The sequence below is a fragment of the Zunongwangia sp. HGR-M22 genome, from assembly GCF_027594425.1.
GTDB lineage: Bacteria > Bacteroidota > Bacteroidia > Flavobacteriales > Flavobacteriaceae > Zunongwangia.
This window is the reverse complement of sequence record NZ_CP115159.1, coordinates 2236786-2294456: the sequence shown is the minus strand read 5'-3', so window position 1 is coordinate 2294456 and position 57671 is coordinate 2236786. Positions and strand designations below refer to the sequence as shown.

The 57671-nt window shown below is 35.6% G+C and carries 54 protein-coding genes and 5 pseudogenes (2 of these 59 only partly in view); 22 read left to right on the top strand and 37 right to left on the bottom strand.

Annotation, left to right across the window (positions count from 1 at the left end):
• A protein-coding gene (locus PBT91_RS10005) for a hypothetical protein (RefSeq protein WP_270058332.1) crosses the window boundary here: on the top strand, positions 1-380 show its 3' portion. Its footprint begins 22 nt before the window's first position; only the last 380 of its 402 coding nucleotides appear in the window; its start codon lies beyond the left edge, outside the window; it ends in the stop codon at positions 378-380.
• A gap of 272 nt (positions 381-652) precedes the next feature.
• Here the strand turns inward: PBT91_RS10005 and PBT91_RS10000 are convergent.
• The 18 genes and pseudogenes from PBT91_RS10000 to PBT91_RS09920 all read right to left on the bottom strand — a co-directional run.
• Positions 653-1084 (bottom strand): annotated as a pseudogene (locus PBT91_RS10000) (transposase); the annotation flags it as partial.
• A gap of 25 nt (positions 1085-1109) precedes the next feature.
• Positions 1110-2314 (bottom strand): IS3 family transposase gene (locus PBT91_RS09995; protein WP_270058331.1). Its coding sequence is split into 2 segments (ribosomal slippage): positions 1110-2035 and positions 2035-2314, totalling 1206 coding nucleotides; the frame shifts between segments, so codons are not numbered across the junction.
• 67 nt (positions 2315-2381) lie between these two features.
• A complete protein-coding gene (locus PBT91_RS09990) occupies positions 2382-3047 on the bottom strand; it encodes a potassium channel family protein (protein ID WP_270058330.1) in 666 nt (221 codons plus the stop codon).
• A gap of 9 nt (positions 3048-3056) precedes the next feature.
• Positions 3057-4616: a TrkH family potassium uptake protein gene (locus tag PBT91_RS09985; protein WP_270058329.1), complete on the bottom strand. Its 1560-nt coding sequence runs from the start codon at positions 4614-4616 to the stop codon at positions 3057-3059.
• Between the two features lie 12 nt (positions 4617-4628).
• On the bottom strand, positions 4629-4904 hold the full coding sequence (locus PBT91_RS09980) for a hypothetical protein (protein ID WP_270058328.1): 276 nt from the start codon (positions 4902-4904) through the stop codon (positions 4629-4631).
• A 354-nt stretch (positions 4905-5258) separates the two neighbouring features.
• Complete coding sequence (locus tag PBT91_RS09975; protein WP_270058327.1) at positions 5259-5936, bottom strand: response regulator; 678 nt, start codon at positions 5934-5936, stop codon at positions 5259-5261.
• Positions 5929-7011: an ATP-binding protein gene (locus PBT91_RS09970; RefSeq protein WP_270058326.1), complete on the bottom strand. Its 1083-nt coding sequence runs from the start codon at positions 7009-7011 to the stop codon at positions 5929-5931. Before PBT91_RS09970 ends, PBT91_RS09975 begins: the two co-directional genes overlap by 8 nt.
• Before the next feature lie 116 nt (positions 7012-7127).
• Positions 7128-8117: an FAD:protein FMN transferase gene (locus tag PBT91_RS09965; protein WP_270058325.1), complete on the bottom strand. Its 990-nt coding sequence runs from the start codon at positions 8115-8117 to the stop codon at positions 7128-7130.
• 2 nt (positions 8118-8119) lie between these two features.
• Positions 8120-9892: a sensor histidine kinase gene (locus PBT91_RS09960; RefSeq protein ID WP_270058324.1), complete on the bottom strand. Its 1773-nt coding sequence runs from the start codon at positions 9890-9892 to the stop codon at positions 8120-8122.
• 24 nt (positions 9893-9916) lie between these two features.
• The gene (locus PBT91_RS09955; protein WP_270058323.1) at positions 9917-11023 is read right to left on the bottom strand and encodes a sensor protein KdpD; all 1107 of its coding nucleotides are present in this window, start codon (positions 11021-11023) and stop codon (positions 9917-9919) included.
• A gap of 221 nt (positions 11024-11244) precedes the next feature.
• Positions 11245-11373: a hypothetical protein gene (locus PBT91_RS09950; RefSeq protein ID WP_270058322.1), complete on the bottom strand. Its 129-nt coding sequence runs from the start codon at positions 11371-11373 to the stop codon at positions 11245-11247.
• 10 nt (positions 11374-11383) lie between these two features.
• Positions 11384-11737, bottom strand: a complete 354-nt coding sequence (locus tag PBT91_RS09945) for a nuclear transport factor 2 family protein (protein ID WP_270058321.1) — start codon at positions 11735-11737, stop codon at positions 11384-11386.
• A gap of 156 nt (positions 11738-11893) precedes the next feature.
• Positions 11894-13006, bottom strand: coding sequence for an outer membrane beta-barrel protein (locus tag PBT91_RS09940; protein WP_270058320.1), 1113 nt, complete (start codon positions 13004-13006; stop codon positions 11894-11896).
• Positions 13007-13612, bottom strand: a complete 606-nt coding sequence (kdpC, locus tag PBT91_RS09935; RefSeq protein ID WP_270058319.1) for a potassium-transporting ATPase subunit KdpC — start codon at positions 13610-13612, stop codon at positions 13007-13009.
• A gap of 203 nt (positions 13613-13815) precedes the next feature.
• Positions 13816-15888, bottom strand: a complete 2073-nt coding sequence (kdpB, locus tag PBT91_RS09930) for a potassium-transporting ATPase subunit KdpB (RefSeq protein WP_270058318.1) — start codon at positions 15886-15888, stop codon at positions 13816-13818.
• 10 nt (positions 15889-15898) lie between these two features.
• Positions 15899-17593 (bottom strand): potassium-transporting ATPase subunit KdpA, encoded by a 1695-nt coding sequence (gene kdpA / locus PBT91_RS09925; RefSeq protein WP_270058317.1) that lies wholly within the window; start codon positions 17591-17593, stop codon positions 15899-15901.
• Positions 17594-17596: 3 nt separating this feature from the next.
• Positions 17597-17674 (bottom strand): K(+)-transporting ATPase subunit F, encoded by a 78-nt coding sequence (gene kdpF / locus PBT91_RS17650; RefSeq protein WP_443089647.1) that lies wholly within the window; start codon positions 17672-17674, stop codon positions 17597-17599.
• Between the two features lie 290 nt (positions 17675-17964).
• Positions 17965-19311 (bottom strand): sigma-54-dependent transcriptional regulator, encoded by a 1347-nt coding sequence (locus PBT91_RS09920; RefSeq protein WP_333474173.1) that lies wholly within the window; start codon positions 19309-19311, stop codon positions 17965-17967.
• A 106-nt stretch (positions 19312-19417) separates the two neighbouring features.
• Here PBT91_RS09920 and PBT91_RS09915 point away from each other — a divergent pair, with 106 nt between their 5' ends.
• Positions 19418-19909, top strand: coding sequence for a DUF3124 domain-containing protein (locus PBT91_RS09915; protein WP_270058316.1), 492 nt, complete (start codon positions 19418-19420; stop codon positions 19907-19909).
• Between the two features lie 136 nt (positions 19910-20045).
• Here the strand turns inward: PBT91_RS09915 and PBT91_RS09910 are convergent, their stop codons facing one another.
• The 3 genes and pseudogenes from PBT91_RS09910 to PBT91_RS09900 all read right to left on the bottom strand — a co-directional run.
• A complete protein-coding gene (locus tag PBT91_RS09910; protein ID WP_270058315.1) occupies positions 20046-22058 on the bottom strand; it encodes a sensor histidine kinase in 2013 nt (670 codons plus the stop codon).
• A 689-nt stretch (positions 22059-22747) separates the two neighbouring features.
• Entirely contained in the window at positions 22748-23077 is a 330-nt protein-coding gene (locus tag PBT91_RS09905) for a hypothetical protein (protein ID WP_443089622.1), read from the bottom strand.
• 12 nt (positions 23078-23089) lie between these two features.
• Positions 23090-23292, bottom strand: a pseudogene (locus PBT91_RS09900) (DDE-type integrase/transposase/recombinase); the annotation flags it as partial.
• A gap of 308 nt (positions 23293-23600) precedes the next feature.
• Here PBT91_RS09900 and PBT91_RS09895 point away from each other — a divergent pair.
• Positions 23601-24599 carry an IS110 family transposase gene (locus PBT91_RS09895; RefSeq protein ID WP_270058314.1) on the top strand — a complete coding sequence of 333 codons (999 nt, stop codon included), beginning with the start codon at positions 23601-23603 and terminating at the stop codon, positions 24597-24599.
• A 45-nt stretch (positions 24600-24644) separates the two neighbouring features.
• Here the strand turns inward: PBT91_RS09895 and PBT91_RS09890 are convergent.
• Positions 24645-24981: pseudogene (locus PBT91_RS09890) on the bottom strand (IS3-like element ISLbl1 family transposase); the annotation flags it as partial.
• A 421-nt stretch (positions 24982-25402) separates the two neighbouring features.
• On the opposite strand from PBT91_RS09890, the gene PBT91_RS09885 reads away from it, so the two are divergent.
• The 7 genes and pseudogenes from PBT91_RS09885 (at position 25403) to PBT91_RS09855 (ending at position 31963) form a co-directional block, all read left to right on the top strand.
• The gene (locus tag PBT91_RS09885) at positions 25403-25618 is read left to right on the top strand and encodes a hypothetical protein (protein ID WP_270058313.1); all 216 of its coding nucleotides are present in this window, start codon (positions 25403-25405) and stop codon (positions 25616-25618) included.
• Positions 25619-25991: 373 nt separating this feature from the next.
• Positions 25992-26477 (top strand): annotated as a pseudogene (locus PBT91_RS09880) (YciE/YciF ferroxidase family protein).
• Between the two features lie 72 nt (positions 26478-26549).
• Positions 26550-26789, top strand: a complete 240-nt coding sequence (locus tag PBT91_RS09875) for a hypothetical protein (protein WP_270058312.1) — start codon at positions 26550-26552, stop codon at positions 26787-26789.
• A complete protein-coding gene (locus PBT91_RS09870; RefSeq protein ID WP_270058311.1) occupies positions 26786-26965 on the top strand; it encodes a YqaE/Pmp3 family membrane protein in 180 nt (59 codons plus the stop codon). Before PBT91_RS09875 ends, PBT91_RS09870 begins: the two co-directional genes overlap by 4 nt.
• A 385-nt stretch (positions 26966-27350) precedes the next feature.
• The gene (locus tag PBT91_RS09865) at positions 27351-28397 is read left to right on the top strand and encodes a helix-turn-helix transcriptional regulator (RefSeq protein WP_270058310.1); all 1047 of its coding nucleotides are present in this window, start codon (positions 27351-27353) and stop codon (positions 28395-28397) included.
• Positions 28394-29413, top strand: a complete 1020-nt coding sequence (locus PBT91_RS09860; protein WP_270058309.1) for a helix-turn-helix domain-containing protein — start codon at positions 28394-28396, stop codon at positions 29411-29413. The genes PBT91_RS09865 and PBT91_RS09860 overlap by 4 nt, the downstream gene beginning before the upstream one ends.
• Before the next feature lie 1536 nt (positions 29414-30949).
• Positions 30950-31963, top strand: a complete 1014-nt coding sequence (locus PBT91_RS09855) for a hypothetical protein (RefSeq protein ID WP_270058308.1) — start codon at positions 30950-30952, stop codon at positions 31961-31963.
• A gap of 253 nt (positions 31964-32216) precedes the next feature.
• Here the strand turns inward: PBT91_RS09855 and PBT91_RS09850 are convergent, their stop codons facing one another.
• The 7 genes from PBT91_RS09850 to PBT91_RS09820 all read right to left on the bottom strand — a co-directional run bounded on the left by PBT91_RS09850 (position 32217) and on the right by PBT91_RS09820 (position 37768).
• Positions 32217-33653, bottom strand: coding sequence for a type IV secretory system conjugative DNA transfer family protein (locus tag PBT91_RS09850; RefSeq protein ID WP_270058307.1), 1437 nt, complete (start codon positions 33651-33653; stop codon positions 32217-32219).
• Entirely contained in the window at positions 33650-34684 is a 1035-nt protein-coding gene (gene mobB, locus PBT91_RS09845) for a MobB family relaxase (RefSeq protein WP_270058306.1), read from the bottom strand. Before mobB ends, PBT91_RS09850 begins: the two co-directional genes overlap by 4 nt.
• Complete coding sequence (locus PBT91_RS09840; RefSeq protein WP_270058305.1) at positions 34647-35222, bottom strand: BfmA/BtgA family mobilization protein; 576 nt, start codon at positions 35220-35222, stop codon at positions 34647-34649. Before PBT91_RS09840 ends, mobB begins: the two co-directional genes overlap by 38 nt.
• Before the next feature lie 396 nt (positions 35223-35618).
• Entirely contained in the window at positions 35619-35816 is a 198-nt protein-coding gene (locus PBT91_RS09835) for a hypothetical protein (RefSeq protein ID WP_270058304.1), read from the bottom strand.
• A gap of 10 nt (positions 35817-35826) precedes the next feature.
• Positions 35827-36270 carry a JAB domain-containing protein gene (locus PBT91_RS09830; protein ID WP_270058303.1) on the bottom strand — a complete coding sequence of 148 codons (444 nt, stop codon included), beginning with the start codon at positions 36268-36270 and terminating at the stop codon, positions 35827-35829.
• Positions 36271-36425: 155 nt separating this feature from the next.
• The gene (locus PBT91_RS09825; protein ID WP_270058302.1) at positions 36426-36764 is read right to left on the bottom strand and encodes a single-stranded DNA-binding protein; all 339 of its coding nucleotides are present in this window, start codon (positions 36762-36764) and stop codon (positions 36426-36428) included.
• Between the two features lie 614 nt (positions 36765-37378).
• Entirely contained in the window at positions 37379-37768 is a 390-nt protein-coding gene (locus PBT91_RS09820; RefSeq protein WP_270058301.1) for a hypothetical protein, read from the bottom strand.
• A gap of 790 nt (positions 37769-38558) precedes the next feature.
• Between PBT91_RS09820 and PBT91_RS09815 the strand changes: the two genes are divergently transcribed.
• The 4 genes from PBT91_RS09815 to PBT91_RS09800 all read left to right on the top strand — a co-directional run bounded on the left by PBT91_RS09815 (position 38559) and on the right by PBT91_RS09800 (position 40865).
• Complete coding sequence (locus PBT91_RS09815) at positions 38559-38714, top strand: hypothetical protein (RefSeq protein WP_270058300.1); 156 nt, start codon at positions 38559-38561, stop codon at positions 38712-38714.
• A gap of 187 nt (positions 38715-38901) precedes the next feature.
• Entirely contained in the window at positions 38902-39582 is a 681-nt protein-coding gene (locus PBT91_RS09810; protein ID WP_270058299.1) for a site-2 protease family protein, read from the top strand.
• Between the two features lie 526 nt (positions 39583-40108).
• Positions 40109-40540 carry an FRG domain-containing protein gene (locus PBT91_RS09805; protein ID WP_270058298.1) on the top strand — a complete coding sequence of 144 codons (432 nt, stop codon included), beginning with the start codon at positions 40109-40111 and terminating at the stop codon, positions 40538-40540.
• Positions 40506-40865 (top strand): hypothetical protein, encoded by a 360-nt coding sequence (locus PBT91_RS09800; protein WP_270058297.1) that lies wholly within the window; start codon positions 40506-40508, stop codon positions 40863-40865. Before PBT91_RS09805 ends, PBT91_RS09800 begins: the two co-directional genes overlap by 35 nt.
• A gap of 338 nt (positions 40866-41203) precedes the next feature.
• On the opposite strand, the gene PBT91_RS09795 is transcribed toward PBT91_RS09800, so the two are convergent.
• Positions 41204-41557: a winged helix-turn-helix transcriptional regulator gene (locus tag PBT91_RS09795; RefSeq protein WP_270058296.1), complete on the bottom strand. Its 354-nt coding sequence runs from the start codon at positions 41555-41557 to the stop codon at positions 41204-41206.
• 106 nt (positions 41558-41663) lie between these two features.
• Between PBT91_RS09795 and PBT91_RS09790 the strand changes: the two genes are divergently transcribed.
• Positions 41664-42410, top strand: a complete 747-nt coding sequence (locus PBT91_RS09790) for an SDR family oxidoreductase (protein ID WP_270058295.1) — start codon at positions 41664-41666, stop codon at positions 42408-42410.
• 382 nt (positions 42411-42792) lie between these two features.
• Here PBT91_RS09790 and PBT91_RS09785 read toward each other — a convergent pair.
• Both PBT91_RS09785 and PBT91_RS09780 read right to left on the bottom strand, forming a co-directional pair.
• Positions 42793-43922, bottom strand: a pseudogene (locus PBT91_RS09785) (IS91 family transposase).
• The gene (locus tag PBT91_RS09780; RefSeq protein WP_270061433.1) at positions 43922-44467 is read right to left on the bottom strand and encodes a tyrosine-type recombinase/integrase; all 546 of its coding nucleotides are present in this window, start codon (positions 44465-44467) and stop codon (positions 43922-43924) included. Before PBT91_RS09780 ends, PBT91_RS09785 begins: the two are co-directional and overlap by 1 nt.
• Before the next feature lie 27 nt (positions 44468-44494).
• On the opposite strand from PBT91_RS09780, the gene PBT91_RS09775 reads away from it, so the two are divergent.
• The 6 genes from PBT91_RS09775 (at position 44495) to PBT91_RS09750 (ending at position 51491) form a co-directional block, all read left to right on the top strand.
• Positions 44495-44755 carry a hypothetical protein gene (locus PBT91_RS09775; protein WP_270061489.1) on the top strand — a complete coding sequence of 87 codons (261 nt, stop codon included), beginning with the start codon at positions 44495-44497 and terminating at the stop codon, positions 44753-44755.
• A 389-nt stretch (positions 44756-45144) separates the two neighbouring features.
• The gene (locus PBT91_RS09770; RefSeq protein WP_270058294.1) at positions 45145-47160 is read left to right on the top strand and encodes a six-hairpin glycosidase-like protein; all 2016 of its coding nucleotides are present in this window, start codon (positions 45145-45147) and stop codon (positions 47158-47160) included.
• Between the two features lie 163 nt (positions 47161-47323).
• Complete coding sequence (locus PBT91_RS09765) at positions 47324-47770, top strand: site-specific integrase (protein WP_333474259.1); 447 nt, start codon at positions 47324-47326, stop codon at positions 47768-47770.
• A gap of 295 nt (positions 47771-48065) precedes the next feature.
• The gene (locus PBT91_RS09760; RefSeq protein WP_270058293.1) at positions 48066-48197 is read left to right on the top strand and encodes a hypothetical protein; all 132 of its coding nucleotides are present in this window, start codon (positions 48066-48068) and stop codon (positions 48195-48197) included.
• 1 nt (position 48198) lies between these two features.
• Positions 48199-50466 (top strand): glycosyltransferase family 4 protein, encoded by a 2268-nt coding sequence (locus PBT91_RS09755; RefSeq protein WP_270058292.1) that lies wholly within the window; start codon positions 48199-48201, stop codon positions 50464-50466.
• Between the two features lie 5 nt (positions 50467-50471).
• A complete protein-coding gene (locus tag PBT91_RS09750; protein ID WP_270058291.1) occupies positions 50472-51491 on the top strand; it encodes a glycosyltransferase family 4 protein in 1020 nt (339 codons plus the stop codon).
• Here PBT91_RS09750 and PBT91_RS09745 read toward each other — a convergent pair.
• Both PBT91_RS09745 and PBT91_RS09740 read right to left on the bottom strand, forming a co-directional pair.
• On the bottom strand, positions 51488-52948 hold the full coding sequence (locus tag PBT91_RS09745; protein WP_270058290.1) for a glycoside hydrolase family 130 protein: 1461 nt from the start codon (positions 52946-52948) through the stop codon (positions 51488-51490). The two genes, PBT91_RS09750 and PBT91_RS09745, sit on opposite strands and share 4 nt — an antisense overlap.
• 286 nt (positions 52949-53234) lie before the next feature.
• Complete coding sequence (locus tag PBT91_RS09740; RefSeq protein WP_270058289.1) at positions 53235-53663, bottom strand: hypothetical protein; 429 nt, start codon at positions 53661-53663, stop codon at positions 53235-53237.
• Between the two features lie 373 nt (positions 53664-54036).
• On the opposite strand from PBT91_RS09740, the gene PBT91_RS09735 reads away from it, so the two are divergent.
• A complete protein-coding gene (locus tag PBT91_RS09735) occupies positions 54037-54693 on the top strand; it encodes a PIG-L family deacetylase (protein ID WP_270058288.1) in 657 nt (218 codons plus the stop codon).
• Positions 54694-54744: 51 nt separating this feature from the next.
• Here PBT91_RS09735 and PBT91_RS09730 read toward each other — a convergent pair whose 3' ends face one another.
• The 3 genes from PBT91_RS09730 to PBT91_RS09720 all read right to left on the bottom strand — a co-directional run.
• Positions 54745-55899, bottom strand: a complete 1155-nt coding sequence (locus PBT91_RS09730; RefSeq protein ID WP_270058287.1) for a glycoside hydrolase 100 family protein — start codon at positions 55897-55899, stop codon at positions 54745-54747.
• Between the two features lie 5 nt (positions 55900-55904).
• Entirely contained in the window at positions 55905-57047 is a 1143-nt protein-coding gene (locus PBT91_RS09725) for a glycosyltransferase family 4 protein (protein ID WP_270058286.1), read from the bottom strand.
• A gap of 240 nt (positions 57048-57287) precedes the next feature.
• Positions 57288-57671: the 3' portion of a helix-turn-helix domain-containing protein gene (locus tag PBT91_RS09720; protein WP_270058285.1), read on the bottom strand. 177 nt of this gene lie beyond the right edge of the window; the window shows 384 of its 561 coding nt (coding positions 178-561); the start codon falls outside the window, past its right edge — the gene reads right to left on this strand; the stop codon is at positions 57288-57290.

Genomic DNA, 57671 nt, shown 5'->3' with positions numbered 1-57671 from the left:
TTCCGTGGATAATATTTGGATTTAAAAATCCGAGTAAAAATTACATCGGACTTAATCAAACCAAAAAGTCACTGACTTTACTGTTAGGAATCGAAATCGCCTTTTTTCTTGTTCTCTACTTGACCTTACCAGAGCCGACTTCAAAAATAGCAGGACTTCAAAGTTTTGCGTGGAATTATTTCATCTTGTATTATGCAAAAGGAATTATTCCAACAACCGTTTTTAGCGAATATTTAAACGGAAATTTAGGAGATAAAATTGATATGAATTATCAATATGTATATTTGATTGTAAGTTTAATTATTGACTATCTAGTATTGCTAATAATTAGTCCGAATATTAAAAAAATGTTTAACCGAAAAAAAGCCAGCACACAATAACTAAGTATTCGGCCCGCCGATAGGCCAGGGCTGAATATCTTGTTGACGGATCCGTTTCCTCCTTTATGGGGAATACCTTTTTACCCTGTATTATTCTGGAATTTTATTGGGGCAGATGAGCCACAATTTTTGTTGAGTTTTTTAGGCTCCAACATTTTTCTAGTTACTTAAATCTAGTTACGTATCGATTAGCCTCCTTTTCCGGTCCCTTTTTGAATAAATCCTTGGCTTTAGGACATAACTCTCCCGCCCCGCATGGTGCAGGCCAGTTTTTAAAAGCTATTAATGGATAAAAGTAGTTTTCTCCATTTATCTGGCGGTCCACGCTTATCGAAAGTTAGAGCGGTGACTAGTTTTCCCTTTTTGCAACTTGGACATTTGCCCAAGAGCAATGGAGGCTTTTTTTCGACAGGTTTTACTGGCACCCCTGCAAGGATATTTTGTAGGGCCGGTAGTTTATGCTTTTTCCAACTGCTGCTTAGGATGCCGTAATGCCTTATCCTTGTAAAACCTTTGGGCAGTACGTGCAGTGCAAATCGGCGCACGAACTCACGGGTATCCAGTATTAGTTGTCCTTTTTGGCCCGCTTTCCTGTAGTCCTTAATCTGGAAGGTTACCCTCCTTTGGGAGTTGTTTATTTGTTTTATCCGGTGATTGCTTATTGCGATCTTATGGGTGTAACGGCCCAGATTGGACTTGCAATAAAAAACAGGACTTTAAGTTGAGTGACTATGCTGCTAGTTTTTGATTATACATATCTATTTCAAATTCTTTAATGGTTCTGTTGCCTAAATAAGAATGTCTTCTTCTGGTATTGTACCAGGTTTCTATCCACTGAAAGATAGATAACTCTGCCTGTGATCTAAGCTTGTACTTATGCCAATATACCCACTCTACTTTTAGAGATTTAAAAAAGGATTCCGCCACGGCATTGTCCCAGCAGTTTCCTTTCCGACTCATAGATTGTTTTACCAGGCCATTATAGCTTTTAAGTAGATTAGTAAATCTTTGGCTGGCATACTGAATACCTTGGTCTGAATGGAATATCAAAGGTTGTGTGAGTGTGGTATTTTTAATAGCCATCTGCCAAGCTTTTATAATAGTATCTTCGGTATTTAGGGTATCACTTAAAGCCCATCCTATAACTTTTCTGTTAAATAGATCAATGATCACTGTTAGGTAACTCCAACCTTGTTTGGTTTGAACATAAGTAATATCGCTTACCCATACTTGATTAGCTCTGGCTACATTAAAGCATTGGTTCAACAAGTTTGGAGCTGTGGGGTATTTATGATTACTATTAGTGGTCGTCTTAAACTTACGTTTCCTCTTTGCGTATAAATAGTTTGCCTTCATTATGCGAGCTATCCGTGGCTTTGACACCTTAAAACCTAAAGCTTCCAGTTCAGCTTTTATTCTAGGAGCTCCATAGCTTTGGTAACTATCTTCAAAAATATCTTTGATTAATGAAGAGAGCTTCTGATTATCTTTCCAGAGGTTGCTGGGACCAGATTTCAACCAGTGGTAATAACCACTTTTACTTACTGCTAACATAGTGCACATCTTACGGGCAGGAAATTTCATACGATGCTGTTTTATGAACCTGTATTTTTCTTGTCGCTCGCGGAAAAGATGCCAATCGCCTTTTTTAAGATATCACGTTCTAATTCAGTCTCTTTAAGCTGTTTTCTTAAACGAGCTATCTCTTTTTGTTCATCGGTCATTTTAGGATTGCCACGGCCGGGAAAACTATTCTTACCATAATTCTTTTGCTCTTTACGCCAACGGTAAAGAACAGCAGGTAGGATATCCAGATCCTCACAAACCTGTACTACACTGCCTTTGGCGTAACTTAATTCTACTGCTTTCTGCTTAAACTCTAAGGTGTAATGTTTGGCTTTACGTCTCATAATTGCTAAGTTAACAACTTGCAATAATATTCATTCAACTCTATGTCCAGTCTAATGTAGTAATTCCAATATTATTTATTTTAAAAATATATTATTCAGCTTCAAATACATTCGATAATTCTGTGATCTTTTCTTTTTTTGATAGGATCACCAAAATATCATTCACAAAAATACGCGTGTCCCCTTCAGGAATAATGACCTGATTGTTTCTTTTAACCAATACCACTAAGGAATCCTGTGGAAAAATTTTATCTTTTGTTAGTTGTTTGATATACTTATTGGATACTTTAGAGTTTTTTTCTACAATCATTTCTAACAACTCAAAGCCATCCCCAAGATCTAAAAATTCCTTTACATTAGGGCCTTGCATCGCCCTATAGAGGTATTTTCCGTTTAACCGATAAGGGCTTTCCACAGTATCAATCCCTAATTGTTCAAAAATAGGCAACAATTCATCGTTATTAACGGAACTTATGAGACGTTTAATCCCCATTTTTTTGGCTAAAAGAATCACTAACGAGTTTACAGCATCATCATTCGTAGTAACGATGATGGCATCGGCTACGTCCGCTTTTGCTTCTTTTAAAGTTTCTGGATTGGTGGCATCGGCATTAATAACCACACAATCATAGTTGGTAGCCACCCAATTAGCGATATTTTTATCTTTTTCAATAACGTGAACATTGTGACGGTCTTTTAACGCATCTTCAATAACGTGTTTTCCTGTTCTTCCTGAACCTACGATAATTATATTCATTTTTTTAGTTTAGATATTTCTAATTTTTGTGCCATACATTAATACTCTTACCAATACCAGAATGGGAATAATCTCGATCCGTCCGGCCCACATCTGTATGATATAAACCGTTTCTAGAATCGGGGACATTGAAGGATCTGAAATCCCTGTTGATAGCCCTACGGTTCCCTGCGCTGAAGCCGATTCAAAAATAGCATCGACCAGGCTATAATCTTCTCCCATAAAATAGACGGTAATACAGGTAGAGAAGAATACAAAAAGGATATAAATAAGGGTGAAAATACCGGCCTTGGCCAGTTGGGCATTCATCTCTTCAGGAAGTAAATACCGATTATTAAATTTCACTTTTTTTACGGTGTTTTTCGAAGCAAATATTTTATTAATATGCCATCGTAATCCTTTTTGAAGTAAGAGGGCACGTATAATTTTAACGCCACCAACCGTACCACCGGCACAACCTCCAATAATCATTGCTCCTGAAACTATAAAAAGTACCGGTAGATCACTCCACTGTCCGATATTTGAAGTTTGCCAGCCGGTAGTGGATAGACCACTGATAAATTGAAAAGCCCCTTCTCTAATGGGGTCGGAAACTCCGTCCGAAGTCATTAATAGCAGGGATAAAAATATCCCTCCTAGAATAGAGGCTATAATAAATGCCCGTGATTGAATATCGCACCATAATTCTTTAAAATTTTGCAGTACCGTAAATCGGTATAGAAAAGGGATAGAAAGTCCGCCAATAAGCATAGGGAGCAGAAAGAGAATTTCCATTTTCTCAGATTTATAGCCCGCAATGCTATCATCAAGGGTACTAAAACCACCAGTTGATTGCCCTGCCATTGCGTGGTTAATCGCATCAAAAATATTTTCAGCAATAGGATAATCCGGTAGTATAAAATAGGTGCCTATAAATAAGTAAGCAACCATTGTTAAGGTAAGGAAAAGATAGATTTTCCATATGGACCGTGCTGTTTGTATAACGTTGGTTTTTAATTTGGTGCCACTCGCCTCAGAGCCATACAGTAGGATGGCAGATTGCCCGGGAATATGTTTAAAAATGGCCAGCGCCATTACAATAAACCCGGCGCCCCCAACCCATTGAGAAAAGCATCGATAGAACATTAATGATTTTCCAATGGAAGGTTCGTGATAGGACATTGTAAGCCCTGTAGTGGTGAACGCACTTGTACTTTCAAACAAGCAATGTAATGGGTTCCTGAAATTTAATAAACTCGATTGATAGTCCATTCCTTTAGGAACAAATGATTGCATTACTTCCAAAGGAGTAATTTGAGCAATGATGAAATAAGGAATACTCCCCATTATAATAATCATTAGCCAACCCAGCGCCGCAATAAGCAGCGATTGCTGATATTGAGGATCTTCAGTATTTTTAAGGTTTCTAAAGATGAGATAAGCTATTCCTGATACTATCATTGATGAGATAAGGAACCCTATTAGCGCATACCATTCGTTATAAATAATAGCCACGATACCGGGTACCAATATTACTCCACCCAATATAAGCTGTAGGCTGACCACTTGTTTAAGTATTGTTTTATACACGATGAATAAGGATTAAGTAGATAATTTGTTTAGAAGGCTTTCGATTTTTAAGAGGTCTTTTTTCAATTTTCCTTGATCCAACAGATGCTGACTTGGTACGCTATTACAGATTTCTAGAATGCTTCTCACATTGGTTTTTCCTTCTTCTAAATAACGAGCGTATTCTTTATCTGTTTGGGAAGAAATCAAATTGTCTATTTTCTTTTGAATAAGGGAATCACATTCCAAAAGCTTGCGAAATTCAGCTACTTTTTCGGTGGCTAATTGATGTCTTAATCCATTTATCAAAAAGCAGAGGTCAATTAAGATCTTTGAATTTTTTTGGTCAAAAAATAATTTTTCCCGGTCACTCATTTTTTCCATCTTTAAGGATATAATTGTTTAAGTATGGGTACAACAATTAAACTTTACGACAAAGATGAGTTGGAAAATCGGTACTAGAAATCAAAATTATAGCTGAAAGTATAAAGATTTTATAAAGATTTCTGAATATTGGGAAGTGTGATTTTAATTCTTAGTCATATTTTTTGTAATATGATAATCAGTAGGTTGCAATCTTGGACTACTATTTTAAAACTTTAAAGTGCTCTTATTTTTTGAGTGTAGCTTGAAAACAGTGATAGTATTTCTTTATATATGGAGTTATTGAAACCTATATCCGATACCACTTTCAGTAATAATATGACTGGGATTATTGGGATTTTTCTCAATTTTTTTGCGAAGTGTACCTATAAAAACTCTTAAGTATTGGGTTTCATATTGAAAATTTTCTCCCCAAACTTCTTTTAATAAATATTGATGGGTGAGTACTTTGCCTTCGTTTTTAACGAGTATGGAAAGCAAGGAGTATTCTGTGGAAGTCAGTTTAATTATGCTATCATTTATTTTTACCGTTCTGGCGATCAAATCTATGGTGAGCCATCCTGTAGTAATAATAGAATTATTATCGACCTGCTGATTTTTTCGGATAGCAGCGCGAATGCGAGCTAGTAATTCCCCCGTACGAAATGGTTTCGTAAGATAGTCGGTAGCCCCATTATCCAATGCAGCAATAATATCCGCTTCATTATCTTGTACCGAAAGAATAATAATGGGATTATTATTCCATTCCCGTAAGTTGTTTAATACTTGATGACCACTGATGTCTGGGAGGCCTATATCCAGAAGAATTAAGTCTGGGCGATGATTGGCTGCCAAGGCTATCCCGTCTTTTCCTGTACTTGCCTGAATGACCTTATAATCATTACTTTCCAAATTAATCTGTAGTAATTTCCGAATTTGGGGTTCGTCGTCAATAATTAAAATATTTATATTATTCATTTTCGTTAATATCTAAAGTTGAAGTTCGTGCGGGGATTTCCAGATGAAAATGGGCTCCACCGGTTTTCTTGTTTTCCAGCATTATTTTTCCATTTAGGGCTTCTGTAAAACCTTTAACAATGGAAAGCCCCAATCCGGTACCTCCTGTAGCTGTTCCATTTAGCTTATAAAATTTATCGAATACAAAATCTATTTCTTCTTTAGGAAACCCCAAACCATTATCGGAAATATCGATGATTAATCTCTCATCTTTATACCCACAATTAATGAGAATATTTGAATTTTTTGGTGTATGGCGAATGGCATTATGTATCAAATTATAAAGAATCATTTCTAAAAACCCGCCATCTAAATAAATTAGAGCTACTTTTTCACTGGGTTCAAAAATAACTTTGGTATTTTCTATGGAATGTTCACTTTCCTTTATAGCTTTAAAAACGAGTTCATTCACGTCTACCCAATCAAAAGTTGGTTTTAGCATCCCTGCATCAAGCCGGCTCATATTCAGTAGGTTCTCCACCTGCCGGTTTAATCGGCTTCCAGCTGTAGCGATTTCGTTATAAAGTTCCTTAATATTTTCTTTAGAGAGTTTATCCTCGTTATCTACAATAGTATCCACAGAACCAATTATGGTGGCAATGGGTGTTCGAAGTTCGTGCGATAAAGAATTAAGCAGTGTATTGTATAGGGCTATGGTTTTTTCTTTTTCCTCTTCGTCCCGTTTTTTATTTTCAAATTGCCTTATTTTTATCGTGAGTACCGCATTAATCATTGCGACGAGTAAATACATTAAAAACATCAGGACGTCCTCTGCCGACTCAATTTTAAAGGTAAATGTAGGAGGGATAAAGAAAAAATTCAAAATTAATGCACTTAACAATGCGCAGACCAATACAGGAAGGATATCAAATAGAACCGCAGAAAGGGATACGGCGAGTAACAATAGCAATGCCACAGCCCGGTAACCCATAAGATCGTGAAAAAAGTAGGAACTAACGGAAGCGATTAAAATAATTGAGATGCTTATGGCGTACTGTTTTGTTTTACTGATATCCCTGCTGAAAATTGATTTCATCTTATTAAAAAAATTTCTATAGCCGTTTGAGTTTTATTAGTTTTAGTATTAAATAATCACCTAAATAAGCTTTTGGGTGTTCGGCTTAAAATTAGCTAATTGAATGTAATAAATAACTAAAAATTATTTGAGACCCAGGTTTCCAATTCTTTGTTGTCATTTTCAAAAATTAAGAACCCTTCAATATCCTTTTCTCTTTTTATAAATTGTTTTGATTTGGTAAGCCCCATAACCATACAGGCAGTAGATAGCGCATCGGCTTTTTCGGCATCTGGGCACTTTATACTTACCGATAAAAGATTGTGGGTGACAGGATAACCTGTCTTCGGATCTATGATATGTGTTTTTTTTCGACCCTTCTCATCAATATAAAATTTTCGATAGCTTCCCGATGTACTCAATGAGTTATTATTGAGTATTATAATTTCTGTAAGCTGGTCAGGGGACTTTCCTAAATCGTAGAAGGGGTTAGAAATGCCTATTCGCCAAACTTTATTATCTTCATTTTTTCCTTTACATTTAACCTCTCCGCCTAATTCTACTTTGTAATTTTCAATGCCTTTGTGATCCAAAAAGGAAGCAATTTTATTAAGGGTGTAACCTTCGCCCATCGAAGTAAGACTTAATTGCACTCCGGGCTTATTAGCCTTTATGAACTTTTTGTTAAAAGAAATATTTTTTGTGAAAGAAACCAGAGGCAATAAGGAGTCAATGATGGAATGATTTACTTCTGTTCTTTTTTGTAATCCAAATCCCCAAACTTCTATAAGTGGAAGCAAAGTGGGTTCAAAAGCACCATTAGTAATTTGATGGTAGTGGGCAGCAGATTGAAGTTGTTCCAATAAAACAGGAGAGGGGTTGTTTAAGAATCCCTGAGTGTTAAAGCGGCTAATTTCAGAACTTGCCTGATAGTTACTTACGGCATTGTTAATTTGGTTAAAAATGGAATCGAAGGCATTATTATAATCTTCTTGAGATTCATAAACTACAGAATAATAGGTGCCATAAACCGATCCGCTGTTTTCTATAAAATGTGATCGGTGGGTGCAATTGCTCAGCATTGCGCCAGCAAAAACCATATAAATAATAAAAATAAAATGCTTCATTTTTAAGTTGTATTTAATTTTACCCAAAAGGTAGCTCCTTTATTTTCTTCGGAACGTACGCCAATGGAGCCTCCCATCGCTTCAATAAATTCTTTTGAAATCGCCAAGCCAAGCCCTGTACCACCTTTTTCATTTTTGTTAATACGAACATATTTTTCAAAAATCCGCTTTTGATCCCTAATATTTATCCCGGGGCCATTATCAGTAACCTCTATCCCTATCGATTTGTTTTTAAAAAGGGCCACTACTTTTATCGTACCATCGTTCGGGGTGTACCTGATGGCGTTGGTCAGGAAATTATTCAGGGTCCAAAGCATTTTATGGCTGTCAACATTTATAGGAGGCAGATTATCGCTTATCTGGGTTTCAATGGTTATATTCTTATGATTCAAAAACGGTTTAATGGTTTCAATAGCTTCTGCCACTAAAAAGGATACTTCTACATTTTCCAAATCAAAATCGATAGTTCCCGATTCTATTTTAGAGAGTTCCAGAACTTCATTGACCATTCTCCTGATCCTTGAAGCCTGGTCGTTGATTTTGGTTACGTATTCCTGTTGTTCTTCATTTAAATTCCCTACTTTTTTGCTAAATAACAAATCGGTACTCATTTCGATGGCAGCTACCGGGGTTTTCAATTCGTGGCTAAGGGTAGCCATAAATTGTGTTTTCATCACATCCTTTTGAATAAAATCAGTAACATCATTTAATATAATCAAACGATCGTGCGTTAAATAATTTTTATTGGGAATTACAGTATCGGTAGTAATCATCCGTTTGGAAAAGAGCCGTTCGTTGCCTTCCAAAATAATTCTAATAAGTTGACGCTCATTTTCAGGGGAGTTGTTTTCTGTTAATAATTTCAATAAATCATTATTCGCACATAGTTGCATTAAATTTTTACCTTGAATAGATTCTTTTTTTTGCTCAATAATGCGCAACATTCGATCGTTGGCAAATAAAACCTTATTGGATTCGGAAATACCTAAAATAGGAATATCAAATTGCTCGACCACGGCATTTAACCGGTTACGCTCTGTCATTAATTTGTTCATATTACTTTCCTCAAAGGTTTCTAGGCGATGAGCCATCTTATTAAACACCACAGCCATTTCTTGAAATTCATCTTTGCGGTTTTCATCTACAGAAACCTTATAATTACGATTTGAGATAGCCTGCATTTGCCGCGTAATTTCTTGGATAGGTTTTACCAGATAGTTAGGAATTTGGAAAATATAAAAAATGGTCACCAATATGGCGGTAAGCGCAAATAACGATGAGAATAAAATAGCATCATCAGCCGCTTTTGCCGCCTTTTGGTTGCGCATTTCCACTGCTTTTTCATTCAGCTTGAAAATAGTATTCAAACTATTTTTAGCCTCAAAAATGGATTGGCGAATAGCAGTATTATTGGCGGGAGGTGCTGTAGCGTACGATGGATTTGAATGTTGCTTAATATCCTGATAATACAAATTTAATTTATCGGTAAGGGTGGCTTCTCCGGTTTCGGTAATATTAGCAGATTGTTGATCTAAAACTGTTTTAAAATGGTTTATTTCCTGATTGAAGGAAGCGGAACTATTAATTTTCATTAATACCTGATCGAGTATTTGTTGCATTTCCTGAACATACACAAGACTACGGTAATTATCGTTCACGATTTCGCGACTATTTTCTGCCAGCCGATTTACAAAATACCCGCTTAGCCCAATACTGGTAATTATCACCATAAAGAGCACAGACAAAAGCAGTATTAATTTCTTTTTTAAGGTCATTCTATTAGCATCTTAAGTTCCAAATTAGGCAACAATTACTACATCTATTTCTTGATTTTCTAATTTATTGAGCAAATTTTTAAAATAATTTTTTCCCATTAAGCTCTTTATTATGGTACTGTGGGGTTTCCCAATAATAACTGTAGTAATATCTTCTTCTAAGATCACCTCATAGATCGCTTGCGCTACATCGTCGCTTTCGCGTTTTAAAGTTCTGGCACCTTGTTCTGCGGCCCATTTTAGGTTCATTAATAATTTTCGTTGGCTGGCCAAATTTACTTTATTTGTACTTTCCCTGGAGGTCTGCACATATAAAACCAACCATTGTGCCTGGTAATGTGTACTCATCCTAGCTGCCTTTCGCAAAATTTTTTTTGCACCGGTATCATTTGTACTAATACACGCTAAAAATTTTTCAAACGGAAGGCGGGTAGAGGTGTTTATAATTTTATGCTCTACTTTTTCGGCTACTTTTCGAAGCGCTAAATCCCTTAGATGCAGGATTTTTTCAGGTTGAAAAAAATTTCTTAATGCATATTCAGCGCGTTCTGGGGCATAGATTTTTCCATCCTTTAATCGCTGGATTAAATCTTGTGCCGGTAGGTCGATATTTACCACTTCATCGGCGTATTCAAGAAAATAGTCGGGTATCGTTTCTGTAATTTCTATTCCGGTAATGCGATGTACCTGATCCCTTAAACTTTCCAGATGTTGCACATTAAAAGCCGTAATCACATTAATTCCGGCATCAATGATTTCCAGCACGTCTTGCCAGCGTTTTTCGTTATGGCTCCCTGGAATGTTGGTGTGCGCCAGTTCATCTACCAAAACCACAGTAGGATGGAGCTCAAGAATGGCCTCCAGGTTAAGTTCGCTCAATTTTTTTGACTTATAAAAAACTTCCTTTTTTTTGATCTCGGGAATTCCCGCGACCAAGGCCAATGTTTCTTTACGATTGTGGGGTACAATCTCGCCAATACGTACATCTACCCCTTTTTTTACCAACTCGTGGGCTTCCTGTAGCATTCGGTAGGTTTTCCCCACGCCCGCAATCATTCCAATATAGACTTTTAGTCGCCCTTGTCGACGGCGGCTTATCTGGTCGTAAAAATTATTCTGGGAATCATTCATAACATTTTATCAACAGCGAGAGTTCCTTTATTTTTTTGTTTTCCAATTTACAATAAGCACAGTAATCCACAACGCTTTCAATTTGTTGGTTTTTATCCAAAACTTTGGTGTAGATCAAGATTCGGGTATTTTTACTGACGATAAATTTACGTTCATTCGTTAATTCGTCCTTTTGGGATTTATGATTTTTATAAAAATAAGTTATGGTCTTGTGAACCCCACTAATTTTCCTGTCTTTGGGAAAGGGGAATAATTAACTTACAATCTTCGGTAAATAAATTGTTCATTTCCTGAGGATTTCCTTTTAATATCGCATCAAGTAACAAATTCCCAATTTTATCTAAAGTCATTTTTCAGGATTTATATGATTGCATAAACTTCTTTTATTTTTCCGTTGAACACTTCGCAGAACACACTATATTCAAATGTATTTTTGCGATGATTACGGTAACAATGTCCTTCAAAATTTATGAGTACGTGGCTTTTATCGCTCACTACAGATTTACGTTGTTTGATTTTTTCTTTTGTGGGGCAATTAAAGTTTTCCTGAAAATATGAGAGTACTTCTTTTTTTCCTTCCAGATCCATACTATAATTTAGTTTAAAAGGCAAGTGAACTTTGCAGTCTTCACTAAATAACGAGTTTAATGCTTTAGTGTCTCCGTCGATCAGGGCATCAATTAATTTATTGGCGGTTTGTTCTATATTTTCCATAATTCCATTTTTAGGAATGCTACCCAAAAAAGATCGTTTTCTTGTTTATCCATATATTTGGAAATATTGGATATGGTATTCAAACTAGTAGTCGATTTATGATCACATTAAAATTCATTTGAGTTTTCGATGCTGAATTGGGCAGCTTCATTATTTTTAAAATTTGAATATTTTATCGATTTCCAATCCCATAGTTAGGAGCACTTCAATTCGGTGATTACTAGGTTGACCATCATTTATAAAAATTTCCAGATCATCTGCGGCGTGGGTATAACGTGCTTCTGCCCTTAGATAGGCATTTGGGATGGGACGGTACTCGGTACCCAAGGTATACCCTGTGAGTTCCACCCCTTTTATGCTACCATTTGCGTTTATGGTGGTACCGCTGATGAATCCGTTTTCATCTTTAAAGAGTTCCGCGCGGCCGGTTATACTCCATTTAGGCATAAATTGATATCGTGCAGTGACTAAACCCGCATACATATTTGCTGTTTCACTGGAATTTTTCAACTCGCTATTGGTCTGGATACCATAGTCAAAACCTATCGTCAAAAACACTTTATTGTTCCAGTTTTGGTTCAGATAAATATTTTGGTAAAACCGGTTCTGATCCGGGGAAATCCCGTCTTCACTTTCCCTTCCGTAGATGTTGGTGTAGGTAATCGATGTATTTTTAGAAAAATTATGGCTAATCAGAGCCCCAACCGATTTGGTATCGTTGTTATCTACAAAATTGTTGTAACCGTTTAAGGCCCATAATTCAAAATACCAATTTTCTACATTATCATAGCTTAATTTTGCCCCTGCCTGGTAAAAAGGCTCATTATAGGTTTTAAAGGCGGTACTGCTGAGCATATTGTTTTTAGGCAAAAAGCTTTCGGTACCGATATGGGTTCTAAAAAAGCCAGCATCCAGCCACAGACCATTGGTTAATAATACCCCCACATTAGCTTCTTGGAGCATATTGAAATCGCCACTCCAGGTGGCCTGTGGAATATCCCCGTAATGCAGGGTCACGTTTCCACGGACTTTCTCGTGCTGGTAATGCAGACCAAACTGGGCAACATTGATCCCAAAACTATTATCGCGTGCGCCCACTGTGATAAAGGGTTGAAATTCTTGCTGATCCAAGTCGTTATCATAACCGGCAAAATAGCTGTCTACATAACCTGTTAGTCTTAGAGAATGTTTATTTTCCTCTTCAGTTTCCTGGGCGTTTGCAGCAGCAATACCTAATGCAGCTACGGCCAATGTCATTAATTTTTTCATTTATTTTGAATTTTTTATTCGATTTGTAAATGCTACCTCAGCATTTATTTGATCTAAAGCGATATTTAATTTTAAAACATTTACAATGTCTTTAGGGCCGAAAAGTCCGAGAAACGCATCTTCATTATATTTATTGATCAGGTTGACCAAATCTTCTTTCACGATTCCACGAATTTCAGCGATGCGGTTTACCTGTATCAGGGCGGCTTGTTTGCTGATGTGTGGATCAAGCCCTGAACCGGATGCGGTTATGAGTTCTACCGGGATATCCGCTTTGGACAACCCCGGATTGTGTACCAGTAATTTTTGACTGCGTTCTTCGATTTGTTTTAATAACTCTGGATTTTGGTTACCGTAATTGCTCCCTCCGGTAGAGGAAGCGTCATAATCAACCGCCGAGGGACGGCTCCAAAAGTATTTGTCGCTGTAAAATGACTGTCCTACATTTTCATAACCAATAAGAGTTTCATTTTTATAAATCGGTTTTCCTTCGGCAGCGTTGGGAGCAATTATTCCTCCCAACCCCGTCATTGCCAATGGATATAATGCGCCAAAAATGACTATAGTAATAAGCGCCAGTATGATACTTGATTTAAAATTTTTCATATTTTTTGTTTTAAAATATTTTGGTTTTCACCGGGGAAAAAAGGTAAGTTCTTAATTGAAATGGTTAATTAGGAATGCTATTTTTCATACCAGAAACCACACTATTATTAATTTGGAGATAATCCCAAAAATTATCTGGAGCCATTTTGCGATATGACCAATAATTGATTAAGGATTCACTTCAATTCCCCAGAGATAACCTACTACATAAATAAATTGACGATAAGATCAATAATCTTAATTCCCAAAAAAGGAACAATTATTCCGCCCAGCCCGTACATCAACAAGTTTCGGGTTAATAAAGTAGAAGCACCGACAGGACGATATTTTACACCGCGTAAAGCTAACGGAATCAGGAACGGGATAATGATAGCATTAAAAATAACCGCACTTAAAATCGCGCTTTGCGGTGACCCAAGTTTCATAATGTTTAATGCTTCCATTCCCGGGATAGCGATTACAAATAATGCAGGAACAATTGCAAAGTATTTGGCAACATCATTAGCGATGGAAAAAGTGGTCACATTTCCACGGGTAATCAATAATTGTTTCCCGATTTCCACCACTTCAATCAGCTTGGTAGGGTCGTTATCCAGGTCAACCATATTGGCTGCTTCTTTGGCCGCTTGTGTCCCGCTATTCATCGCTACACCTACATCGGCCTGAGCCAATCCGGGTGCATCATTTGTTCCATCTCCCATCATCGCTACCAGTTTTCCCTGTGCCTGTTCGTTTTTAATGTATTGCATTTTATCTTCCGGTTTGGCTTCAGCAATGAAATCGTCCACACCGGCCTGTTTAGCAATAAATTTTGCGGTAAGCGGATTATCCCCGGTAACCATTACTGTTTTTACGCCCATTTTTCGCAAGCGTGAAAAACGCTCGCTAATGCCTGGTTTAATGATATCTTCTAATTGAATCACTCCCAAAATTTTATGATCTACCGCTAAGGCCAATGGTGTTCCTCCGTTATTGGCAATTTTATTTACTTTTTCCTCTAGAAAGTTTTTATCACTATCGGAAGATTTTTTCCCCCACTTTTTAATGGCATCCCAAGCTCCTTTTCTTATTTCACTTCCATTAGAAAGATTGACTCCGCTCATTCTGCTTTCTGCAGAAAAGCCAATAAATTCAGCTCCTTTCAGCATAGGGTGTTCTTTTCCGGTTTTTACGTTGGCTCCCATTTTCTTTTGCGCCAGTACCACAATACTTTTTCCTTCCGGCGTATTGTCAGAGAGGGAACTGATCAAACAAAGTTGCATAAATTCCCTTTCTTCCTCTTTGTTTAGCGGAATTAATTCGGTCGCCTCACGGTTTCCGATTGTTATGGTTCCGGTTTTATCTAATAGTAAAGTATCTATATCCCCGGCTGTTTCTACCGCTTTACCAGATTTTGCGATGATGTTGGCACGTAGGGCTCGATCCATCCCCGCAATCCCAATGGCCGATAACAACCCGCCTATGGTGGTGGGAATTAAACATACAAAGAGTGAAATCAATGCCGCGATACTAATCGGTGTGTTCGCATAATCGGCAAAAGGTTGTAGCGTAACGGTGACGATTAAAAAGATTAAAGTAAAGCTTGACAGTAAAATGGTCAGAGCGATTTCATTGGGTGTTTTTTGTCGATTAGCCCCTTCTACCAAACTAATCATTTTATCAAGAAAACTACTTCCGGGATCGGCCGTAACTTTTACAATAATTCTATCTGATAGGACTTTGGTACCGCCGATAACACTATCACGATCGGTGCCGGCTTCACGAATAACCGGCGCACTTTCCCCGGTAATGGCTGCTTCATCTATAGATGCCAAACCTTCTACAATCTCACCATCTGCGGGGATAATATCGCCCGGTTCACAAAGGTACAAATCCCCTTTTTTTAATTCTGAAGAAGAAACCTCGGTGTATTTTGCATCGCGTGTTGCATTTTTTACCTCTTGCAACTTCTTGGCTTTGGTGTCTTTTCTTGTTTTACGCAAGCTATCGGCCTGTGCTTTCCCACGTGCTTCGGCGATGGCCTCGGCAAAATTGGCAAAGATGACGGTCAGCAATAAAATAAAGGTGATAATTAGGTTATATCCAGTTGTACCCAGCGAATCGTTTTGCATAAAGGCAGAAAGAATGGTTACGCCCAGCATAATAACGGTACCGATTTCTACCGAAAACATCACCGGGTTTTTGATCATTGCTTTCGGGTTGAGTTTGGTAAACGACTCTTTTAAAGCATCGCCGACCAAAGCCCCCGAAAATAATTTTTGATTATTTGTACTCATTGTTTTTAAATTATAAGGTGAAATATTCGGCTAAAGGCCCAAGGGCAAGGGCGGGAAAGAAGGCCAGCGCGGCGATGATTAAAATAACTGAAATCAATACCGCTCCAAAAGCCGGACTTTCGGCTTTAAGGGAGCCTGCGGTAATGGGAACCGGTTTTTTAACCGCTAAGGCGCCTACGATGGCCAATGGTCCGAGAATGGGTAAAAATCTTCCCAAAAGCATAATAATCCCCGTTAAAATATTCCAGAGGGAAGTATTATCTCCCAAGCCTTCGAAGCCGGAGCCGTTGTTTGCCGCTGCCGAAGTATTTTCGTATAACATTTCTGAAAATCCGTGAAACGAGGGATTATTGAGCCAGGCCAAATCGGAATTCTGTACGATTAGATAACTAGTTAACCCTGTTCCCGCTAAAATCAATAACGGATGAAGAATGGCTACAATCGCTGCAATTTTAATCTCTTTAGCTTCAATTTTCTTTCCGAGGAAATCGGGCGTACGGCCAATCATTTGCCCAGCTATAAACACTGCAATAATCACAAACACAAAGAAATTGATAAAGCCAACGCCTACACCTCCATATACGGCGTTGATAAACATATCGAGCAAGAAAATTCCACCGGATATCGCGGTATGACTATCGTGCATTGAATTGACAGAACCATTGGACGTTGCCGTGGTCGAAACGCCCCATAGGGAGGAGGCAGCCGGTCCAAAACGAACTTCTTTACCTTCTAAATTAGCTTGCGCATTGGCAATGCCCATTTGATGAATAGCGGGATTGCCGTGCATTTCCTGATAAACCGAAATAGCCACAAAACTGACAAACAATAAACTCATTACGCCAAAAAACAGTCCAGCGATTTTTTTGCGTTTAAGGTAAAAACCAAAGGCGAAAACCAGGGCCATCGGGATTAATAAAATGGCTATATTTTCTAGAATATTGGTAGAATAGTTGGGATTTTCAAACGGATGTGTGGAGTTTGGACCAAAGAAACCACCGCCGTTAGTTCCTAACTGTTTAATGGAAACCATCGGAGCTGCGGGACCACCGGCTACCAGTTGCGTATCCCCCTCTAAGGTGGTCACTTGCTGTAAGCCTTCAAAATTGCTTACGGTGCCGTTAAAGCTTAAGGCCAACGACAGTACAATTGCTAGTGGAAGCAATATACGGGTACAGGTTTTTAAAAACAGGTTATAAAAATTCCCCAGGTTACTGGATTGTTTGTTCAACAGTCCTTTAAATAATAGGGCACAGGCAGCAATACCGGTAGCGGCACTTACAAATTGCAACCAACAAAACACGATAAGTTGTGTGAAGTAGCTAGCCCCGCTTTCACCGCTATAATGTTGCAGGTTGGTGTTGGTCGTAAAACTCACTGCCGTATTAAAGGCAAGGGTAGGATCCCAATTTCCAAACCCGTTTGGGTTCCAAAAAGGATGAGATCCTTGTATCATTAATAAAATGATTGCGACTACAAAAAACAGCATATTGATCCCTAAAAGGGCTTTTAAATTCTGTTTCCAATCCATTTCCTTATCTGGGTTTACTCCTGCCATTTTAAAAATGAATCTTTCGAAAGGGCTTAAAAAATCAGTCCAGACTTTTTCGCCCTTAAAGACTTTTACCATATATTTTCCTAATGGCCACGCAAGCAGCGCGCTTAATAAAAAAATAAGGATAATTCCCATTAGTTCCGTATTCATTGCTTAAAATTTTTCGGGTTTGGCAATGGCGTACACCAAATAGGCAAATACCACCACGGCAATTATTAATAAAAAGATCATAAGGCTTAAAGTTTGTCGAACCATCTAATGGATCGGTAGAGCAAACCAAAAACTGCCAAGCCCAATAGCAGCATCCCAAGGGATAATAAAATTGACATCATCGTATATTTTAAATTTCTAATGGGCTTATGCCAAACGAAATGCCAATACAATATTTATAGGGTAAATACTTTTTTAAAGTATTGATTTGGAGTTTATTAAAATTTAATTTAATGTAAATGGAAATTGCAGGGAAATTATAAACCCTTCGGATTCCGAAGGGTTTATTTCCAAAATGGAAGGGGTAGGGTTTAACTTAACTGAAATTCTTTAATTTTTGCGTAGAGAGTAGTGAGCCCAATTTCCAGGATTTTTGCGGTTTGTGTTTTGTTACCACCGGTATGTTCCAAAATTTTTTGAATATGATTTTTCTCAACTTCTTTTAAAGTAACAGGTTTTTTTTCGTTTAATGGGAGTTGATCTTGAAAATTAAAGGGAAGGGTATCAGCAGTTAGGAGTTCTGAATCTTCCAAAATAACGGAACGTTCAATGAGGTTTTTGAGCTCTCGGATATTGCCACTCCAGTAATGTTTTTCCAATGCTTTCTCATAGGCAGCTGTTATTCCATTGATGTTTTTATTTAATCTTATTTTTGTGGACAGTAAAAAATGATTTGCTAAGGGCAGGATATCTTCTTGGCGTTCATTTAGAGAAGGAAGACGAATTTCAAACATCGAGAGTCTAAAATATAGATCTTCCCTAAAAGTTCCATTTTTAACGGCTTCCTGGAGGTTTCTATTTGTGGCTGAAAGTATCCGCACATCTACTTTTTGCTGCTTGGTATCGCCAAGCTTTATAAAAGTTCCATTTTCCAATACACGCAATATTTTTGCCTGTAAGCCCAGTTCCAGTTCACCAATTTCATCTAGAAAAATAGTGCCTTTATGTGCAGCTTCAAACAAACCCTGTTTATCCTTTATGGCACCGGTAAAGGCTCCCAGCTTATGGCCAAAAAGTTCACTTTCTAATATTTCTTTGCTTAGCGCTGCGCAATTTATAGTGACTAAATTTTCTGTAGCTCTTTTACTTTCATTGTGAATAGCGTTGGCAAAAATTTCTTTCCCGGTTCCGGTCGGTCCGGATAATAATACCGTAGCATCTGTGGGGGCAACTTTTTGAGCAATGGCGATAGCATTTTGAATAGCTTTTGAACGGCCTATAATGGTATTAAAATTCTCTTTTCCCTGAATTTTTTTTCGAAGGGATAGTACTTCAAATTGCAATTTTGATTTTTCCGCAGCTTTAGCTACTAATGGGATGATTTTAGTACGGTAATTATCTTTTTCCAAATAATCATAAGCACCATTTTTAATGGCCTGTACCCCATCGGTTATTTTTCCATATGCTGTAAGGCAGATTACTTCAGTGATGGGGGAAATTTTTTTAATTTTTTCAATTAAATCGATACCGTTCATACCCGGCATCTGTATATCGGTAATAACCACATTGATTTGAATTGAAGGTATTTTTTTGAGCGCATTGGCAGCATCATCTGCTGTAAAAACCTCATAGCCCTCAAGTTCAAGTATCCTTGCTAATAATTTACGTAGCTCTGGTTCGTCATCAACGATTAAAATATTTCCGCTTATTTTAGACACTAAAATTTATAATTTTTAAAATCCATTGTTATGCTGGTAAAAGTAATTGTAAATTTAATAATCTAATTTTTCAAATATGTATAGAATTAAAAGCTTTTTCAAAACAATGATGATATTGTGTATTCTCGGTTCGTGTGTAGATAGAAATCCAAATCAATTGACCAATGATACCATTAGTAGAAGAAATGTAGGTTCGAATGAGATAAGTAACGAAAACGAAAAGGCTTTACATAAAATCTATGTACCTATATATTCAGATATTTATCAAAAATCAAGAAACGAAAGAACCCAATTAACAGCAACTTTAAGTATTAGGAATACAAGTGAGAAAGATTCTTTATATATAAAAAGAGTTGACTATTTTAATACAAATGGTGATTTAGTAAAAAGTTATCTGGAGGAAAGTATTTATTTAACTCCATTAGAAACAATCGATTACATTATTGAAGAAAATGACACATCTGGGGGAGCTGGTGCCAATTTCATTTTGGAATGGTATGGGAATAAAAATTTAAGCCCAATATTTCAGGCAGTAATGATTGGTGGTATCGGGAATAAATCTTTCGCTTTCACAACTGAGGGACTGGAAGTTAAATAGGATAGAATGATGTTAAAATGTAAATCCACAAATTAATACGTCTTCGGCTTATAACTTATTTTTGCTTAAATGTAGCTTTGTCTTATTCTATAATTACATAGTCATTTAAAAACGCTTCTTTTTAGGTTTATACTGATTATTTTTTATTAGGGATTTTAATTGTAAAAGTGGTACCTATATTGACTTTACTGCTTACTTCGATAGTTCCCTTCATTGTTTCTATCTGGTTTTTGGTAATAAACAGTCCGATGCCACGGGCATCTTTATGGTTGTGAAAAGTTTGATACATTTTAAACAGTTTTTTGCCATAGGTGTCCATATCTATTCCCAGACCATTATCTTCAAAAATTACCGTGGTAAAATTTCCTTCCGATTGCGCAGAAATCTTGAGATAGCTGTCCCGGTCTACAGCATTGTATTTAATACTATTGGTGATAAAATTAAGGAAAATACTCTCTAGGTATGAGCGTACCCCTATCATATAGGTTTCTGGTTCAATATCTATAAAGATCGCTACCTTGTTTTCTTTGGCCAAGGGAAATACACTTTCCACATTCTTTTTAATCAATGGATAAATATCAATTGGTTTAAAATCTTTAGCATTAGATAGATTTACTTCCACAATTTCATTTAAATCTGCAATGGTGGTCTCAAGATTGGACGATGCCTGAATTAAATACTTAAATGTTTCCGTTTCATTTAACGTAGTATTTTCTTCTTGTATAAAATGAATTAGCGTATTAATAGCACTAGAATGGGAACGTAAATTATGGGAAACAATATGGGCAAAGTTTTCTAACCGCTCGTTTTGATCGTTTTTTATATGTAATAAATTTTGAATCTTTTCTAAGTGCTGTGCCTTTTCAAGTTCATCTTTTTTGTGTTCAGAGATATCTTCAATAAAACTCCATATCTTTTTTTGCCCGTCGATATCTTCTACCAAAATACCTCTTAGCACAACTGGGTATTTTTCCCCATTCTTTTTGATGTATTCTTTTTCATAAGGGCCATATGAACCTTTTTCGTTCATCGATTCTATCTGTTGTGCTTCTTGCGGTTCATACGCTTTAGGGGTGAGCTCCCAATAATTCAGTTGTAGGAATTCTTCTCTGGTGTAACCGGTAGGATCTACCAGTTTTTGATTTACTTCTAAAAATGCCCCTGTCTCAAAATCATTAAGGGCAATACCTATAGGGGAGAGCTCATATAATGATTGCAAAAGTTTTTGTCTATAAAGAATTTCGGACTCTTTGGTTTTCTGTTCTGTAATGTCTCTAAATGTGCCATAGACGTGGGTGGGTTCTTCCTTAGCTAAACCAAAATTAAATTGGGCTTTAATACTTATCCAGATATAATTTTCATTTCTATGTAATAGACGGAAATGATAATTAAAACGATCTTCAGCATTAGAATGTTTTTTAATTTTCTCCTTTAAGCCAGGAAGGTCTTCCGGATGAACCAACTCTTCCCATTTTTTTAAGGATAGGTTTTGCTTACTGGAATAGCCGGTAATCGTCCACCAAGCCTCATTAAATTCAAGGGAATAATCATTTAAATTATATTCAAAAGTCCCGGTATTCGTACTTTTAGTAATATATTGAAATCTTTTGTTCAACTTAGAAAGTTCTTTATTTGTTTGGGTAAGAACTTCCGATTGTTTTCTAAGTTCCAGTATATTCATTACCTGTTTAGAGAGTAAAACCAATTTATTTTTCTGATCTTCACTTAAGTCTTTCGGCTCTCCGTCTATAGCACAGACAGTTCCTAAAGCATAACCATTCTTATCAATTAATGGATACCCAGAATAAAATATCACCGGATTTTCCCCTGTGACAAATGGGTTATCTTTAAATCGTTCATCTTTTCTGGCATCGGGTACGATAGTAGGACTATCTAATTTATTAATAGTATGGGCACAAAAGGTAAACTCCCTGGGGAATTCCCGAACCTCCAGTTCCATTCCAAAGGTAGATTGAATATACTGCTTTTCTTTATCAATGAGGGATATGAGGGCGCTATCAGTGTTACAAATCTCGGCTACCATTGCACCTAAAAAATTTAAATCTTCATCTTCTATAGTATATTTGGTATACTTGGAAGATTCTTCAGATCGCTCGTCATCGTTGGAAGGAACAGGTGGAGTTTTCATAGTTTTTATCGTAAAATAATATTTTTTTCCCAAAATAAGAAGTAAGAAATCTTTCAATTGATTGTTATTCGTAATTGTTAGGTTAAAATTCTACTTTAGATTTATATATAGTCAGAAAATTTTAGCAGCTATTATAATCCATTCCACTTATTGAGATAGGATATTCGATTTATTTGAATTTGATATACTGATTTTAGTAAATAAGAATTTTTATCGTGTTTTGAAGTAGAGCCGAAATGAAATTATTGTTTTTTTGATTAGTTTTGAGGTAAAGCTAAACGTACTGGATTTTTTCAATTTTTGGTAGAAACTTTTATGTATAAAAACTAGCTAAATAATCATTATGAGTGAGAAAAAGTTATCGGAATTCACTAATGAGGAATTACTAAAAGAAGCAAAAAGCAATAAACCAAGCCCTAATTAATGCTACTTTTATAGGTATCCTTATAGGAATAATCATTTATTCTGTCGTACAGAACACTTGGGGATTAGTAACACTTGTTCCACTATTTTTAATTTATCAACTTTTGAAGAAATCAAAGAAGAATGATGAATTAGAAAAATTAATGAAAGAACGAAATTTGAATTTGTGATCAATTTTGAACAATAGATAATCACCACAACATTTCCTTACAGCAATAAAATGTTTACTATTCGTTTCTATTTCAATGGGGCCTTAAAAAATTACTTCACCTGATAATCTTCTCCAGGTCTCTATAAATTTGCTGCTGATGGAACAGTAAATCTTCTTGGGTGATGTTCGCCTTAGAAATAGGAATTTCCCTTTGAATATGTTGAAGTTTAAACCGTACCTTTTTATCCTTCCCATCAGCAAAGGCCACAAATTCCCCTTGTTTCAATCGAAAAAACGCATCAGCCCTTCGTTTGGATACTTCTTTTTCGCCTTTGGTAATCCGGCTTTCGTAACTAAAACCACTACTTTTACTGACGCTTTTGGTCGGGGTTTTGATGATCTCAAAAAAGCGTTCATAATATTTAGCCGTATCGGGATCATTCACCTTTCCACCTTAGTCTGAATGGAATATCCAAGGTTGGTGGAGTGTGGCATTTTTAATAGCCATCTGCCAAGCTTTTATAGCAGTACTCGGTATTTAGGATATCACTTAAAGCCCATCTATAATTTTTCTATTAAATAGATCAATGCCCCATGTTAGGTAACTCAAACCTGATTCGTCTGAACATTGGCAATATCGCTTACCCATACTTGCTCTGCCCATACTGAAGCGTTGATTCAAATAGTTTGGTACCTTTAGATTTGAACCTATAAACAATATACAATTATTCAATAATTATGTTGTTGAAAAGAGGGGGTCTGGGGGAGACTCATAACTAATTAAATTGTTCATATTTTTATTAAAAAAGAACGGGGTGAACTTGGTTTGGTTCTAGAGCTACATCTCTATTCACAGTATTAGTCCCCGCTCTTTTATAACCGGTTACAAAGGACCAAATAGAATACTAATTAGTAATAAGTTACTAAAGGTTTTAGTCAAAGTAACCATTAATTTAATAATTAAAAGTATGGAAATTTTAGAAACTGTAGGTATCGATATTAGTAAAAAAGTGATCGATACACACCTTCACAAAAGAGATCTTTACCAGCAATTTGAAAACAATAAGATAGGGTTCAAACAAATGCTTAAGTGGTTGGAAAAGAATAATGATATTCCTACAGAAAACTTGCTGTTTGCAATGGAGCATACAGGAATCTACGGTTATAGATTATCTCTATTTTTGTTTGAAGAAAACTTTAATTATGTGATTTTACCTGGATTGGAAATTAAACAATCCATGGGAATGACCAGAGGAAAAAATGACAAAGCAGATGCTAAAAGAATAGCTCTCTACGCTTATGAAAAACGTGATCGATTAAAACCTCATGTCCAAAGTTCTGAGAATACCGTTAAATTAAAGCGATTATTCTCACTACGGGAGCGCATGGTAAAACAAAGAGCCGGCTATAAAATGAGCTTAAAGGAGCAATCAGAAATACTTTCAAGAACTGAAAATAAATTACTATTAAAAGTTCAAAAAGACCTTATCAAATATTTGACAAAAGAAATAGATATCATTGAAAAGGAAATAGAAACCATTGTTGCTGAAGATGAGAACCTTAAAAACCAGTACGAGCTAATAATTTCAATAAAAGGAGTAGGAAAACAAACTGCGCTCTATATGATTGTAGTTACAGAGGGCTTTAAAAAATTTGACAGTTGGAGGAAATTCGCCTCTTATTGCGGAATAGCTCCTTTCCCCAATACTTCTGGTTCAAGTATTAGGGGAAGGACCAAAGTAAGCCATTTAGCCAATAAAAAACTAAAAAGTTTATTGGACTTATGCGCTAAGTCTTCTATCCAATACAATGAAGAAATGAAATTGTATTATCACAAAAGAATCGATTTGGGAAAAAATAAAATGTCAACAATAAACATTATCAGAAACAAAATATTAGCTAGGATCTTTGCTGTTATTAATAGGAAATCTCCTTATGTAGATTTAATAAAATATGCAGCAAATTAACATTGAAAATGTGAAATATAATTTGGTTTAGTCATAGAATACTGTGGGATAGTTCTGGTTACTATTAGTGGTTGCCTTAAACTTTTGCTTCCTGTTTACGTATAAATGATTTGCCTTCATTATATGGGCTAGATATGGTATAGCCTATAGCTTTCAATTCATCTTTTCTCGGAGATCCATAGCTCTGGAGACTATCTTGAAATATATCTTTAATTAAGGAAACTTTAGATTTTCTTTCCAGGGGGAGGGGGCCAGATTTTAGCCAGTGATAATATCAATTTGTACTTATTGCTAACATAGTGCACATCTTCTCAATAGCAAATTTTATACGGTTCTCTTTTATAAATCTGTATTTTTCTTGTCGTTCATGGAAAGTCTGCCAGCCGGCAGTCTGGGATGCCAAATCTTTTTTATGGTATCACGTTCTAATTCATGCTACACTGCCTTTAGCATAACTTCCTTCTACTGCTTTTTACTTAAACTCTAAAGTGTAATGGTGGCTTTACATTTTATAATTGCTAAGTTAGCAACTTGCAATAATATTCATTCAACTTTATGTCCATTCTAATGTAGTAATTCCACTCTAATTTTTTTAATTAGGAAAAATTCCATTAATTTGGATAAAATACTATTTAATGAAATTTTATATAGAATTGGAGGACATACCGCAAAATGGTCGAATTGAGGACGATCATTATGGCGTGAAGTATGATTATTTTTTTATGGGGAGGGAAGTGATCCCCGGGCAGATTCAAAATTTACAATAGCAACCCAAGTCGCAATTCTCAGATCTTTTACTATGTATGGAAATTTTAGATCATCAGGATCGAAAATATACCAGAAAAGAGAAGTGCAGGTTATTGAGAAGTATGGTAACATCGCATATTGAGGAGCGACTAAAAAATTTTATGCGTCATCTTGATATATCTCCGGTTTTTATTCGTGGATTGCTGCGTGATTTCGAAGTAAATCCTAAGAAATGCAAAGCCTGGGATGAATTTGAATTTGATCGGCATTAATGTCAAGGAATATCAATATCAGAATGCTCCAATTCCTGACAAATTTTAGGTCTATGGTTACATTAAAATAACTGAGGAACATTGAACTTTTCTTAATAAAATGTTAGAAATTACTTCTCAATTATTTGTCAACTTTTATTTTACGATGATACAAGTCTTATAAAATGATTCCAGATAGCTATTGCATAATCTTGCTTACAAATGCCTACGACATAAACTAGGAAATAAATGATTTCTTAATAAGGCTTAATACTTTGTTATTTCTTTTTGTTTTGTTAACCCCTGTAATCTGATGGTTAACTTTGAGTTAGATTCTATTTTATAAAGTGCTAATCTTTTGAAAAACTATTTTAAAAACCAAATTAGATAAGCCATGAAAAATTTAAAAGATTTATTTGTCCATCAGCTAAAAGACTTATACAGTGCCGAAACTCAACTAATCGCAGCATTACCGGATATGGTCGAGCAGTCAAATACGCCTAATTTGAAAAAGGCATTTAAAATGCATTTAGAGGAGACAAAAGAGCACCAACTGCGGTAAAAGGATGTTTGCGAAGATATGGGAATTTCACCAACTGGAGAAGTGTGCAATGCTATGAAAGGACTTATAACGGAAGCTAACGATTTTTTAAAAGAAGAAGTGGAAAATGAATTTGTTCGAGATGCGGGAATTATAGCTGATGCACAGCGTATTGAACATTACGAAATTGCTGGCTATGAAACGTTAGTAAAATTTGCGCAGGAATTAGGTTATACAGGTATAGCTGAAAAATTAAATAAAACCCTCCGGGAAGAGTATGTAGCCGATGAAAAATTGAACACTCTAGCGACCAACCAAATCAATAAGAAGGCTGAATAATTCACAACTGCCTGGTGGGGCAGGCCATTCAGTATTAGGGTACTGAATGGCCTTTTTTAATCCAATTGAGAAATGAAAAAGAAAAATAAAGGAATCCAGGATGATGAGCAATATGCTATTTTAAAAAGAAATGGTATGAGTGAAGAGAAAGCTTCTGAGGTTTCAGAGAACAAGGAACAAGTACAAAGAAATGTTTATCATGATTACACTTATAAAGAGTTAATTGTGGTTTGTCGACAGAGGGGAATTACCCTTTTAGAGAAAAAGAACAAAGAAGATATAATAGATTTAATAATTAAAAATGACCAATGAAACTAAGTATAGTAATCTTAAATCTAATTTTGCCACCGGTTGCAGTGTATATTAAATATGGAGCTAAGAAATTTTTTTTAGTTAATTTATTACTCACCTGTTTAGGCTGGATACCTGGAGTAATCCATGCATTTATAATAAATGATAAATATATTAAGCTATTCCGAAAGTCCTAGACTATTATTTTGATTTTTTATTTCTATTGAAATTGATATATCTCGTTCACCATGTTGATCAAATCAATGTGATTATTGGGGCAAATTGGTTGTTAATCATTAGGAAGTTTCTTAATTAATGGCATTTAAGATTCTGTGTCGGATCTTATTCCTTATTTCTTCATCACTATTTATATGTTTTGATAACCCCGAGGGTTATTAAGGGTATAATTAAGTTCATTAGGGAGCTGTTAGAAAGAATGTAGTTTCGGCAACGTTCAAAATAGTAAAAAACAACGCAGTATGATTGAATTAATAAAAATGACATAAATAATAGTAAAACTGATTAAAATTTGCTTTCTACCGTTCATACCGATATGTAATACAATATTTTCGGTCTTTAAAATTGAAAGAACATTTGAAGGCAATAAGAATTCGACCATTTCCGATTAGGCATATTTTAAAGAATTTTCATTCACCAATAGAAAATTACGCTGGAAATAACCGGCGTGTTTTTAAAAAGAATCTCCCTGCAGAAGAAGGAAAAGGAAAAATCATTGGGGTAGCATTGGATAGAGATATTTCTTTCGTCTTTTTAGAAGGAGAATTGTCCCGTACTATTACCTTAGAATTAGAATTTAACCATCAAAATTCCCTTCAATTTGTTTATAATTTGGGACATCCCTTTCTGTACCAATTTTCTAATGACTCGGAATGGGTTATTTTTGAACAATTTCAGCATGCAATTACAATGACGTCCTCACGTCTTATCTCGAAAATTTCCCTAAAAAGCGGTATTCTTTACAATTTTTATTTGATAAACATTCCAAAAAAGCAATTTTTGGAAAATAGAACCTATAACGTCACGAGCTTAGAAGATAGCTTACAATTAATTTTTAAGGAAATTCCTTCCCAACAAAAACTTCATTTAGGACATTATAATCTTAAGATAGCCGATATTTTCAAAGAAATAAATGATTTAAGTACTCTTAATTTTCTGGATTATTTAAAATTGGAGTTGAATATCCATGAACTAATTTTTCTTCATCTGCAACAGTATAATAAAGATTTTAATTATCGATTAAAGCTTATTCATCCCACCGATGTGAAACAGGTGAAAAAGGCTGCTGAATATATCCATAAAAATATTGAAAAAGTTAGTAGAATTGATTGGATTAGCCGTGAGGTTGGCTTGAATAGGAATAAGTTGCAACAAGGATTTCAAGAATTGTACGGTCAAAGTGTGAATGGATATATAAGGTCTGCTAAGATGAATAAGGCCAGGGTGTTACTTGGTGAAAATCACTTGAGTTTATCCCAGATTTCTCATGAAATAGGAATTGCCAGTCCAAGTTATTTTAGTAGATTGTTTAAAGAGTTTTATCAGATAACACCATCAGAATATCGAAAACAAAGAGAGAAAAAGATTATAGAAAAAACAACACTGGCATGAATATAATTGAAGTTAATTCCATACCAATAGACGAAGTAATAAAGGATATAGGAAGAGCCATTTCACAGCCGGTTTCAGAGAATTGTAAGCAGGTTCGTTTAGATATTCCAGAAGCCTTGGGGGAAGGAAGTATTTCTGGGATTAATTTTAAGAATGGTTTTGGATTTATTCATTATGATTGTGTTTTCAAAGCGAAAACAGAAATACAATTTGTAGTAGATAAGATTCATCCGCTTAAATTTCTTTATATGTTAAAAGGAAATATGGTGCATCGATTTGAAGGCAATAAAGAAAAACACTCTATAGAGCAGTATCAACATGGAATTGTGGCAAATGTCCAAGATAAAGGGCATATTTTACAATTTTCAGAAGAAGAACAACTTTCTATGATCAGTATTGAAATTGACCGGGAAAATTTTATTGATAAGATTAATTGTGAGTTAGAAGGTATAGGATATAAATTGAAGGAGGTTTTTTTGGATGTGAAAGCCCAGAAAGAATTTTATCATAAGGGTTTTTATTCTCTTAAAATAGCAGATTTATTTCGGGAGATCCAGGAATTTAAGCGAAATAATTTTATCCGTAGGATTTTTCTTGAAGCCTTAACAATGAAAATGCTTACTTATGAATTAGAGAAATATGAAGATGAACTGAAAACAGAAACGGAGCAACGAATTTTGACGCATTATGAAGTGAGGTCTATTAGAAAGGCGGCTAATTATATCGAAGATCATATATCAAAGGGACCTGATCTGGAAGAATTAAGTCGCTATGCAGGCTTAAATAAAAATAAGCTTCAATATGGTTTCCAGGTTTTATTTGATACAAGTGTTCATACTTATTTGAAGCAGACAAGATTGAAAATGATGAAAACGTTATTGCTTAATACCGATCTTAGCATTAGTGAAATTTCAAATAGAATAGGCATAAAGAGCTATAGCTATTTTTCCAGAATTTTTAAAGAGAAATATGAGTTGTCCCCGATGGAATTCCGTAAGCTGAATCGTTTGTCCTGATACACTATTAGGGATTTATCTTTTATACATCATCTTTCGCGAACAAATCTTAATTAAATACTAAAAAATCTTTTTTAAAAGTTTTATTAGATGGGTTAAAAGTAGGTGTTTTTTTGCATTGGATATTTTCTTAGAATGAAAGTCTATATTATTCTTAACCTCTAAAAACGATAAGATTTGCTTTTCATCTACAATACAGAGGAATTGTTAATGAAAAATTATGAAATGTTAAGAACGTTCTAAAAATGATGAATGCGCCACATGATTCATCCTGTCCTTATAAATTCGTAAGTAATCAAATTTCCATTCAGAGTATGTATCAAAATTCGGCCAGCAAAAAGAATATTTTTCTTCTTTTACTACAAGAAGTAAAAAATGTCTTTGCAATATAATACCTATTTGTTTTGTTACAGGAAGAGTATGGATAGGTACCGTAAGCGACTTTTATTACGGTTTCTTGAATCCAAGAGTAAATTTATATTATTGGTTTTTGAAATCTTTCAGGAGTATTATAGTTTAATACGATTATGGAAAATTGAAAAGTATTTTATAAGACTCAAAAAAGAAGTTTTTCGAAACTTAACCGTTATAAAAGCTAAGGAAAATAGTCTAAACATTGATTTTAATTTTATAGAGAAGGAAAATTCAAATCTTACTTTTGTAAATGATATGCTCCGTAAAATTTCAGAACCATCGTTCAGAAATGTACTGCTTAGGCATCAGTTTGAATTGAAATCAATCTTGTCTGAATTGTAGTTTTTGGGAGGTTATTATTAGTAATAATAATCTTTAGCGTTAGATATTGGGCTAGCGTCATTTTAGAAAGTTGGGATTACGGTCTTGAAACCGGAATTATAGCCACCTCCCTTTATTTTGAGTTCACAATAAACAGTTTAGGGAGGTGGTTTCTTCAATATAATTTAAAAGTCTATCTGAGAAATAAAAAATTATGTTCTTATGATCATAACAATATATATAGTATTATTTGGTATCATTGGGACAACACTGATGACTATTTTTAGTTATATATATGCCTTTATAACAAATTACCAATTCAAGGAACCTGATCTTCTGAACCACATATTAGTTACTTCCAGATTTTCATTCTTGAGAACATTGGGCGAGCAAAAATTAATAGGATGGATTCTGCATTATCTCATAGGATTAGTCTTTAGTTATCTATTTTACCAGGGGATTCAATATTGCGATTTCAACCATGTATTGGCGAATGGGGTTTTTTACGGTTTTATTTTATCGGTAGCGGGTGTCGCCGGTTGGGCATGTTTATTATTTAAGGATTTTCCTATTCCCAATATTTATTTTAAAGGTTTTTTCTTTCATTTAATATTAGCCCATTTAGTATATGGGACAAATATTGCTTTATGTTTTGAATATTTCTTTTTCTCAGAATGAAAATAATAAAATCCCTTATATTTCTAATAATATTGGCATACAATGGCGCAGTAAGTTCTAGATCCTCTCTTCACCATTTACTTTTGAATTTATAAAAAACACTGTTTTAAATTTAATTGTATTTTGTGTAAAAATTCCCGTGAAATATCCTTGGGGATAATAGACCCCTATAATACCATAAATTCCAAGTATTTTCTTGATCTACAAGAAGCTATAGGAAGACCAATTCGAGCTATTTTTGTACATACAAAATCTTACTGGAATGCTGAATTGGCCACGCTGTTTTGCACTACTAGATCTCTAGCCACAGATAAGAAACTATGGAAAGAAAATCTGGACGGTATTATTATGGGATATTTTCCTAGAGAAACAGAGTTGGCCGCGTATACCAAAAAAGCTCTTGAACATCATTTGCCTATCTTCCAGTTCAGGCCCATTTTAAGAGATAGTGAATTAGCTAATCAAATTATTGAAATGGCAAGGTTAAAAAATCGATTGATTTTTTGCAATTCTCCCTATCGATATAGTCGAGCTTTTCAGGATATATACGAACGTTTAAAGAATGAGGAAGTAGGAAAGGTAAGGTTTATCGATCTGAAGTGCTATAAAAGCGATGGGCCTGACGATCAGTGGTTCTATAAAAATAAAGTTCGAGGCACTGGGGTTATCTCTCATATGTGCATCGATTTATTGGAAGTAGGATTATATGCTGTAGGATATCCCGCTATTGATACTATTGATTTTAAAAATTTTTCTCAGGGTAGTTTTTTAAAAAATGGAGAGGAACGTGCTGAAGATCTTGCAAGTATTGAAATACTGACAATTGAAGGATGTCTTATAAAATTGATGGCCTGTTGGAATATGCCCATAGGTGAAGAAGCGTTAATTAAAGCCGAATTTTATAGCAAAAAAGGGGGATTATGCTTTCATAATGTAGAAGGTAGGGAAGATATATTTATGGCTGAAAAGTATCATAAAGAACAAAAAGAAACTACAGTTTCTCCACCAGATAATTCTTCTTCAAATGCTCTGATCCATTGGTTATGGGAGCTTCAAAAAAGTTTTTGTTTCAATCAATTTTTTGCTAACCAGTTATTGTTCAGGAGAGAACTTTTTAAGTTATTAGGAATGAAATAGAATCATTGCATACTTTACTCACCTCCATGAATATCTATAAATATAGTGACATGAATAAGTTTAAGGAATTTTTAGTTTATATCCTTTTGTGCATATAAATGTATGAAAAACAATTTTTTATAAACAGGCAATTGATAACGAATAATAGGGTTGAATGACCAACAATAAAATAACTCATAGTTTTAGCGTTTTTTGATAGCAATTTATGATTAAAAAGATCTATACTCACAAGAATATTCTTTCATTTGATTCCTTATATAATTTTGTAGATATCTGTATAAACCTGTTGTTGATGGAACAGTAAATCTTCTTGGGTAATGTTCGCCTTAGAAATGGGCATTTCCCTTTGAATATCTTGAAGTTTAAACCGTACCTTTTTATCCTTCCCATCGGCAAAGGCCACAAATTCCCCTTGTTTCAATCGAAAAAACGCATCAGCCCTCCGTTTGGATACTTCTTTTTCCCCTTTGGTAATCCTGCTTTCGTAACTAAAACCACTGCTTTTACTGACGCTCTTGGTAGGGGTTTTGATGATCTCAAAAAAGCGTTCATGATATTTGGCCGTATCGGGATCATTCACCTTTCCAAAAAATTGGTAGGACAGGTTGCTCAAAATCGCCTTACTCGCTTTATCCCCGTATAGCAGATCGTTCTGAACCTTGTCCTGCATCACGTAAACGGTACTGATATCATAACTGCGCAGCGTAGCCGGGATCCGGTGCATATTGGGAAGTTTTAGGGTCGGTGCTTCTTCCAGGAGTAAAAAAGAAGCTTTACGTTCCCGGATACTCATCTGTTTGATAATGGTATGAATTATCATTGCAATGACGGGGGAATAAGCCCCATCGTATTTTGGATGGTTGACCAAAGCGACTATCGCCGGATGTTCCGGGTGGTTGATATCCAGTGGCACTTCATCTTTGCAAAGGACATAGAACAGTTTTTGTGAGCTGATCTTTTTAAAGGCATTGGCGAGGGTACTTTTCACTCCGGCGGTCTGTTTTTCTGATTCGATCCCATTGATAAACGCGCTGGCCATACTGCGCGCCGTAAGATCTGATTGTAAAAAGGCGACCAGCTTTTTAGTACTGACCACTTGAAACAGGGCAATAATGTGGGGCAGGGTGCAGCAATCAGGATAAGCGGTTTTCATCTTCCAGATCATCCCACTCAATAATCCTTCCACGGCATCCGAAAAAAACTTATTACTACCGGTATTTGCCGATAGGTTTTGTTCCAACAGGTTTTCCATCAATACCCGGGAAACCTCATTCACACTTTCCTCATTGGGCAGGTATTTTGGGGCAATGGGATTGACCCGGTAATGGATCTGATCAAAAGCGATGGTATAGAAGTTCAAGTTTTTATTTTTGAATAGGGGATAGGCCATTTCTGTGAGTTCAAAATCTTTATAATCGTGGATCACCCCACAAAAATCATTTTGGCTAAAATGCTGCAAGAAGTTATAGATCACACTTTCGGTTTTTCCACTTCCCGCTGATCCTATGATTGAGGCACCCCGGCGGATATTATCCGCTTTAAAATGTCCATTACTCAACTGAAAACGCACATGGTATTTTTTATCCCCTGGCGCTTTGCGTTCCGCGAAAAACAGTCCGTATACCACCGCACCCAGGAACAAAGCCGGGACGATGATATAGAGGGTAATATGTTCCCATTGCCAGTTCATATCCCGATCGATCCTGATTCAATAGCCTTGCCTACCCCTTTTTTCAATTGATTCAGGGCTTTTGTAGCCAGCTGAAATTTATTTGTAGGGATATTTAATACCGCTGTATTCACTCCTGATTGTTGTAATAATTTAAACGCCATTGCCTTTTCATTGGCCGGGAGCTTGGTGATGTTAGCAAAATACAATTTCGGATCTTTAAGAAACGTTTTTCGGGCAGTATAGCTTTCCACATAATTTCGTTTATAACGGAATAGTTGATCAAAGGTTTTCTCTGAATTTTTGATAAAAGCATTACGGTCAAAACCTCGTCTAACCATCTTGCCGTGCATTTCTACTTCCGAGGCTTTGTGCTTACTTCCCGGGGAAAGGCTGTAGCGGTTGGACGCATCCTTTCGGCTCACAATGATATGGATGTGGCTTTGCGGTCCCGGCTTGGCCATTCCCTGCACGATCCGTTTTCCGTTCAATTGATGGGGGGCTGCTGCTTCCAGCCGTTGGATTTCCCTTTGAAGTGTCTTAATATTCCCAACACGCTCCCCCCGGTTGATACTTCGGATATCATTTTTCAATGCCAAAATCCTCGTTGCATAGGGCTGATTTTCCCGAACCTGCTTATCGGTCCCCTTAAAGGTGCGCTGGCGTTCTACCTTGGCGTAATATTTAATATCCGTAATAGCCACTGGGCGACCATCGATTTCCCGGTGAAAAGACCTGGCGTATTCCTTCATTGCTTCCCGGGTATAGCGTTTGAGGGCTTCCGGGGAATCCTGAATACTTTTAAGTTCCCGACCGCTTGGATTTAGGGTAATCGAATAGAACTTGGGTTCTTTATTTTTAAGTTTGGCCGTATTGTCATCAATTTCCCGGATGACTTCTTCGGCAGTTATTTCATCGTGCTGCTGATCAAAAAAATGCTCCAGTTCGGGAAGCGGTTTGCCTTCATTTTCCTTTTCCAGGTAATCTACAAAATCGGCAGCACTTTGCGCATAATTACCCTGCACTTTCTGAGCGGTGATGGTGATGTACATTGTCGAGTTCTTCTTGAAGTTCTTCTAATTCTTCTGTATTCATATTCAGCTTATAATATCCCTTCCCAAAAGTTCCCTTCACATAGGTTAAATGTTCCAGTAGGTTTTTCGTGTTATTTCGGTAGGTGCTCAGTTCTTGTTGCATCTGGTCATAGCGTTTTTTGTAATGCTCCAATTCGCTATCCCTCGAAAGAGGTTCCGGTGTTCCAAAATCAAACTGTTCCGCTTCTTTTTCTTCCTGGTCTACCTTGTTTATTTCCTGAAATAGCGTGTCCAGCATCGCCTTGGTCGGCAGGGTCTGTTGCTTTTCAATATTCCGTACAATAGCAATCAGGGCATTAATCCTTTTTTTTGTTGCATCCGTTTGTACGCCAAGATTATCATTAGGGTCAAGATTATTCCATTTGAAGAAGTTCAACATTGCCTCGAGGGTTTCCGAATGCGATTTGGAAATGTCCTTGGAAAATGCCCTAAAACGCTCGGCAATATCTTTCTTGATATTGATCCCTGAAAAGCCGTATGTTGAAAATTTCTTCATTTTTGCTGCAAAAAAATGCCTGTTTACAATGGGTTCCAGAGGTTTTGCTGCAAAGTCCTGAAAATCAGTATAAATAAAATATATTTAAATATCTGATTTTTAGTGGTTTACATAGAAATTGACAGCCGAGACACCGCTTTGCGTGTCACCCTCTTGCTCTTCCAATTTCCGTCCCGCAGGGACCCAAATTTCCAGACATTCTCACCAATCCCGATAGCTATAGGGATTGGTGAGAATGCCTTTATTAGTTTATGGATTGGTCATTTAAGGAAAGTCAAATCAAAAAAAGTAATGACCAAAGTGTTATTAATCAATAATCTAAAGATACGATTTAAACGAAATAGGCAAAAGAAAAAGCCCTCATTTAATAAGGGCTTGTTTGGTGTTGTTTAGTGGTCACATATTGAATACAAAATCATAATTGTATAGATTTCGTATGGCTTCCTCTTCCAACAAGGTATCGTAATTGACATCCTGTTGTTGGGCATAGTTCTTTAATTGGTTTCCGAAGAGATTTTCAACTTCTTTTTTAGACATCGAAAGCAAACGTTCCTGTGTTTGCTTATCAAGGTTGGTATAATTCAAATAGATCATGATGCCAATCTTAAAGGAGACCTTCATCGGCAAAACTCAGATAATTACCTTCTCCAGTCATAATGATATGATCGAGTAATTTAATATCTAGAAAATCACAGGCTTTCTGAATCTTTGAGGTCAGGTTTTTATCATGATGACTGGCCTCTAATTTCCCAGAGGGATGATTGTGGCAAACAATGATGGCCGTGGATAAGCTTTTAAGGATTAGCGCGAACATAATTCGTAAATCTACTAAGGTCGTGGTAATTCCTCCAGAAGAAATCTGACAAATCCCTTTTACGATATTGGAATTATTCAGTAACATTACTTTAAAACATTCCTGTAACTGAATTTCGTTTTTATCCCAATTTTGATAATACAGGTTGGCAGCATCCTGAGAACAACAGATTTTTGGACATTTAGAAATATTGATGCGTTCTTTGTAGCATAATTTTATTTGATTAACTTTCATAATAATAAGGTTTAAATTAGGGGGTGTTAATTCTATTCGGTTACGCCCCTTTTTAATTCAATTTTCACTAGATTTATAAGGCCTAAACTTTAGGCTAAGATCATCTCAAAAAAAAACAAGGAAGCGAAAGGATTTTCGCTCCTTGTTTACCATTTTTAATCGTTACCACCTAATAGTAGGATTTCAGAAGCTAGCACTTCGGTAACATATCTTTTTACCCCTTCTTTATCCTCATAGGAACGAGAAGTTAATTTTCCCTCTACGGCAATTTCTTTGCCTTTGCTTACATAATTTTCAATGATTTCAGCAGTCTTTCCCCAAGCCACCACGGTATGCCAGGAGGTCGCCTGTACCTTTTCGCCTTTATTGTTTTTGTAGTTCTCATTGGTCGCCAATGATAAGCGGGCTACTTTTTTGCCGTTATCAAGGTTGGTGGTGCTAGGTTCTTGACCTACGTTTCCGATTAACTGTACTTTGTTTCTTAGATTACTCATAATTAAAAGTTTTAGAGGTCTGCCTTTAAAGACAGACGGTTACACATTGATTAACAAAATTGATTTACTTATTATATCCGGTAGCGTTTTTCCTGCCGCGGCAGGCAAGCTTTTTTTGATTTTTTTAGTTTCCCTTCCGGATCGATATGTTATTGATGATTTCATATTAAACTGTTTTGATTTACTTCCCATAGCGCCGTATAGCTGTTATCTTTTTTTGATGCTTACACGATTTCAATATTTTGGATTGATAAGGACTTATAAAAGCGAGTAGGGGAGCGGCTTATGCAGTGCGGTTCAATTCCAAAATGTTGGTGTTTTGCGACCAAAAAAAGAATAAGTGTACGGGGTGGTAGGGAATCAAAAACCTAAAATGAAGAATCGGTAAGCTTCAGGAAGGGAAACTAAATGCAAGAATGGAAATTTGATGAAGCAGAGATAAGCCAAGTATGTTATGTAGATATGCCATCTCTTACTTATATATGATTATTCTATACTATAAAAGTTTTCTGTCCAAGATTTTCTACAGTGAACTTTTTTCCTAAAATACAGCAGGTTAAAAAAGAAAACCCGCTCTCACGAGCAGGCTTTCTGATGCTATACTACTTTTGATATTAGAGTTCGAATTGAACAATTTGTTGTTCGATTTCGACCTTACGCTTTTCCAGGGTGGATTGTAAATGCGAGGTCACTAACTTGATCAAATTGGAATTAGTGGTTTTAAATTCTAAATGATGAGCATCTCTAATCAAAAAGCTGCTTGAACCATCCTGATTGTAGTTGAATTTAGTAAGTTCGGTTAAGGTTTGTGTTAAGCGCTCACGTTGCGTGGCTAAACCTTTTAATCTTTCAAATTTTTGAATCCGTTCATCGAAACTTATTTCTTTTTCTTGCGACATACCGCTAGCTTTGGCCTCAGAAGTTCTTTGTTTTTCCATAGCTTCCTGGGTTAATTTCTTTTGAACCTCCTTATTTAGCGGTGCTTTTTTTGTTTTTGTTTCCATGATAATGAAATTTTATATTAAGCAATATTTGAGTCTGGCTCAAACGGAAGTCAAAATTTTGGAGCGGAAAGGAAACGGCATCGTTACTTACCGAATGAAATAATATTGTTGGAACAGATACTGTTCTAACTTGAAATCAACAGTTCCACTTACTGCATTAGCTTTAGAAACGGAATAGAATAAATCTACTATTTATATTCAGTACGGTAAGTTATTTGAGCCTAAGCCAGAGAGTATTAAGGGCACAACCCACTAACGATTTAAGCCGCTCAAAGGGAACATTAAAAACACTTATTATGAAAGCATATGGTATTGACCTTTCCAAAGAAAAATTGACGTAAGCTATGTTCTTGCAGGGGAACAGAAAGAGAGAATTGTTAAAAATGACTTTAAAGGTATCTGCTATTTTTTGAAACAGGTAGAAGATAACTGCATCCTGGTAGCTGAACATGCAGGAGGCTGCGGTGACCTATTGGTCTCACCTATGCGTTCCAAGTCAAAATAGCATTGGTCTCTGGATACAACATTAACCATAGTTTGGGGTTGCAAAGAGGCAAGAGCGATTCTAAGGATGCATATCCTATTAAGAAATACAGTGAGAGGTTTTCTGAAGAGTTACGCTTTGATAGAGCCAAAGTCAGAGTAGGTCAAGGAACTCAAAGAACTTTATAGTTTGCGGGAACAGTTGTCAAAAAATAGAACATCGCTTTTGTTGGGACAGAAAACAAGAAAGCACAGTGCTTCCCAGAGTATTGTAGCCCAGAGAATTTGTCAGAGAGCGATTACGAATATGGAAAAGGAAATTGATGCGATAGAGAAGGAAATCGAAAAAATCGATCAGAAGGATTCTGATTTAAAGGATAATTATAAGCTCATTACCAGCATCAAAGGCATTGGCCCAGTAATCGCCAGAAAATCAATTTTTAATAAAAATACTTTTTTATAAAACGAAGCTTAATCATAGCGACTTATATCATTGTGAAAAAAAATCAAAATTAGCAATTTCGTTCATTCTCTGTTTTTTGTATCAAAGTCGGAATGTTCTAGATAATAAATTTGCATGTTCAATAGTGTAATTGTGATTATATCAAATTTTTAGAATCATAGATTTACCTAAGAAAAAATGAAAGGTGATGATTGAATTTTTGGATTTATTGAAACTCTGTCTGGCTTTCTTTGTAATTATGCCGGCAATTTCAGTGTTTCATGAATTCGGACATGTAATTGCAGCTAAAATTCTTGGTGCCAAGAATATCAAGATTATTATAGGATCTGGAAATATAATTTTCAATTCTAAGTATATCGAATTTCGAAAATACTATTTTTATTATGGATATTGTTATTTTGAAAACATAGATGATAAAAGCAAATGGCGAAACCTATTTATTTATTCTGGAGGGGCTATTTGTAATATAATGATAGCTCTATTGTTGATGTATGCTATAAAAAATGAAATGCTTACTTCTAGTATTTTTACATATCAATTTTTATACTTTTCGTTATATTATATTTTTTTTGCTTTATTTCCTATGAGTTATCCTGATGGAAATTATAGTGACGGTAAAATTATTTATCACTTGATCAAGGATCGAGACAAATTAATAAGGCAACATCTATTCCAACTCCAATATAATGAGAAGCAAAAGAAGTGGGTACTTTCCTCCGAAGGAGAGAAGCAATTAGAGGAATGGAAGGAGTATGATTCGGCTTATAAAAATTCATTAGCTATGGCCCGTTCAAAACGACCAAGCAGGTTGGAGATACTAAAAGAAGAAAATACGCAAGTCGAAATATTTCCCAGAAATCCAATATAATATTTAACAACAAAATGGATATAGCTAAATGAGTGAGTTTGGTAATACGGATCGTTGTGAATATAGCCTAATTATTTTTTTGTCTCTAGGCTAATGTATTAATTGCTCATTCATTATAATCCTTCATGAATAGGTTTGTTTAAGTAATCGTGAACTGTAAAAATATAGATTATAACGTCAATCTTTCTCTTTATTTTTAAATCCCTGCAAGACTTCTTTAGGAGATAATCCATAGGTTGTAAGCATAGGTTTTCAAAGCCAGGAACTTCTGCGATAGCGGTCTCTACTATCGTTTTACTTTTTTTTATACATAACGGTAAATTTTAGTTTATCTTAAATATAAGAATTGTTGTATTTTGGCTTAGTAAGCTTCCGACCGGTAGGGAGGATTCGTTCAACAACATATAAAAACAATGCTTAATTCCGTCTCGAAACGAAACTTGGTGCTCACTTGCGGATTGTCTTACGGACAATCAAGCTCGCCAGCTCCTGTTTTTATACGATACGTTACCTGCAAGCTAAAAAAATGACTCATCACACTAAAAAAATAGAATCATTCGAAGAATTAGTTAATTTATTATCTAATCGAAATTTTCCAATTGGAAATACAGTTTACAGAGGAATAAAAGACAGATTAAATCATAAATTAATTCCATCAATTGGAAGACTCAAAAACATTGAGGGAGATTTCAATTTATACGAAAAAGAAATTCTTCGAAAATTTAAATTAAGAGCAACAAGTCAGTTAAAATTTGAACCTAAAAATGAATGGGAATGGCTAGCTCTTGCTCAACATCACGGATTACCAACAAGGCTTTTGGATTGGACATCAAATCCGTTAATTGCAGCTTACTTTGCCACAAAACCAGAAATAAATTTTGGAGGAAAATTAAAACTTCCTAATGAGAATGGAGGAGCAATTTATGTTTACAATACAAAAGAATACATCGACATTTGAATCAGAAGGAAAAGGTCCATTTGAATACGGAGCAGGAGTATTTTATACACCTTTTTTAACTAATAGAATTTCTGGACAAGCAGGTCTTTTTTCTACGCATCCTGGACCAAAAGATGAATTCGATTATCCTGGATTTAAAGAAAGTCTACAGGTAATCACCTTTAATCAAGAATTGGCTATAGAAATTCAGAGAAAGTTATATAAATTAGAGATTCGTGAAAGCATCTTATTCCCTGATTTAGATGGAATTGCAAATGACATCAAAACGGAAATGATTTTTGATAACCTGCAACGACCATCTACGGATAAAGTATTTTTCTTTTAACGTTTTGTAAAAAGCCAGAAGGTAACAATGTATATAAAAAATAGCGCAAGTCATTGCTAAAACGATAACTTGGGCATTTTTGGCAAGTCGCCAAATTTTTAAATTTGACGATTGCCTATAAATAAAAGAAATAGTAAAATTTAAAAATTAGGCTTGTGTTTAACCCGAAAAGTAACAGCTTATTTTCAGCGCGACTTTTCAAATGAGACGTTACCTGCAAGCTGAAAAAAAAATTTTTGCCAGAAATAGTTTGACCAAAATAAAGTTTGCCATAAGCTTAGATTGTTAAGTAAACTAATGGCAGATAGAAAAGAGTGAGAACTACAAGTAAAGAGCGTTTATCCTCCTATAATTTTTTTTCTGTGCCTTTTACCCCATTCTGTCAAATTATCTATAATTGTTCCTAATGTCTTTCCGTGTTCTGTAAGTTGATAATGTATGGTTACAGGATGCGTATCTAAAACTGTACGGGTAATCAATTGATTTACCTCAAGATCCTTTAATTCCTTACTCAACATTTTGTTGGATATGCCATATACATCATTCAGAATATCTGAAAATCTTCTTTTATCGTAAAAGCAAATGGATGATAAAACCTTTATTTTCCACTTTCCCTGCAGCACATCCATAGTATCTTGAACGGCCATCATTTCTTCTTTGTATTCGTATGGGTTGAATTCTTCGCACTCCATAATAAGTTACTATGTTACTCCAAGGTTACTGTTACTTTTTGTTACTTGATATCAAAAATAAATAAAACTGTTTTAAGTTTGCCTCCAAATTATAAATAATTATAAAATGAATTTCGAAAATAAAAACGTAGTAATTACTGGTGGAAGTACAGGTATTGGTTTCGCAACAGCAAAAGCCTTTGTACAAAAAGGCGCAAATGTATGGATCACCGGAAGAAGTGCTGAAAATCTCCAAAATGCAGCTGTAAAAATAGACAGCGAACGATTGAATACGGTAGTTTCAGATACTTCAAGTTTAGCAGGTATCGCAGTATTAGAAAAAGTAGTTACTGAAAGTGGAATTAAAATTGACGTCCTTTTTTTGAATGCTGGAACAGCAGTATTCAACTCAATTGAACAGGTTACGGAAGCTGATTTTGATGCCCAATTCAACACTAATGTGAAAGGAAGCTTCTTTACATTACAAAAATTACTTCCTAATATCAAAAATGGAGGAGCAATACTATTTACATCCTCAACTTCGGCAACAGCTGCCAATTTGGGAGCAAGTGTATATTCTGCCACTAAAGGTGCACTGAGCAAGATTGCTCAAATTGCTGCTAACGAATTGGCTGACAGAAATATTAGGGTAAATATCGTGAGTCCAGGCCCTGTTCAAACAAAAATTCTTGATAGTGCGGTTCCTACTAAAGAAGCAAAAGACTATGTAGCTTCGGCAACAGCTTTGAAAAGAGTAGGGAATCCTGATGAAATTGCAAAAGCGGTATTGTTCTTAGCTTCGGAGGAAGCAAGTTTTGTTGTTGGAACAGAATTATTAGTTGACGGTGGCTACACTAATTATGCTAGGAAATAAATAAGCAATAAATACTAGCAAAAAAAATTAATTAAAATGCACAAGTAACAGATTGATAAATCTTTTCTTGTGCATTTTGCATTAAGGCAAGAAAAGCCAGCAGGTAATAACTAAGTATTCGGCCCGCCGATAGGCCAGGGCTGAATATTTTGTTGACGGATCCGTTTCCTCCTTTATGGGGAATACCTTTTTACCCTGTATTATTCTGGAATTTTATTGGGGCAGATGAGCCACAATTTTTGTTGAGTTTTTTAGGCTCCAACATTTTTCTAGTTACTTAAATCTAGTTACGTATCGATTAGCCTCCTTTTCCGGTCCCTTTTTGAATAAATCCTTGGCTTTAGGACATAACTCTCCCGCCCCGCATGGTGCAGGCCAGTTTTTAAAAGCTATTAATGGATAAAAGTAGTTTTCTCCATTTATCTGGCGGTCCACGCTTATCGAAAGTTAGAGCGGTGACTAGTTTTCCCTTTTTGCAACTTGGACATTTGCCCAAGAGCAATGGAGGCTTTTTTTCGACAGGTTTTACTGGCACCCCTGCAAGGATATTTTGTAGGGCCGGTAGTTTATGCTTTTTCCAACTGCTGCTTAGGATGCCGTAATGCCTTATCCTTGTAAAACCTTTGGGCAGTACGTGCAGTGCAAATCGGCGCACGAACTCACGGGTATCCAGTATTAGTTGTCCTTTTTGGCCCGCTTTCCTGTAGTCCTTAATCTGGAAGGTTACCCTCCTTTGGGAGTTGTTTATTTGTTTTATCCGGTGATTGCTTATTGCGATCTTATGGGTGTAACGGCCCAGATATTCTACTACATATTTTGGGGTGTGGAATTGCTGCTTTGCATAGACTACCCAGTTTTTAGCAAAGAGCTTATCATAGATTTCCTGTGGTATGGCTATCTTTTGCTCTCGAAGCAGTGCACTATATTTTGCGCGGAATACCTTCCCCATGGATTTCACGTTGAACAGGTATTTTCCCTTGTTCCTTGCAGGTTCCATTTGCCTGACCTCTTTACCGCACCTCCAGGAACAATACAATGCAAGTGCGGGTGCAGGCTCAGGTTTTGGCCCCAGGTGTGCAGTATGGCTATCATGCCCATTTGCCCGCCCAGGTGCTTGGGGTTCTCCCCGAACTGTCTAAGGGTGGACCAGGCCGCTTTGAACAAGCTCCCATAAATTATTTTGGGATGGGATAAAGCAAACGCATTCAGTTCCGAAGGGAGTGTGAAGACTACATGAAAATAAGGAACATTGAGCAGTTCACTTTCCCGTGCCTGTATCCACTGTTCGCGTTTATGGCCTTGACAGGTAGGGCAATGCCGGTTCCTGCAACTGTTGTAACTGATGTGGAGTTTATCACAGCAATCGCACTTATCGATATGTCCGCCCATAGCAGGGGTGCGGCATTTACGGATGGCATGAAGGGTACGCCTGTGCCAGCTCGTAAATGCCCGTGAGGAGATATAATCCTGCTCCATCTCCAGCACATCGGCCACCTTAAGGTGACTGCGCATTATTGAAAAAGGGTATCCAGGGGGCTAAACTTGCGTGAACTCCCAGTGTTGGCAACGTGTAAATATACCAGCGTTGTCTCGATAAAGGCATGTCCTAAAAGTTCTTTCAGGCTCATAATATTGAGTCCTGCCTCCAGCAAGTGCGTGGCGTAAGTGTGACGCAGGCAATGGGCGGTAATAGTCTTGTGGGTATTTACTTTACTTCGGTTCTCTTTGATGACCCATTGTATTGCGGTGGGGGTTATGGGCCGGGGGGCGCCATCATCGGTTACCTGGCTGTTGAAGAGGAAGGTTTTTGGAGATTCCGTTGCAATGTATTTTTTAAGTCCACGTGCCAAGTGCTCGCTAAGTGGCACATAACGGTCTACTTTGCCCTTCTGCTTTTTTACAAAAACAGTCTGTCGGTCAAAGTCTACATCGCAGAGCCGTAGGGCACAGAGTTCATAGCTCCTTAGTCCACACCCATACAGCATCCCCAGGATCAATCGGTGTTTGAGATATTTGGGTGCTTTGAGCAAGGTACGTACTTCAGCTTTGCTAAGCACTACAGGGAGTTGGTTCTGTCGCTTTATTTGGGGAAGCTTGACCTGCTTATCATTCAAGCCCAGGATCTTGTAGATGGCCCGCAGGCCGAAAATAGTGTGCTTGAAAAAACTTTCGGATGGGGTTTTGTGCAGGTTTTGGCAATGAAAAAGATAATCATTGATCATTTCAGTAGAGAGGGTCTCCGGGCTTTGCTTGTAGTGCAGGCCCAGGTGAGCCAGGCATCGCTTGTAGTTGTTCAGGGTACTTGCGGCTTTCCCATTGATCGAAAAGCTCTTACCAAGTTGTAAGCATAGGTTTTCAAAGCCAGGAACTTCTGCGATAGCGGTCTCTACTATCATTTTACTTTTTTTTATACATAACGGTAAATTTTAGTTTATCTTAAATATAAGAATTGTTGTATTTTGGCTTAGTAAGCTTCCGACCGGTAGGGAGGATTCGTTCAACACCATATAAATTTCATTGCTTCGGATTTTCCTTCGGAAAATACGCGCAATTTGATATCTTGGTTTCGTAATGTGAAAATCCTGGCGGATTTTCACGCAACAAACCTTATACAAACCGTTATCTGTCATTATTTTTAAGGAGAGAAATTTACAATTAATCAGAATTTCGGGTTATAACAAAAAATATAATCGCACATAATTAAATAGTAAATTGAAATTATATAAATTCTAGAATGAAGTGTAAGAATTTTTTTTTAATAAAGACCATTTTATTGCTTTCCTACTCCTTATTGGGACAAAATCAATCTATTGACAAATATTGGGAAATTAGCTCTTCGCAAAGCATTGTTTGGAAACTGGATAAGGATCATAGTTATCCGCATGAAGACAACATTGAGATGTCGGGCAAAAAAGTATCTGCCATTATTTATTATAAAACAAATGAACATAAAGAAGTTGAAATAAATCGTGAAATTATATATCCACAGTTAAGAACAATTGAAGAAGGTTGGAAAAAATACCGGGCATATCATCGGCTTAACTACGCTGATGAAATTGAACCTACAATAACCATGGATCGTTTCAATTTAATATTTAACCAAATTGATTCAGTAAAAATTGATGGGAAGCTGACTTTTTACCATACTCCTGTTGAAGGGATAATACTTAAGCGTACATTATTCCCGTCAATGAACGAACGTTTGTTTGTTGAAAACTGGGAATTGACAAATATCGGGGATAAAGCAAAAGAGCTTAAAATTGGCGAAACAAATGTTAGTGCAAAAATAACTGGCTATAAGGGGAAATATACAACCCATGTGTATAATGATGCTATGAAGCAGGTAACGCTTAACCCTAAAACATCTTATAATTTTACGCTCTATTTTTCAGCCGCCATCGATAATGAACCTATAAATGGGTTCCGTTTTCAACAAATTGAAGCGGAAAGGGATGCTTTTATTAGTAAAGTTAAAGAAAACCTTGTTCTTGAAACTTCCGATCCTGTAATCGATCAACTTTTTTATTTTTCAAAAATCAGGGCTTCTGAAAGTATTTTCGAATCGAAGATGGGATTGGTACATTCACCCGGTGGAGGAAATTATTATATTGGTATTTGGGCAAACGATCAGGTAGAATATAGCGGACCTTTTTTCCCGTTTTTAGGGTACGATACGGGTATTGAAGCTGCAAAAAATGCCTACTTAATGTTTTTAAAAAACATTCCTGAAGATTTCTCGCCTATTTGCTATGCATTTGAAATAGACGGAGAGCTGCCAAACTGTGGAAAAGATAGAGGGGATGCCGCCATGATTGCTTATGGAGCATCGCAATTCGCATTACGATATGCCGATAAAGATTTTGCCCAAAAGATATGGCCATTGATTGAGTGGTGCATTAATTACTGCCATAAAAAGACTAATGCAGAAGGAGTTGTGTTGTCAGAAACAGACGAAATGGAAGGAAGAATTTCAACAGGTGAAGCGAACCTTTCCACCAGTTCTCTTTATTACGGAGGACTAATAAATGCTTCATATTTGGCAAAAGAACTAGGACACGATAGCTTGTCGGCACTTTACTCTGACCGTAGCATTGAGTTATCTAAGAATATTGAAGATTATTTTGGTTCTGAGCTTGAAGGACTAAACACCTATCGTTATTTTAAAGGAAATACGCACCTTCGTCACTGGATTTGTTTGCCACTGGTAATGGGCATTGAAAACAGAGCCGAGACAACTGCGACAGCACTACTTGATAAACTATGGACTTCAAACGGAGTTTTAGTTGAACTTAATCCGAATATAAATGAACCAAAAGTTTTTTGGGACAGAGGAACTCTATACGCCTTAAGAGGCACGTTTAAAGCAGGTTTTTTTGATCAATCGCTTGAGAAATTAGAAGAATATTCCAATAAAAGATTATTAGGAGATCATGTACCTTATGCTGTTGAAGCATACCCCGAAAATAATATGAAGCATCTTTCAGCAGAAAGTGCATTGTATTGTAGACTTATTATTGAAGGAATTTTATCATTTGAACAGACCGGATTTAATTCATTTAGCATTGAACCACAACTTTCAGATAAATTACCCCGATTAAGTATAAAAAATTTGCATCTCGGGGATAATAGTATTTCAATTAATCTGGAACAAATAGATAACAATATTAAATCAAGTATTTCTCTCAACGGAATAAAAATTATAGATAGAAACATTAGAAGTGGCGAAAAAATAGAAGTAAGTTTCTTATGAAGTAATTGTTAATCTTTATTTTATTATTGCAACCGTAAAAAACGCAATACAACAAGCAGTATAATTAATAAGGGGGATAGTGGTTTGCAAGGCATATTACCCGCTTTAGGAAGAACTGAGCTTAAAAACAAGTAAAATCCTATAACTTTTCTTTTAAAAAAACCTGTTTTTTTACTTATCCTATGGTGATGCAAAATCATTAGAAGCAAAACATATCGTTATCGGTATCGACGACAACAAATGGATTGTAAAGGAACGGGAAAAAACGGGAAAGCTTTTTAAAGTGCCTATGCTTCCAAAAGTAAAAGCTATTCTGAAAAAAAATGAAAGGGAAGCTGCAATAAGTGGTTTGTTGCTTCCGGTATATTCCAATCAGAAAACCAACCAGTATTTAAAGGATTTGGCAAAGCTTGCCAAGATATCCAAGAAGCTTACTTTTCATGTCGCCCGTCATACCTTTGCAACGACGGTTACATTATCTAAAGGAATACCTATTGAGACAGTATCTAAGCTTCCGGGATATACAAAGCTTGCCAAAACTCAAATTTATGCAAGAGTAATTTATTCCAAAATTTCTAACGATATGGAAAAGTTGAAAGAGAAATTATAAATCCAGATGTTTAATTGTGAGTTCCAAAATTAGAATCTATGTAAACTCTTATTCATATCTAAGTGTTTCGGAATGTTATAAGCGTTCTGCCTTAACTAAAACCATTATTTTTTACTGACGCAGTTATGTGGTTTTGATGATTTTAAAGAATCTCTTTTTATTTCCTATAATTATTATAGGGGTAGTACTTTAAACAAATTAAAAAGCGTGAAATATGTAAGTTTCTTCTAGCTTTTTGTAATTCTACAAATCACTCTTATCAATACCTTTAGCTTTAATAATGAATATTCCTATTATGGCAAAAGAAAATAAAAATACAACTAGAAAAACAGATAAGACAAAACCGCTATTAAGCTTAAAAGAAAAACGCAAGGCAAAAGCAGCAAAGCGCGAAGAGAATAAAAACAATCGCGGAAGAGCCTTATAAAATGAAAATAGCCTATATAGGAACATATCCACCACGAGAATGTGGCATTGGTACTTTTACTCAAAATTTAACTAAATCGATGCTGGATATCGATGACAAAGGTTTGCATCGTAATGAGATATTAGTGGTAGCGATGAACGATGGTAATCAAAAATATGACTATCCTCCAGAAGTAAAGCTACAAATTAGCCAAGAACAACAAACCGATTATCTGGAAGCTGCAAATTTTATAAATCTAAGCGGGGCAGATATTTGTATTCTCGAACATGAATTTGGAATTTATGGTGGACTTGGTGGTATTTATATACTTCCTCTTTTACATCGTTTGGAAATCCCGTGTATAGTAACGCTACACACTATTCTTGATTCACCTTCTTATAATGAGAAGGCTATTCTTAAAGAAATCTGCAAGATGGCGGATAAGATTGTGGTGATGAGTCATAAAGCCATTTCTTTTCTAACCACTATTTATGATATTCCTCAAGCTAAAATTGTATTAATAGAGCATGGTGTCCCCGATATTCATTTTAATCGTCTGGCCGCCAAAACTGAATTTAAATTCACTAAAAAAAAGCTAATACTTACTTTTGGTTTTATAGGACGTAATAAGGGTATTGAAACCGTAATTAGGGCACTACCAAAAATAATTGAAAAACACCCTGAAACACTTTATATTATTTTAGGAAAAACGCATCCTAATGTTTTCCGTCATGAAGGCGAGGAGTATAGAAATTTTTTAAAATTACTGATTAAAAACCTAAACCTTCAGAGTCATGTTTTGATGTTAAATGAATTTATTGATGAGACAGAATTATTTAAATATCTAAGTGCCTGCGATATTTATATAACCCCTTACCTTAATGAAGCTCAGATCACCAGTGGCACGCTTTCTTATGCCATGGGCGCTGGATGTGCAATTGTTTCTACACCTTACTGGCATGCTGCAGAACTACTAACGGAAGAGCGTGGCAAACTGTTCGATTTCAACAATTCTGAAGAACTAGCAGCAATATTAAATCAATTACTGGGGCAACCAAAAATTTTAAAACAAATTCAGGCCAATGCTTATGCTTATGGTAAAAATGTTACCTGGCCAAAAATTGGTAAAAAGTACTTACATCTTTCTAATAGTTTACTTTCGTTTCCTAAACAGAAAGTAGATAAAAAGGAAACTATCATCGACTTACTTTTATTACCACCTTTTTCCTTGAACCACATCAAAAGGCTAACAGATGATACTGGAATCATCCAACATGCCAAATTTGGCATACCTAATTTAAAAGAGGGTTATTGTTTAGATGATAATGCACGTGCATTACTTATGGTTTTGATGACGTATAAACAGAAAAAAGATGAAACGGCTTTAGAATTCATGCCTATTTACCTAAGCTATATTCATTACATGCAGAATAAGGATGGTTCCTTTAGAAATTTCTTGAGTTTTAATCGGAATTTTTTAGATGAAGTCGGTTCTGAAGATTCTTTTGGTAGAACAATTTGGGCGCTGGGTTATCTTATAGGAAATGCCCCAAATGATGCATATTATCAAACCGGTAAACTGGTATTCTTTGATGCTGTACCGAATTTTGAAAAATTGCAATCGATACGCAGTATTGCCAACACTATTATTGGTATCTGCTATTATTTAAAAACGAATAGTACGGACGAAAATATGCTCGCTATTCTCAAAAGTCTTAGTGCTAAGCTTGTTCATCAATATGAGATAAGTCATTCTGAAGACTGGAAATGGTTTGAGTTGCTTCTTGCCTATGATAATGGAGTACTACCATTGGCTTTATTGCATTCAGCACAAATAATACCAGATAAAAAAGTTATTGATATAGCGATGATTACTATGGAGTTTTTAGAAGAACATACTTTAAAAGACGGTACACTATCTGTTATAGGTAACGATAAGTGGTATACCAAAGATGGTGAACGTTCTTTTTTCGCACAACAACCTATAGATGCAATGGCTATGGTCTTAATGTTTCATCAGGCCTTTATTCTTACGGGGAATAAAGAATACTTGACTAAACTTTTTGATTCATTTATGTGGTTCTTAGGAGAAAACGATTTGCGGATGAGCCTATATGATTTTGAAACGAAAGGTTGTTGCGATGGGTTTGAAAATTACGGAGTTAACCGGAATCAAGGTGCAGAAAGTTCTTTGGCCTACCTTATTTCCCATTTAACGGTATTAAAAGCTTATGAAGAATTTTACCAGTATGATGATTTAACAACTATAACAAAGGACAAAGCTTTATAAAAAGCATGAAAATAGCCATACTAGCACCTATTGCATGGAGAACACCTCCCGAAAGTTACGGACCATGGGAGCAGGTTGCATCCACTTTAACAGAAGCTTTAGTAAGTCGAGGTCATGAGGTGTGCCTTTTTGCCAGTGGAAATTCTATAACCTCAGCAAAATTAGATGCGGTTTGTGCTTTACCATACGAAACCGACAAAACCAGCGACCCTAAAGTTTTGGAATGCTTACACATCAGTAATCTGATGGAAAAAGCAGGAAATTTTGACATCATCCATAATCATTTCGATTTTCTTCCACTTACTTATTCCCGGCTTATCTCAACTCCCATCATCACCACTATTCATGGTTTCTCTTCGCCTAAAATTATTCCGGTATATAAAAAATATAATGCTACAGCAGCTTACATTTCAATTTCGAATGCAAACAGACATGAAGAGCTAACTTACCTGGATACCATTTATCACGGTGTAAATCCGAGTCATTTTACTTTTCAGAGTATAAAAGAAAACTACTTGCTTTATTTTGGCAGAATCCATCCTGAAAAAGGCTTAGATAAAGCAATTGCCATTGCAAAAAAGGCAAATTTACCTCTTAAAATTGCTGGCCTTATACAGGATCAAGATTATTTTAATTCGAAAATAAAACCTAATATCGATGGGAATTTCATTCAGTATTTAGGGAATTTGGGTAAAAATGAACGTGATCTTATTCTTGGTAGTGCCAAAGCCCTATTACATCCTATTTCTTTTGAAGAGCCTTTTGGACTTAGTGTTCTAGAAGCAATGATGTGCGGTACACCAGTAATTGCATTTTGTCGAGGTAGTATGCCCGAGTTAATTGCTGATGGTGTTTCTGGATTTTTAGTGCATACCATACAAGAAGCTGTTGACGCCGTAAAAAAACTAGAATTACTATCTCCTATACAGTGTAGATGGCACGCAGAAACCAATTTTAATATGGAAAATATGATTTCTTCTTATGAAGAAGCTTATAAAAACGTGCTTCTAAATTTTCAAAATTAGTTGATTAATGCAGTAAACAATTCTGTCATATCTACCACTGCATAAGTAGAGGAGTAATCAGACACTGCATAAGGTAAAATTAAGCTATTATTATGAATTATAGAACCACAGGAATATACCACGTTGGGGACATATCCGTTGCGCTCTTCTTCTAGAGGAATAAGTAAAGGCTCTTCCAGTCGTCCAATTTCTATGGAAGGATCTTCAAGATCAAAAAGTGATGCACCTATACAATAGCGTCTCATTGGACCTACACCATGAGTAATAATTAGCCAACCTTTTTCTGTCCATAAAGGAGATCCACAATTTCCTATTTGAGTAAATTCCCATGCGAATTTAGGCTCTTGAATACGTTCTGGTTTATTCCAAAAATTAGTATTTTTAGAGTACATTAAATAATTATTAACTCCATCAATCCTGGATAACATAGCATATTGACCTTTAATTTTTTTAGGAAAAAGTGCCAGATTCTTTCCTTTTGCGCCATCACCTCTTAATGGCATTATTCTAAAAGTATAAAAATCTTTTGTAGCTATTAATTTTGGTAAAATAGTATGCCCATTATAGGCTGTATAAGTAGCATAAAATACAATAGATTGATCATCTTCTATAAAGCGCACAAAGCGTGCATCCTCAATGCCTTTACTTTCAGATTCTGATATAGGAAAGATCACACGTTCTGTAATATCGGAATCTTTATGAAAATGCAAGTCATAAAATGATTCCAATAACCATTTAATTTCTTCAAAAGACCGGTGTGCCTCGCTATTTACATTTTCTTTTTGAAGGAAACTATTAACTAATTCTTTTAAGGCAGAATGTTCAAATCGGTCTGGTAACTTGTCCATAATTATTTTAAAGTATTGCTCTTCTACCTGCATTTCTTTAAGTCTTTTTATAAACCGACTTTTATAAAAGGAAGTTTTACGTGACATTGCAGCCATATCTATATAATCTCCAAGTTTTGTAAGGAATAGATCATTATTAGCGTCAATGATTCCCCTTCTGAAAACCAGGGAAGAAATATGGCCTTCTCCGGTGGCTCTAAAGGAAATAATTACTCGTTTTTCACCTTTTTCTAAATAGGATTGATCTAAATCTTCAACTATCGAAGGATTAAAAAATGCTGCGGATTCGATTGAATATTCCATGGTACAGTACGATCCAATTAACATTTTTTGCTCCTCAGAAAGTGTATTAAATGGAATATCCATTTTTTCAATAATCTCACGAATGTTTTCGCAATGCTTAAAAAAAAGCTGGGAAATATTACGGTGTCTGTTGGCGAATGCCCTTAACGTTTGTTCTAATGCCTGGCTTACTTCGATCGTATTCATTTTAAGAATACGCTTGACTAAATTTTGGGTGCGAGATTCGCCGTTCATAAAATAACGGGCGATCACCCGACTAGAGTCTGGTGAAAAATTAATCTGTTTACGCTCAATCGAAACTCTCATGTATATAAGGTGTGAATAAGGTAATTAACTGTATTTTAGTTTTATATATTTTTGTGTTACCTCTAGAATAACTGCAAATTATTACCTTTAGTGGTATCATTTTAAAATGACTTATGCCAGAATCTTAAAACAAGAATGACTAAGAGTAATTTGCTTACCATACTACATTTTAAAAATTTCCTGAAAAGTAGTGCAGAGGTTGTCTTTAGATTTTAAGTAAAATCAACCAGGAGAGATGGATTTTGGTTTCCTTAAAAAATAATTTAAAAGGAAAATAATAAATGATCTAAAATTTATTAGTTGTTAATATAATAAGCTTGTTGGGGTAGAGGACGTTACTGTTATCCTCTGCTGTAATAAATATTTTTGTTGGATTATAGGAGGATACAGTTTCTAAGGAAGCTTTCATCTGTTTTGACATAAAACCGGTTGAGCTGTTTAACTGTCCTAATTTAACAGTTTCATTTTTATCGGTGATCATCCAGGAGACGTAACTTTCTTTTGGAGGTTGTAATCTGCTAACTTCGGCTAAATTCACAATTTTTATTTCAAGTACAAAATTATTATTATCATCAGTGTGGATTTTCACATAACCTTCCGCCGCAGGTACAATAGTAGATTGTTGAAAAACAATTTTCCTGGTGCAGGATATTATAGTTAATAGAAGTAGAGCAAGCATACTTACTAACATCCAAGATTTTCCTTTACTTATCATTTGTAATATTTTAGACTTACAAAGATGGATAACTATAGTAGATATAATATTACATCTATTTTACTAAACCTTATATATTTTACAGTACGATTAAGCCCTTAATATTAAATATTACATATCCATATTCGTATCTGTTATCTATGTAAAAAATCTTATGATTAATGTAATAAAGTAGCTATTCAAATTAATAATATTTACCGTTACGCCAATCCCAAATTAAGATGAGCTCAAACCTATATTGCGTTTCAGATTTTAAAATAATTGAAAATTACTATCAAAAAAATATAATTTCGGTTAGCAATTTGGTTTTCCTACTCAACAGGCTATAAAGGATAAATTCGATTTTTGAATAATAAAATATAATACAATGCTAATGGCACCAGAAAAAATAGAGAATAAACCCAAAAATATAGCTGTAGTAGTGGCACACCCTGATGACGAAACACTTTGGTGTGGAGGTCTCATTCTAAAAAATCCACAGCACCATTGGTTTATTGCTTGCTTATCAAGAAGATACGATATAGATAGAGCCCCAAAATTTCAGCAAGTTCTTATTAAACTCAAAGCACAAGGAATAATGGGAAATTTAAATGATGACCCGGATCAAATTCCTTTACCAGAGAAAATTGTTGAAAATGAAATTTTAAATATTTTACCTAACGTTCATTTTGATATCATTCTAACTCATAATCCTCTAGGAGAATATACACGTCACCGACGGCATGAAGAAGTTGGAATAGCGGTGCAAAAATTATGGGAAAACCATAAAATTTCAACTAAAGAATTATGGATTTTCGCTTATGAGGATAATAATAAAAAATACTTTCCTAAACCCATAAAATCTGCTACACACCATGAGACACTTTCCATAAAAGTGTGGAATGCAAAATATGATATCATCACCCAAGTATATGGTTTTGCGAAGACCAGTTTTGAGGCGAAGACTACGCCAAAAGAAGAAGCTTTCTGGAAGTTCACTAAACCAATTGAGGGATACAATTGGATAAAAAAACAAAAGCTTAAACAATAATTTTTTAAACCTATGTATGAAAGAATATTAATTATGTAAATAAAATTATTTTTAGAAAAAAGGGGTGTCTCTTTGTTCTACACAATGGGATGCATACAAATATAAAGCTGCACTCCAGGTTTGCCAATCTTCCCCCATTGCCGTATTATCTTGAGCTTTGTACCACTCATTAAAACCATAATCTCTATTTTTTTGATTTGCTAATTTCAAAAGATGTGCTAACGCTATTAACTTATTTTCTGCCAATTCATATTCTTTAATATTTACCAAAGCGGCTATGTATAAAGCTGTAATAAAAGGCCAAATACCACCGTTATGATAATTTCCGGGTAAATTAAAATGTGCATATCTGTCGAACCAATCTCGATCATTGGGTTGAATAAAAGGAAAAAAGTTAGGAGGCAAATCTCCTCGAAGCATATTTTTTTCTTTCATTATATTGCATTCTTGCTCTACCCATTTAATAATAGCTTTTGCTCGTTTAGGGGAAGCAAGTCCAGTAAGAATAGCTATACTATTACCAAGTAAATCAAATCTATCATTATGATAAATTTTGTAAGACCAACTATTATAATAGGGCTTTAATGTAATGAGCACATCTTCATCTAAAATATCATCTGTTAATTGATTATTAATGGCTAAATATTGAATTTCCCCAGCCAAATGAGTGGCTCTTTTATTCTTACCTAAGCCTTTCAATGCAGCATATAAAATGGTATTAACAAAAAGGCCATAGCCAAGGATCCATTGTTCATCGCGCCAATCGCTGGTAGGTTGTTGAGCGATTAGATAACGATCTGTTGGACTTTGATATTTCATCCATTTTAGTGCTTTCTTTACTGCTTTCTTTTGAAAAGCAGGTTGATTATTAATTTTTCTGAAAATAGAAACTCCAAAAAGAAATAGAGGTGTAGTATCACTAGCTCCACGATTTTCCTTATCATTGATTAAGGAAGGGATATGACCTCTGCGGGTTTGATTACTTGCTAAGACTTCTAAAATATGCTTATAATTTGCAATTAACTCTTCGTTTTTGGAAACTGCTACGCCAAGTATAGCTAACATCAAGTCACGTGTATAAGGTTCTGGATATCCCCAAGCCGCAGTACGGGACAATCCTTCTGTTGACTTTCTACTATTATTCAGTAGGATTTCCAGGGCAGTCTTTTTAGTGTGGTTAAGAATTGCGTTTTCTTCTATTTTCATTACAACTAAATAATTCCTAATTTATCAGATACAAGTTGAACAAAACGTTTTGCAACAATTCGGTAGTCAAATTTAGCGACAACTCTTTTTCTCGCTTTTTCTCCCATTTCTTTACGGAGATTTTCATCATTCATCAAGGTTAATAAATCTTGAGCTATATCTTGTATATTGGCTCGATAGTCTACCGTTCTAGGAGTTTTGAATTGCACTTTATGGAAAGGTTCAAATCCGGATTCATCTCCTAAAATAACTTCATTAACAACAATTTTCTGGGCGACTTCAGCCAAAAAAGCTGTCTCGTTATGCACTAATGTGTCCAACATACCCATGGCTCGAATTCCAATTACAGGTTTCTCACAAGCGCCGGCTTCTACTTGAGGCATGCCAAAACCTTCTAACCTAGAAGGTGCAGCATAAATATCACAAGCTCCAATTAAGTACGGCATAAAATTTCTTGAAACAGTATTGGTGGCGTAGGTAATATGCTTTTCAATTCCTAAATGCATAGCCATTTCTATATCTAACAAATTCTGAGCTTTTGTTCTGGGTTGTGGCCATACTTTACAAATATATCTCCAATCAGGAGCTTCTTTATTGATAATAGCTAAGGCTTGCATTACTTCCTGAGCACCTTTAGAGGCGGCATCTCCTCCTACAGTAAGAATCATCAACTGCTCTGGGGATATACCTAAGGATGCTCTCACCGCTAGAATTTTGGGATCATTTTTTTCAAAAGGAATAAAGATATCGGTATCGCATCCCACAGGGAGTACTTCTATATTTTCAGGGTTTATTCCATCACGCACGTACATTTCTTTCACCCAATTTGAAGTAACCAAAATAAGAGGTAATTTATTTAATATTTCCTGATAATTAGCGATGTAACCATCAGCTACTAACCATGGTACCGCTAAAAATTCGTAACGTTGAGGATGTAAAATCAATTGCGGTGTGTGTCCCCAATACCCTATCCCAACGACCACATCTGGTTTAAACCATCGATAGTACCACTCTTTTTCCTGTTCAGATTCCAAATGTACAGCATGTGCATCTATTCCCAATTCTAACAGTCCTCTATATAATAAATCTCCTTGAGTGGCTAAACCTCCGGGGGAAGGAGGATAATCGTAAAGTATTAAAACTTTCATAGCATATTGAGATTAGATTTAAATTCATTAAATGAGCCTCCGATAAAAAAAACTATTTTCTATAGATTACCAGCTATTTCAGTGTAAAGGCCTTATACCTGAAAATGCATATAGAAGTTACTCTTACGGAGATAATGAAAGTATTGCAATTACAAAACAGTTTGTTATAGATATTAAAAATAATCTTACAAAACTTACAGGTTTTATGCTTATAACTAAATAATCGAATGGCGTATAGGATTAAATATCTTCTAAATTCTGAGTTCTTTTTAGCTTTAATTTCATGTAAAAAGAAGGTGAAATACCAGTTGTTTTTTTAAACTGATTGGAAAGATGAGCCACACTGCTGTAATGAAGTTTATAAGCTATTTCAGTTAAATTAAGCTCCTTATAAAGAAGTAATTCTTTAACTCTTTCTATTTTATGAAGAATAATATAATGCTGGATAGTAATGCCTTTTACCTCTGAAAACATGTTGGAAAGATATGTATAATCATAATTTAAATTCTTACTTATAAAGTCTGAATAATTTTCTTCTGGTAATTCATCTTTGTAATGAATCATATTTATGATTAGATTTTTAATCTTTTCAATTATGATTATTTTTTTATCCTCTAATAATTC

Coding starts and splice junctions, on each gene's coding strand:
- PBT91_RS09990 (WP_270058330.1), bottom strand. CDS start 3,047: ATGAATATAATTATCGTAGGTTCAGGAAGAACAGGAAAACACGTTATT.
- PBT91_RS09975 (WP_270058327.1), bottom strand. CDS start 5,936: ATGAATAATATAAATATTTTAATTATTGACGACGAACCCCAAATTCGG.
- PBT91_RS09970 (WP_270058326.1), bottom strand. CDS start 7,011: ATGAAATCAATTTTCAGCAGGGATATCAGTAAAACAAAACAGTACGCC.
- PBT91_RS09965 (WP_270058325.1), bottom strand. CDS start 8,117: ATGAAGCATTTTATTTTTATTATTTATATGGTTTTTGCTGGCGCAATG.
- PBT91_RS09960 (WP_270058324.1), bottom strand. CDS start 9,892: ATGACCTTAAAAAAGAAATTAATACTGCTTTTGTCTGTGCTCTTTATG.
- PBT91_RS09955 (WP_270058323.1), bottom strand. CDS start 11,023: ATGAATGATTCCCAGAATAATTTTTACGACCAGATAAGCCGCCGTCGA.
- PBT91_RS09950 (WP_270058322.1), bottom strand. CDS start 11,373: ATGACTTTAGATAAAATTGGGAATTTGTTACTTGATGCGATATTAAAA.
- PBT91_RS09945 (WP_270058321.1), bottom strand. CDS start 11,737: ATGGAAAATATAGAACAAACCGCCAATAAATTAATTGATGCCCTGATC.
- PBT91_RS09940 (WP_270058320.1), bottom strand. CDS start 13,006: ATGAAAAAATTAATGACATTGGCCGTAGCTGCATTAGGTATTGCTGCT.
- kdpC (WP_270058319.1), bottom strand. CDS start 13,612: ATGAAAAATTTTAAATCAAGTATCATACTGGCGCTTATTACTATAGTC.
- kdpB (WP_270058318.1), bottom strand. CDS start 15,888: ATGAGTACAAATAATCAAAAATTATTTTCGGGGGCTTTGGTCGGCGAT.
- kdpA (WP_270058317.1), bottom strand. CDS start 17,593: ATGAATACGGAACTAATGGGAATTATCCTTATTTTTTTATTAAGCGCG.
- kdpF (WP_443089647.1), bottom strand. CDS start 17,674: ATGATCTTTTTATTAATAATTGCCGTGGTGGTATTTGCCTATTTGGTG.
- PBT91_RS09915 (WP_270058316.1), top strand. CDS start 19,418: ATGATGATATTGTGTATTCTCGGTTCGTGTGTAGATAGAAATCCAAAT.
- PBT91_RS09910 (WP_270058315.1), bottom strand. CDS start 22,058: ATGAAAACTCCACCTGTTCCTTCCAACGATGACGAGCGATCTGAAGAA.
- PBT91_RS09895 (WP_270058314.1), top strand. CDS start 23,601: ATGGAAATTTTAGAAACTGTAGGTATCGATATTAGTAAAAAAGTGATC.
- PBT91_RS09885 (WP_270058313.1), top strand. CDS start 25,403: ATGGAAATTTTAGATCATCAGGATCGAAAATATACCAGAAAAGAGAAG.
- PBT91_RS09875 (WP_270058312.1), top strand. CDS start 26,550: ATGAAAAAGAAAAATAAAGGAATCCAGGATGATGAGCAATATGCTATT.
- PBT91_RS09870 (WP_270058311.1), top strand. CDS start 26,786: ATGAAACTAAGTATAGTAATCTTAAATCTAATTTTGCCACCGGTTGCA.
- PBT91_RS09860 (WP_270058309.1), top strand. CDS start 28,394: ATGAATATAATTGAAGTTAATTCCATACCAATAGACGAAGTAATAAAG.
- PBT91_RS09850 (WP_270058307.1), bottom strand. CDS start 33,653: ATGAACTGGCAATGGGAACATATTACCCTCTATATCATCGTCCCGGCT.
- mobB (WP_270058306.1), bottom strand. CDS start 34,684: ATGTACATCACCATCACCGCTCAGAAAGTGCAGGGTAATTATGCGCAA.
- PBT91_RS09840 (WP_270058305.1), bottom strand. CDS start 35,222: ATGAAGAAATTTTCAACATACGGCTTTTCAGGGATCAATATCAAGAAA.
- PBT91_RS09835 (WP_270058304.1), bottom strand. CDS start 35,816: ATGATCTATTTGAATTATACCAACCTTGATAAGCAAACACAGGAACGT.
- PBT91_RS09830 (WP_270058303.1), bottom strand. CDS start 36,270: ATGAAAGTTAATCAAATAAAATTATGCTACAAAGAACGCATCAATATT.
- PBT91_RS09825 (WP_270058302.1), bottom strand. CDS start 36,764: ATGAGTAATCTAAGAAACAAAGTACAGTTAATCGGAAACGTAGGTCAA.
- PBT91_RS09820 (WP_270058301.1), bottom strand. CDS start 37,768: ATGGAAACAAAAACAAAAAAAGCACCGCTAAATAAGGAGGTTCAAAAG.
- PBT91_RS09815 (WP_270058300.1), top strand. CDS start 38,559: ATGGAAAAGGAAATTGATGCGATAGAGAAGGAAATCGAAAAAATCGAT.
- PBT91_RS09810 (WP_270058299.1), top strand. CDS start 38,902: ATGATTGAATTTTTGGATTTATTGAAACTCTGTCTGGCTTTCTTTGTA.
- PBT91_RS09805 (WP_270058298.1), top strand. CDS start 40,109: ATGACTCATCACACTAAAAAAATAGAATCATTCGAAGAATTAGTTAAT.
- PBT91_RS09800 (WP_270058297.1), top strand. CDS start 40,506: ATGTTTACAATACAAAAGAATACATCGACATTTGAATCAGAAGGAAAA.
- PBT91_RS09795 (WP_270058296.1), bottom strand. CDS start 41,557: ATGGAGTGCGAAGAATTCAACCCATACGAATACAAAGAAGAAATGATG.
- PBT91_RS09790 (WP_270058295.1), top strand. CDS start 41,664: ATGAATTTCGAAAATAAAAACGTAGTAATTACTGGTGGAAGTACAGGT.
- PBT91_RS09770 (WP_270058294.1), top strand. CDS start 45,145: ATGAAGTGTAAGAATTTTTTTTTAATAAAGACCATTTTATTGCTTTCC.
- PBT91_RS09760 (WP_270058293.1), top strand. CDS start 48,066: ATGGCAAAAGAAAATAAAAATACAACTAGAAAAACAGATAAGACAAAA.
- PBT91_RS09755 (WP_270058292.1), top strand. CDS start 48,199: ATGAAAATAGCCTATATAGGAACATATCCACCACGAGAATGTGGCATT.
- PBT91_RS09750 (WP_270058291.1), top strand. CDS start 50,472: ATGAAAATAGCCATACTAGCACCTATTGCATGGAGAACACCTCCCGAA.
- PBT91_RS09745 (WP_270058290.1), bottom strand. CDS start 52,948: ATGAGAGTTTCGATTGAGCGTAAACAGATTAATTTTTCACCAGACTCT.
- PBT91_RS09740 (WP_270058289.1), bottom strand. CDS start 53,663: ATGATAAGTAAAGGAAAATCTTGGATGTTAGTAAGTATGCTTGCTCTA.
- PBT91_RS09735 (WP_270058288.1), top strand. CDS start 54,037: ATGGCACCAGAAAAAATAGAGAATAAACCCAAAAATATAGCTGTAGTA.
- PBT91_RS09730 (WP_270058287.1), bottom strand. CDS start 55,899: ATGAAAATAGAAGAAAACGCAATTCTTAACCACACTAAAAAGACTGCC.
- PBT91_RS09725 (WP_270058286.1), bottom strand. CDS start 57,047: ATGAAAGTTTTAATACTTTACGATTATCCTCCTTCCCCCGGAGGTTTA.